Source organism: Rhodococcus gannanensis, assembly GCF_042681175.1.
Lineage (GTDB): Bacteria > Actinomycetota > Actinomycetes > Mycobacteriales > Mycobacteriaceae > Rhodococcus_G > Rhodococcus_G gannanensis.
This window is the reverse complement of sequence record NZ_JBHUFB010000020.1, coordinates 675004-731252: the sequence shown is the minus strand read 5'-3', so window position 1 is coordinate 731252 and position 56249 is coordinate 675004. Positions and strand designations below refer to the sequence as shown.

Genomic DNA, 56249 nt, shown 5'->3' with positions numbered 1-56249 from the left:
ATACCGGCAGGGCGAAGTGACTGGTGATCGCGTGGGTGTCGATGCCCATCCGCAGCATCCGCAGCCCGCCGTCCAGATCGTGCTCCCACAGCGTCGTTCCGAACTGGGCGTACCGGTCGCCGCCGAAGATGTCGTTGACGAGGACGTCCAGTCGGCCGTGCTCGGCGTCGATCCGTTCGACGAGCGTCTTCACCTGATCGGGTTCGAGGTGGTCCACTCGCAGTGCCACGCCGTCGCCGGCCTCGGCTACGAGTTCGCCCGTCCCCTCGATTGTTTCGGGTCGGTCGATTTCGGACCGCCCGGCCCGGCTGCTGCGTCCGGTCGCATAGACGAACGCGCCGGCGCGGGCCAGCTCGACGGCGATCGCGCGGCCCGCGCCGCGGGTGGCGCCCGCGACCAGGGCGACCTTTCCGGTCAGGTCCGGCGCGCTCAACGGCTCGTCCGGGTGACACCCGCCCCGGGACGCCACAGGTCCACGTGCAGTTTGTCGTCCGAGACCGTGGTCAGCACCACCGACTCGACGCCGAGCTCGAAGAACTGGGCGTCGCCGCCCGGATCGTCGGGGTAGCAGTCGCGGATCGCCTGCTTCTCCTCCCCGACGAGTTCGCGGGCCCGTCCCGAGATCTTCGCGTCCCCACCCTCCATCGTGTGGTGGCCGGGATTGGAGTGCAGCGAGAAGCGAGGATCGCGGCGCAGGTCCAGGACCTTGCGGGCGTTCGGCATCGACCCGAGCACCAGCAGGCCGAGGAACGTCTCCACCTCGGTGCCGCTGACCCGCGGTGACCCGTCTGCGCGCAGTGTGGCGATGACGTGGTGTTTGTGTGCGGTCAGCCGGGCGGCGACGGCCGCGGCGAGTTCGGGCGCTTCGTCGGTGAACTGCTGCCAGGTGGTCATCCCGTCAGTGTGCGCCCCGGTACCGACAATCTCCCGGTCACGACCCGATGTCGAGCAGCACCTTCCCGATCGCGCGGCCGTCGGCGACGTACCGCAACGCCTCGGCGGCGGCGTCCAGTGGATAGGCGGCGCCGACGTACGGGGCGGCGCGCCCCGCCACGAGCAGTTCGCCCAGTTCTCCCTCGTTGCGCGCGTACTCGTCGGGCGGCACGTCCTGGAACTGGAAGCCCAGCACATGGATTCCCTTGACCAACACCAGGTTCAGTGGGATCGACGGAACCTTGCCGGAGGCGTAGCCGACGGTGACGAATCGGCCGCCGCGACGCAGCGAGCGCAGTGCGGGCTCGGAGAGGTCGCCGCCGACCGGGTCGACGACCGCGTCGGCGCCGTCCGGGAGTGCCTGCCGCAGCCCATCCCGCAGCGGACCCGCACGGTGGTCGACCAGGCGGTGCGCGCCGTGCCGCGCCGCCACCTCCAGCTTCTCCGGGGACGACGCGACGGCGGTGACGGTCGCGCCGAGAGCGGCGCCGAGCTGGACCGCGGCGAGGCCGACCCCGCCACCGGCACCGAGGACGAGCAGCTCGTCTCCTGCGCCGACCCGGGCCGTGGAACGCAGTGTGTGGTAGGCGGTTCGGTGTGCGACACCGAACGCCGCGGCGGTACGTACGTCGACACCCGGAGGCACCACCTGCACCTTGGCGGCATCGACGACGACCCACTCGGCGAACGCCCCGACCAACCCGGTCGAGGTCACGACGTCATCGACTGCGACCCCTGTGGCCCCGTCGCCGACCGCGTCGACGGGGCCGGCGAACTCGCTGCCGGGGACGAACGGCGGCGGCACACTGATCTGGTATCGGTCGGCGATCAGCAGGACGTCGGGAAAGTTGACAGCCGCCGCGGCGACCCGCACCCGCACCTGGCCGGGGCCGGGCTCGGGTGCGGGTCGCTCCTCGATGCGGACGACCTCGGGCGGTCCGTGGACGGGACAGACGACCGCACGCATCACCTCACCTCCCTGTCCACACCGGGGGGCGCTTCTCGATGAACGCGGACGCGCCCTCCTTGGCGTCCTGGCTGGTGAAGACCACGGACTGCCATTCGGCCAGACGCTGATCGGCGCGTTCGGGTTGCGCGACCGCAAGGCGAGCCAACTCCTTGCAGGCGGCGAGCCCGAGCGGCGCATTCGCGGCGATCTGGTCGGCGTAGCCGAGTGCCGTGTCGAGCACGGCCGCGGGCTCCACGACGGCATTGAGCAGCCCGAGCTGGTGCCCGCGCTCCGCGGTGATCGTGTCGCCGGTGAGCGTCATCTCGAGCGCCGCGCCCAGCGGGATGCGGGTCCCGATGAACGTGCCTCCGCCGCCGGGGAAGAGTCCTCGCTTGACCTCCGGGAACCCGAACACCGCCGCCGACGACGCGACGATGACGTCGCACGCGAGCAGCAGTTCCAGTCCGCCACCGATAGCGGTGCCGTTCGCCGCGCCGACCACCGGGATCGGGACCTCGCCGCGCCCGAGGCGGAGGTACGCGGCGGTGTGCGGATCCGTGCCGTAGCCGACGTCCTCGCCGTCCGCGAACGCCCGCAGATCCATGCCGGAGCAGAAGGCCCGGTCGCCGGTGCCGGTGAGAACGATCGCCCGGATCGCCGGGTCGGTCTCCGCGTCGAGAACGGCGGCACCGATGCCACGGATCATGGCCCCGGTCAGGGCGTTCCGCGACTCCGGACGGTCCAGGCGGACGACCAGGACAGAGCCGCGCTGCTCGACGGCCAGCCCCTCGACGGCGTTCATCCGCGGTATCCGCTCGACTCGGCGAGCTCGGCGGCAGACCGCATCAGATCCGGAACGATTGCGCCGAACGCCTGCAGCCGGTGGTCGTCGCCGGCCCGCTGGTAGCCCTGTTCGAGGACGATCGCGAGTTTCCACTTCGCGAGCACCAGGTAGTAGTCGAGGTCGTCGACCTGCCGGCCCGACACGTCGGCGTAGTGCTCGACCACCTGTTCCCGCGAGGGCATCCCGCGCATGTCGACGTAGCCGGAGGTGGCGGCCTCGGGTGCGGACGTGTCCTCGGGCCAGCCCTGCATCATCCACGCGAGATCGAGCTTCGGATCGCCGACCGTCCCCATCTCCCAGTCGACGATGGCGGCCAGCCGCGCGGGCGCGCCGTGCCGGTACATCACGTTCGCGAACTGGTAGTCGCCGTGCATGATGCCGGGGACGAAGTCGAGCGGGCGGTGCTCGTGCAGCCACCGGGTGGCGACATCCATCCCGTCGAGTTCTCGGCCCTTGATGCGATCGAAGAAGCCGGTCCACCGGGCCACCTGCCGTTCGTGGAAGCCGTCCGGCCGGCCGAGGTCGCCCAGTCCGCGCGCCTTCCAGTCCACCTTCGACAGCAACGCGATGCCCTCGGCCAGCTGGTAGGCGAGTCCGGCGCGTGCCGCGGTGTCGCTGGTGAACGGCTCGACCCACTGCTTGTTGCCCATCGGCGACCACCCGTCGACGAAGCCCATCAGGTAGAAGGGTCGCCCGAGGACGGTGGCGTCGTCGCAGACCGCGACCGCCTCGGTGTGCGGGACGTCGGTGCCGTCGAGGGCTTCGATGATCCGCCACTCCCGCAGGATGCCTGCGTCCCGGTCGGCGGGGGCGTCCGCCGGGGGAGTGCGGATCACGCAGCGACTGTCGTCGCGGGTGATTTCGTAGATCTCGTTCTGCGTTCCGCCGGAGAGGAATCGGACCTCCAGGGGCGCGCCCTTGCCGGGCAGGCCCATGCCGTCCATCCAGGTGGCGAGGCGTTCGGTGTCGATCACAGGGCACCTTCTTCGTCGTCGAGGAACTCGGAGAACTTCGCGCGGGCCGCGGCCTGCTTGCGGGGAATCCACTCGGTCGGCCACATGTCGTCGGTCGGACTGTGTTCGCGCAGAACCTGTTTGGCGACGGTGACCTTGTGGACCTCGGTGGGGCCGTCGGCGAGGCCCATGACGGCCGCGCCCGCGATCATCCGGAAGAACGGCATCTCGTTGGTGACGCCGAGAGCGCCGTGGACCTGCATTGCGCGCCAGGCGATGTCGTGCAGCACCGTCGGCATGACGATCTTCGCGGTGGCGATGTCCTTGCGGACCTTCTTGTAGTCGTTGTACTTGTCGATCTTCCAGGCGGTGTGGAGCACGAACAGCCGGAACTGGGCGAGTTGTGCGTAGGAGTCGGCGATGTACCCCTGCACGAACTGCTTCTCGGACAGCCTGCTTCCGGCGGTGGTGCGGCTGAGGGCGCGTTCGCACAGCATGTCGAGGGCCCGTTGGGCGAGGCCGATCGTCCGCATTGCGTGGTGGATCCGGCCGCCGCCGAGCCGGGTCTGCGCGATGGCGAACGCCTGCCCCTCGCCGCCGAGCAGTGCGTCGGCCGGAATCCTGACGTCGCGGTACTCGATCAACGCATGCGAGCCCTCGTTCATCGGTTCGCCGGCCAGGCCGACGTTGCGGACGATCTCGATGCCCGGGGTGTCGCTGGGCACCAGGAACATCGACATCCGGTTGTGGGTGTCGGCAGCGGGGTCGGTGACCGCCATGACGATGAGGAACGATGCCGTTGCGGCGTTGGAGGAGAAGAACTTCCAGCCGTTGATCACCCAGTCGTCGCCGTCGCGGACGGCGCGGGTCTCGAAGCGGGACGGGTCGGCCCCGGCCTGCGGTTCGGTCATCGAGTAGCTGGAGAACATCTCGCCGTCGAGCAGTGGCTGCAGGTAGCGCCGCTTCTGGTCGACGCTGCCGTAGTGCGCGATGATCTCGGCGTTACCCGTGTCCGGGGCCTGACATCCGAACACGATCGGGGCCCACGGGGAGCGGCCGAGGATCTCGTTGAGCAGCGCCAGTTTCAGCTGGCCGTGGCCCTGACCGCCCAGTTCGGGCCCGAGATGAGTGGCCCACAGTCCCTGTTCCCGAACCCGGTCCTTGAGCGGGTCGATCACCTTGCGGCGGGCGCCGTCGAGTGGAACGAACTGCTCGTGTTCCCACACCAGATCGAGGGGTTCCACCTCGTCCCGGACGAAGGCGTCGGCCCAGTCCAGTTTCTCCTGGTAGTCGGGGTCGGTCTCGAAGTCCCATGCCATGAGCACCTCGCTAAGAATCATGTTCTGATCGATGAGAATGCTATTCTGTCTTTCAAGAAGCGCGTTGTCCAGAGAATGGGTCGGCGAATGAGGGACGAGGACGGGTTCGCGAACCGGATCGCGCAGCGTGCACTGGCGAAACGGGAGGCCGACTACGCAGGCGAGGTGCGTCGCCTGCTCGACGCCGGTCTCGACGTGATGCGCGGTTGCGGAACCGACTCGCGCCCACGGGTTGCAGACATCGTCGCGGCCGCCGGCTTGTCCAACGATGCGTTCTATCGCCATTTCCGGTCGAAGGACGCCCTGGTGGCGGCCATCCTCGAGGACGGGACCGAGCGGTTGACCACCTATGTCGCGCACCAGATGGGGAAGGAGTCGACGCCGGACGGTCAGGTACGGCGGTGGGTCGAGGGTGTGCTCTCTCAGTCCGCCCGGGACACCGCCGCGACGACCCGGGCGGTGTTGTGGAACGCCGGTGGTCTACCCGCCGACACCACCCTCGGGCCGGCCTCCGCCACCGGGCGGCTCGGCCTGTTGCTGCATCGCCCGTTCTCCGAACTGGGCAGCCCTCAAGCGGAATTCGATGCCGCCCTCGCCGCGCACGCGACGGTCGGCCTGCTCGTCGACCACCTGGGGAGGGGCGCACAGACGGGTACGGCGGACGTCGACCGGGTGGTCGCGTTCTGCCTGCGGGTCGGTGGACGCTCGGGTGCGTGCGCGGCCGACTTCGTCACGTGATGCCGTGCGGTGGGCGGCGTGGCAGACCCCACCACGGCTCACCGCGCTTCCTGCACTCTGAGGGCCTGGCGGTTGCGCTCAGGCGTCGTGCCCCGGTGCGAGGTCGCCGACATCCGAGATCGTCATCACCTCGGCGGCTCCGGTCGGGCCGGAGCCGCCGACCGGTTCGAGTACGAAACCGGTGTGGTCGCCGAGAGGAACCCGATCGAGGATGCGGCCGCAGAGCCAGGCAATCGCTCCGTCCAGAACGGGCAGGCCGTGTGGACCCTCGTGCCACGAACACCGTGCGAATTTGTCCACCTCGTCGCCCGTCTCGCCGCCGAACAGGTCCGCGAGATCCGATGCCTCGGTCGGGAGGAGGTGCACGGCCAGGTGGTCCGCGTCGTTCGCCACCCGGAAGGTGTGGTTCGCGACCGACAATCCCACCAGGAACCGGGGTGGGTCGATGCTCGACTGCATGGCGAAGCCGACCAGGCAGCCGGCCCGCTCGCTGCGCACGGCGGTGGTGACCACGTACACCGGTTGATCCAGTGCGGCGACGAACTGCTCGAACACCTCGTGCGGGCTGCTCTCGTTCACGCGTTCCCCTACAACATCCGGCGTCTGCGGTCGAGCATGCGCGCTCTGCGTACCGACACCCGGGACCACACCTTCTGCTGGATCGCCAGGGTCGCCCACCCGGCCAGCGCCATGCCGAAGATGTTCAGCAGGAGCTGCTGGGTGCTGCCCCACACCTCGTCCCACGCGCCGAATGCGAGACCCACCCCGACGTTGCCCGCGGCGGGGACGGTGGTGACCGAGATGAACACCCCCGACAGGCCGCCGAGCTTGGACGAGGTGAGCGAGAGCACGCCGGCCGCCGCCGCGATGATCGCGACGATGAAGGACCACTTGTCCGGTGTGTATATGAACGCGGTGTCCGGACGGGGACCGGTGACGTCGGCGAATGTCACCCAACCGAACACCCGCGCGGTCAGGGCCGCGAGTGTCGTCGCGGCGATCGCGACCACGAAGCCCACGATCAGCGTGCGGACGGCCGCGCCCAGCAGCACGTAGCGGTGCTTGACCAGCGCCACGCCGAGCGCGGCGATGGCGCCGAATTCCGGCCCGAGCACCATCGCCCCGATCGTGAGGATCTGCGAGTCGGTGATGATCGCGATGCCCGCCAGGAGTGTCGCCATCGTCATGAAGCTCAGGTACGTCCAGTTGAGTTCGACGTCCTCGTAGGAGCGTTGCGCGACCTCCGCCCACACGACGGTGTCGGCGCTGCTGCCCGGGCTGCTCAGCTCGGCGTCGAAGCCGTCGCGGGACAGCCACGCGTGCACCGGTTCGATCTCGATGGTGCCGTGGTGGTGCAGGCGAGTGGCACGGAGCTTCTCGACGACGTCGTTGGCGACCTCGCGCGCAATGTCGGCGTGGATCACGTCACCGACCGGGCGGATGGCGGCGCCCCGGAGTACCGCGAGACCGCTGACCCCGGGTTCCTCGTCGAGGATCTGCAGCGCTTCGTCCGTCATGTCGGTGGGCGACAGAATCCGTAGGTGCAGCATGCCGCTCAGTGTGCCGCCCGTCGGGACGTCACGCGCGTAGGAACACCGCAGAAACTCGCGGGCGGTGCGGCGGTCGCTCCGCTAGCGTGTCGGGCCATGGCCAAACCGCACCCCCACGTGTACTTCGGTGACCGGATCGTCGACGCCGCGCAGGCGACGCTCGGCGTCGCGACCTCGGCGACCTTGTACGGGCTCAGCGTGTACACGGTGTTCCCCGTGCACGTCGACGGCGCCGGGCGCACCGCCTTCCGGCTCGCGGACCACTACCGGCGGCTGGTGGAGTCCTGCCGGATCATCGGCATGGACACGTTCGCGGGGGAGTGGGACTTCGGTCGGTTCGTCGCGGCGGTGACCGAACTGGTGGCGGCGAACGATCCCGCGGAGGACGTGTTCGTCCGGGCGAGCGTCCACGTCGACGAGTCCATCCCCGGCACACGGGTCCGCGGCTGCCACACCACCGTCAGCATGTTCGTCTACGACGCGGTGCCGATCGTTCCCCAGGACGGGATGCGCCTGAAGACCAGTCAGTGGCGCCGCATCCCGGACTCGGCGATCCCGTCGCGGGCGAAGGTCAACGGCGCCTACGTGAACTCTGTGCTCGCGAAGCAGGACGCCATCGACGCCGGCTACGACGACGCGATCTTCCTCGACGGCAACGGACACGTCTGCGAACTCAGCGCCGCCAACATCTTCCTGGTTCGAGGCGGCACCCTGATCACCCCCGACGTCTCGTGCGACATCCTCGACGGCATCAACCGCCGCACCCTGCTCACGCTCGCAGGCGAGGACGGCATCCCGGTCCTGGAGCGCACCGTCGACCTCACCGAGCTGTACATCGCCGACGAGGTCTTCGTCACGGGCACCTCCGCGGGGGTGGCGCCGGTGCTCGAAGTCGACGGCCGTGTCGTCGGATCGGGCCGCCCGGGTCCGATCTCGGAGGCGCTGCGCAAACGGCACACCGCGGCGCTGCGCTCGGACACCCTGCACGGCTGGGTCACCGAGCTGTAGGCGGCGCCGGACGGGCGTCGATTGCGGTGAAGTAACTTCGATTCATGAGCAATGTCAACGAGTCGGCGCCGAAGTGGTTCGTCGACGCCCTCGCCGCGCCGGTCGAGACAGGGCGGGTCACCGTCGACGGCACCTCGATCGCCTACCGCGCCTGGGGTGAACCCGACCAGCCCGGCATCGTGCTCGTGCACGGCGGCATGGCGCATTCACGCTGGTGGGATCATGTCGCACCGCAGCTCGCGGTGGGGCGTCGCGTCGTTGCGCTCGACCTGTCCGGACACGGCGACAGCGAGCACCGCGAGGACTACACCCTCGAACAGTGGGTCGAGGAAGTGCTCGCCGTCGCCCCCGCAGGCGGCATCGCCGGACGCCCCACCCTCGTCGGGCACAGCATGGGCGGCATCGTCTCCTACACGGCATCGACCCTGTACGGGGATCGGCTCGACGGCGTCATCATCCTCGATTCGCCGATCCGCGACCTCACGCCCGAGGAACGCGAGATGCGCGACCAGCGGAAGTCGTCGAGCCCGAAGGTCTATCCCAGCGTCGACGCTGCCGTCGAACGCTTCCGGCTGGTGCCGCCGCAGGACACCGCCGAACCGTACGTCTTCGACTACATCGCTCGGGCCTCGCTGAAGGAGGTCGACGGCGGCTACAGCTGGAAGTTCGACGCGAGCCGCATCGGCAAGGGTGGCCGCAGCAGCCTCGACGGGACGACCGCCGGGTGCCGCATCGCCTACTTCCGCAGCGAGAACGGCATCGTCACCCCGGAACTGCTGGATCGGATGCGGCCGATGTTCGGGCCGGACGCGCTGGTCGTGGAGCTGCCCGCGGCTGGGCACCATCCCGTGTTCGATCAGCCGATCGCGGTCGTCACGGCCGCGCGGATCGTCCTCGACGCCTGGTCCTGATCGGGTTCACAGCCAGAAGCGCATCAGATGGTTGCCGTACTGGGCCCAGATGCCCGGCACCCCGGACAATTCGAACAGTCCGTAGATCGCGTCGAAGAACACCCGGTTGATCGAGGGGACGAACAGCAACGCGACCAACACGAGCAAACCGAAGCCCTTGTACTGGTCGAGGGCGCGGCGGGTCCTCGGCGACAGTGACGGCTCCAGCGCGGCGTAGCCGTCCAGCCCGGGGATCGGAATCAGATTCAGGACGGTCGCCGTCACCTGAAGGAATGCGAGGAAGGCGAGTCCCCACCAGAACACCGGGTGGGACTCGGTGTCCGCGAACAACCGGATCACCGTCAGCAGCACCACTGCCGCGAGCGCGTTGACAGCGGGACCCGCGAGCGAGATCTGCCGAACGGCCCTCGGGGGCAGCAGGTCCGTCCGGAGGTACACCGCCGTTCACGAAACCTGTAACTCTGTTCCGTGAGCCACGCCCTCACAGGCATGGCGTTGACCGCATCGCGGTCTTCCCGTGGCAATCTCACAGCCCAACCTATCGTCGGGTCTGACGCGAGTTCCAGCGGGCTGCTCCCGAAGCAACTCCCCGGTGATACCGCCCGCGAGGGCAGCGAGATTGCGTGCGGCGTTGAGGTCCCGATCCATGACCAGGCCACACACCGCACACGTGTACGTCCGCTCCGAGAGGGCCAGCTTGGTTTTCGCTGCGCCACACCCGGAACAGGTCTTACTCGACGCGAACCAACGGTCCGCCACAACGACTCGAACACCGGCCGCATCCGCCTTGTACGTCAACTGCCGCCGAAACTCACCCCACCCCGCATCGGCGATATGCCGTGCGAGGCGCCGGTTGCGCACCATCCCCGCGACGTGCAGGTCCTCGATCACGATCGTGTCGAACTCGGACACCAGCCGGGTGGTGAGCTTGTGCAGGCCGTCGCGGCGCTGATTCGAGACCTGGGCATGCAACCGCGAGACACGATCGTTCGCCTTGTGCCACCGGTTCGACGGCACCTGTCCCGACCTCCGATCAGGACCCCGACGCCGGGAGGCGCGTCGCTGAGCGCGGCGCAACTCCCGTAGCGCCTTGTCGAGGTGCCGCGGGTTGGGGATCGTCTCTCCGGTCGACAGGACCGCTCGATCCTTGATCCCCAGATCCACCCCCACCCCGCGAGTGCGGGTCCGGGTGCGGTTGGGTGACGGTGCGTCGGGCAGCTCGACGGAGAACGACACATGCCAACGGCCCCGCTGATACGACAGGGTCGCCGAGATGATGCAGGCGGTCTCGGCCTCGACCCTGCGAGCGAGCTTCCGGGTCGACTCGTGGGTGCGTACCTCACCGATCCGGGGCAGTCGAATGTGCCGCCGGTCGTGGCCGAGCCCGAACGCACCGGTGGTGAACCGACACGACAAACGGGACCGTTTCGACTTGAACCGCGGCATCCGAGCCCGCCCATCCCGGCGGTTGCCGAGCGCGGCAGCCAGGTTCGCGCACCCGGAGGCGTACGCCTCCTTGCTGTTCTCACCCCACCACGGCGCAACTACGTCCTTCACCTGATTCCAGGCCTTCCGCAGGCTGTAAGCGGAAGTGCTGATCCAGGGGGTCCGGCCGGCCTCGGGGATCCCGTAGGACTCCTCGGCCGTGCGTTGGTTCCAGTTCGCCTTCACCTGCGCGAGCGCCCAGTTGTAGGCGAACCTTTGTGCCCCGCAATGTGACCGGAACGCCTGTTCCTGCCCGGCGGTGGGGTCGAGCGCGAACAGGTATGCCCGGATCACCCCAACCCACCCCCGTAATCGAACTGATGTTCGATTACGGTACCCGACTCCCGGCCCGAACGCCCGCAGAAACCTCGATAGTCACCGAACCGGACGATCCTGCGCGCAACCCACACGGGCACCCGCCGCGGATACGCCGATACCGGGGCCGCCGACGATCGTCACCCACGTCGATACCGCGGATGGCGGATCACTGGCCCGGCATACAACGCTCCGCCCCGACCAGCCTTGGTATGAAACAGCGCACAAGTGCATGTATGGACGAACAGTTTCAACCCCCCAGCGCGATGAACAGGACCGGCAACCCGATCGACAGCAGCGGGTGGTTGTACCTGAGCGGGTTCAACGTCAGGCAGCCGCCTGCAACGCCATCGCACCGCCGGCGACCGCGACGGCCAGAACGGCCAGGAAGACCGGGCTCGGCCGGACGGCGGAGCGGCGGGTGTCGGGGAACGCCATGAATCCAGTATTGCCGCGATGTTCCGCGCAGGGTGCTCAGCGGACCAGAAGCCAGCCGCGGTCGTCCCGGTAGAAGCTGCACCGCTTGACCGCGCGCGGGGTCGTGACGCCGTCCCGGGTCACGACCGCGCCGACGGCCCCGAGCTGCACAGCCCGCGCCGGCAGCCAGTGGGTGCGGAGCAGTCGCCGTCCCGCACTCGCCCGCACCCCCGGCAGTGTGATTGTCGGGGCCACCCGCAGCTCCGGGATCTCCCCGGAGAACAGCCGCTCGGAATCGGCGTACGCCTCCCCGACCAGCGGCCCGCCGTCCGGGCCGGTGATCGTGGCCTCCCCGACGAGGGCGGTGCCGGAGTCGTCGCGGATCAGCGGGAGCGGCGACGCGGACCCGGCCACCGCCAGTCGCGCCGCCCGGTCGCCGACCGGAAGGCCGTACAGCCGTGTCACCGTGGTCCGTTCGGGAGCGACGTACGCGACCTCGACGTGCAGCCGCTCGCCGCGCATCAGGCGGGTGACCGTCGCGGCGAGGGAGCCGTCCCCTCCGACGACGACGAGGCGGGCCTCGGGATCCTCGTCGAGGGCCGGCACCAGGGCGTCGAAGTCGGGCTTCGCGGGCAGCTCGGGCGCGACGGTCCGGGGCAGTGCGGACAGGAAATCCGGCAGCGCGTGGTCGCCGCACACGAGTACGTGAATGGTCAAGATCAGCTCCGGTAGGTCCGCGGTCGTCGCGCTCGACGATACGAACGCCGCGCGTGCGGCCGGCAACCGGTGCTCCGATGCTTACGCAATGGCAGCGTTATCGAGACTTAACGGTCCTACGCTGGTGGGTACGGCCGAACCACCTCGGCACGTCGACCCCCGGAGCATTCGATGCTGACCGCCGACAACCCCTCGCGTCGCTCGCCGGCACGCGTCACCCGCTTCTGCCGGTCCGGACTCACCTCCGTGGTGACGGAGTTGCGCAAGGAAGGGGTCGCCGAATCCTCCGCGGACCTCCGGGCCGCGACCGATCTGCTCGCCCTCGGGATCTGTCAGATGTCGACCCCGACCGCGATGCTCAGTCACCCGTTTCAGATCCAGCCGGTGGTCGGCACACACGTGTTGCACGCCGACGTCGAGCGTTCGATGACCGACCCCGACGTCATGCTGCTGCACACGGACCTGCCGGAGGACGCCGCGCCCGGCCCGGTCCGGGTGGTGTGGTTCAACATGTCGACGCTGGTCGGCGGTTCCGCGACCGTCGAGCCGACCCGCACGGAAAACGGCGCGTACCGCGCCGACGGCGAGGTGAGGTCGGGGCACGGTGTCGTGGTCGCGGGCATCGTGCCCGAGAACGGCGGTAGTCCCGGGTTCGCGCTCGTCGCCGAATGACGCGACGGGAGGCACCGGACGTCTCGAACGAGGCCGGTTCGCCGGCCGTGCGTGGATTGTCGAACGCTCGAAATTTGTTGAACAGGGTGTGACCCGAACCGGACGATTCGAGGTGAATTCGATGGCAACCGTGAGCGTCACGATGGTCAACACCACGAACGAGGAACTGATCCTGGACACCGGCGACTACCCGCCCGGGATCCCGTGCCGGATCGCGGCGCACGCGACCGGCCGTTTCGGAATGGACGACCGCGGTGTCGCCTACCTGCTCGGCGGCGACCCGGACCGGGCGATCTACCTCCAGGACAACGGCGCGGTCTGGGCGCCCCCGACCTGCGTGATCCGGTCCGCGACAGAGGGCGAGGCGGTGGCGGTGCAGATCAGTCCGGCGCCGTGGGTGCACGATCACTCCGCCGCGTGAGCGGCCGGTCCGAGTGCATGCGAGACCCCCGTGCGTGATGTACCTGTCAAGGTTCCGAGTCGACTGGACTAAACTGTCGTCCCGGCCACTGTCCACGGACGGCTGGCCTCTGCGCTGAGATGCGCAGAAGTCTGTCGACTCTAGGAGACGTCATGCCGGCAATCGTCCTGATCGGAGCCCAGTGGGGCGACGAGGGTAAGGGCAAAGCTACCGATCTACTGGGCGGCCGCCTGCAGTGGGTGGTGCGGTACCAGGGTGGCAACAACGCCGGTCACACGGTCGTTCTCCCGAACGGTGACAAGTTCGCGCTGCACCTGATCCCGTCCGGCATCCTCACGCCGGGCGTGAAGAACGTCATCGGCAACGGTGTCGTCGTCGATCCGGGTGTGCTGCTCACCGAGCTCGCCGGCCTCGAGGACCGGGGCGTCGACACGTCGAACCTGCTGCTCTCGGCCGATGCGCACCTGATCATGCCGTACCACGTGGCCATCGACAAGGTCACCGAGCGCTTCCTCGGCGCCAAGAAGATCGGCACCACCGGCCGCGGCATCGGCCCCTGCTACCAGGACAAAATCGCGCGCGTCGGCGTCCGCGCCGCCGACGTCCTCGACGAGAAGATCCTCACCCAGAAGGTCGAGGCCGCCCTGGAGTTCAAGAACCAGGTCCTCGCGAAGATCTACAACCGCAAGGCCCTCGACCCGCAGCAGGTCGTCGAGGAGGTGCTCGAGCAGGCGGAGGGCTTCAAGCACCGCATCACCGACACCCGCCTCGAGCTGAACCTCGCGCTCGAGCGTGGCGAGACGGTGCTGCTCGAGGGGTCGCAGGGCACCCTGCTCGACGTCGACCACGGCACCTACCCGTACGTGACGTCCTCGAACCCGACCTCGGGTGGCGCGGCCGTCGGGTCCGGTATCGGCCCCACCCGGATAACGACGGTTCTGGGCATCCTCAAGGCGTACACCACTCGTGTCGGCTCCGGCCCGTTCCCGACGGAGCTGTTCGACAACCACGGCGAGTACCTCGCGAAGCAGGGCGGCGAGGTCGGCGTGACCACCGGCCGCGCACGGCGCACCGGCTGGTTCGACGCCGTGATCGCCCGCTACGCAACCCGTGTCAACGGCATCACCGACTACTTCCTCACCAAGCTGGACGTGCTGTCGAGCCTGGACACCATCCCGATCTGCGTCGCCTACGACGTGGACGGCGTCCGTTACGACGAGATGCCGATGACGCAGACCGACATCCACCACGCCAAGCCGATCTACGAGGAGATGCCCGGCTGGTGGGAGGACATCTCGCACTGCCGCACCTTCGAGGAACTGCCCGTCAACGCGCAGAACTACGTCCTGCGCCTCGAAGAGCTGTCGGGTGCCCGCATCTCCTGCATCGGCGTCGGACCGGGCCGCGACGAGACCATCGTCCGGCACGACATCCTGGCCTGACCTCACGGCGCTGCCGGCTCGCCGGCCGTGACCGCAGAAGACCCCGGACCGATCCTTCGGTCCGGGGTCTTCTGCGTCTTCCGCAGCCCGGCATGTGACAGGGGTCACGACGACGTGGTACCAATATCGATATTCCTAATAGAAATAGCGCGGCTGTAGACGTGAGCGCCGGCCGCTGATCTTCGGAGGATGCCGATGACCACCACTGTGGCCCCCTGCGCACCGACCGCCACCCTGGACCGGCTGGTGCTCGTTCTCGACGCCTTCGACGGCCCCGGTCGGCTGACCCTCGCCCAGGTGGTGCGGCGGACCGGGTTGCCGCGCTCGTCCGTGCACCGGATGCTCGACCGACTCGTCCGCCTGCGATGGCTCGGCAGACAGGGAAGTGCCTACGAACTGGGCATGCGACTGGTCGAACTGGGGTCGATCGCAGTGCACCAGGACCGGCTGCACCGGCGGCACTGCCGATGCTGCACGAGCTGCACCGGGTGACCGGCGGAGTGGTATGGCCGCACCCCTGCGGCTCGCGGCACTCGGAATCTGGCGCGGCGTGCAGAGTGGCTCGCCGCACCCGCAGTCGACACGGCCGTTCGGCGGCCGCGTCCTGACAACGAAGGAGACACGAATCGCATGAGCATGGACGACGAGGTCGCGGTGCTGCTCGAGGTGCTGGACGCGGGATTTCCGCGGGTCGAGACGATGACCGGTGCGGAGGCCCGGGGCGCGGTCCGGGCACGGTACCGGGCGCCGGAGAACCCCGAGCCGGTCGCCCGGATCGAGGAGCGGACCGTGCCGGGGCCGGCGGGGGATGTCCCGGTCCGGATCTACCACCCCGCGGGGGAGATCGAATCCCCATGTCCGATCGTGGTGTTCGCGCACGGCGGCGGATTCGTGTTCTGTGACCTCGACACCCACGACGGCCTCTGCCGGGCGGCCGCCAACGGGATCGGCGCCGTCGTGGTGTCGGTGGACTACCGCCTCGCACCGGAGTCCCCGTGGCCCGCGGCCGCCGAGGACGTGTACGCGGTGCTGTGCTGGGCCTCCGCGCAGCGGGAGGCACTCGGCGGCGATCGGCTGGTGGTCGCCGGTGACAGCGCCGGCGGGAACCTCGCCGCGGTGACCGCGCTCATGGCGCGTGACCGATCCGGCCCCGCAGTCGCCGCGCAGGTGCTGCTGTACCCGGTGATCGGAGCCGACTTCGGTACCCAGTCCTACACCGAGTTCGCGACCGGGCACTACAACACCCGTGCCGCGATGCGCTGGTACTGGGACCAGTACGTACCGAACGAGACCGACCGCGCACACCACTACGCAGGCCCGCTGCACGCGGAGGACCTGTCCGCCCTGCCTCCGGCGGTCGTCGTCACGGCGGGCTGCGACCCGCTGCGATCGGAGGGGGACGACTACGCGAATGCCCTTGCCGAACAGGGTGTTCCGGTGACCCATAGACGCTACGACGGCGCCATTCACGGTTTCATGACGCTGCCCCTCGACCTCGCAGAACGTGCCAGGTCGCAGGCGTGGACGGACATTCGAGACATCACGTCCTGAACTGCGCCCGGCGCCGATCTCCCGCTCGGTGGGAGATCGTGCAGCCGGGCGGCGGGGAACGTGAATACCGTCTCCGTCGCAGTACCCCTCGACACACTGGAGTCATCACATGGCCTTCGAAGACGACGTCCGTACCGCGGTGTCCACGTATCTGGACGCGGTCGCGAACGGCACCTCCGCCGACATCGCCGCCCTCTACACCGACGACGCGACCCTCGAGGATCCGGTCGGCAGCGAACCCACCGTCGGCCGGGAGGCGATCGAGAAGTTCTACTCGGCCCTCGACTCCGTCCCGCGCCGCACCGAGCTGCTGGCGCTCAAGGTGGCCGGCACGACCGCCGCGTTCCACTTCCGGGTCGTCACCGAAGCCGGGGGTCAGACCGTCACGGTCGAGCCGATCGACGTCATGACCTTCGACGAGCAGGCGCGCATCACGAGCATGCGAGCGGTGTGGTCTCCGGCCGACATGGCCGTCACCAGCGGGGAGCAGTGACATGACCGCGAACGAGAAGTGGGATCACGAAGTCGATTTCGTCGTCGTCGGCAGCGGGTGCGGTGGGCTCACCGGCGCCCTCGCCGCACAGGACTCCGGCCTGGACACCCTCGTCGTGGAGAAGGCGTCGGTCTACGGTGGCACCACCGCGCTGTCGGGCGGCAACATCTGGATTCCGAACAACCCGACGCTCCGTCGCGAGGGACTGGCGGACTCCCGCGAGGACGTGCGGCGCTACCTCGACGCCGTCGTCGGCGACCGCGTGCCCGCGGCCAATCTCGACGCCTTCGTCGACCAGGGGCCGGTCATGATGGACTTCCTGGAGGCGACGAGCCCGCATCTTCGCTTCCAGTGGTGCGAGGGCTACTCCGACTACCACCCGGAGAAGCCGGCCGGCCGCCCGCGGGGACGCACGATCGAGCCTCTCCCGTTCGACCTCAAGCAGCTCGGCGAGGACGAGAAGCAGCTGCGCCCGGGCGCGCTGGCGACCCCTGCGGGTCTGTACATCACCTCCAAGGAGTTCGTGAAGCTGAACATGGTGATGCGGACGTGGGCGGGCCGGCGGGCCGCGCTCGCGACCGGGTGGCGCGCGTTCACCAGCATCCTGCTGCGCCGGCACATGGAGACCCTCGGTCAGGCGCTGATCGGCCGCCTGCGGCTGGCGGTGAAGGACGCGGGCGTTCCGCTGTGGCTCGACAGCCCGATGCGGGAACTGGTCACCGACCAGTCCGGTCTGGTGACCGGACTGGTCGTGCGCCGCGGCGGTGTCGACCTGCGGGTCCGGGCGCGCAAGGGTGTACTGCTGGCGAGCGGTGGGTTCGAGCAGAGCGACCAGCTGCGCAAGAAGTACCTCCGCGAGGGCGGCAAGGACAACTACAGCGCGGGATCGGTCGACAACACCGGTGACGGCATCGTTGCAGGTGAGAAGGTCGGCGCCGCACTGGATCTGATGGACGACGCCTGGTGGATGCCGTCCTTCCGGCGGCCCGACGGCATCATGCACGTGCTGGTGTCGGAGCGGTCCATTCCCCGGTCGATCATCGTCGACCAGTCGGGACGGCGGTTCACCAACGAGGCGGCACCGTACGTGACGTTCGTCCACGAGCAGATCGCCGGACGGCACGACCCCATCTGGTTCCTCTTCGACGGAAAGGCGAAGAACCGCTACCAGTTCGGCGGCGTGATGCCCGGGCAGAAGTTCCCGGAGTCGTGGTACTCGACCGGGTTGATGCACAGGGCGGATTCCGTCGAGGAACTCGCCGCCGCGATCGGGCTGCCCGCGTCGCAGCTGTCGGAGACGGTGGCGAGGTTCAACGGGTTCGCCCGCGCAGGCCGGGACGAGGACTTCGGTCGCGGCGAGAGCGCATACGACAACTACTACGGCGACCCGACGTTGCCCGCCCCTGCCCTCGACGTCCTCGACACCGGCCCGTTCTACGCGGTCCGTATGGCCGCAGGCGATCTCGGCACCAAGGGTGGCGTCGTCACGGACGAGCACGCCCGGGCGCTGCGCGCGGACGGATCGGTGATCGAGGGGTTGTACGCCACGGGCAACGCCTCGTCCGCCGTCATGGGCCACGACTACGCGGGGGCGGGCGCGACCATCGGTCCCGCCATGGTCTTCGGCTACGTCGGTGCCCGCCACGCCGCCGGTGGCGGGGTGCCGCCGGCTCGCTAGACCAGCTCCACCCTTCCGGTCCCCGGTTCCGTGACCGCCCATTCCCGTTGGGCGGCTGCGGAATCGGGGACCTTTCTGTGTCCGGAAGGCGCACTTCCCGCCCAGCGGAACAGTGTCTGGCACGTCACCCGGTGCCGCCAGTGTGATGTGGGCTACACGATTCACGGATCCGTGAATGTGCCTCGTCGACAACGCCTCTCGGTGTCGCGCCCGGAAGGGCGGATGTGCCGGGATCTCGAAGTGGAAGGAAACCCCATGGTCAACGCAAGTCAGGTCCGGCCCCCGGAGGACGCCTCGGCCCAGCGGTGGACACCCCGCCTGGTTCTCTCGCTCGCCTCGATCGTGCTGCTCCTCGAGATGCTCGCGGTCAGCTACATGATGCTCTCGATGGCGTTGCCTGCCATATCCGCGCACTACCAGACCACGCAGGGCGCCTGGCTGCTGACGTCGTTCCTCCTGGTCGGCGCCGTCACCGCGCCGCTGATCGGCAAGCTCGCCGACATGTACGGCAAGCGCAGGCTGCTGATCGCCTGCGTGGCGGTCGCTGCGGCCGGATCACTGGTGTCCGCGGTCGCCGGGAGCTACGCGGTCCTGATCGCCGGCCGGGCCCTGTCCGGTCTGCTGGTGCCGTGCCTGTTCCTGAGCTACTCGCTGATCCGGGACGTGTTTCCGCCGAAGACGATCGCGCTCGCGGTGAGCATCGCGACGAGCGGCATGGGGCTCATCGCGATCCCCGCCCCGTTCCTCACCGGATGGCTCATCGACAACCACGGATTCCGCAGCATCTTCTGGTTCTTCGTCATCGGCCTCGTGGTCCTCGGCGCCCTGATCCTGGTCACGACCGACGAGTCCCCGGTTCGGCTGCGGTCGAGCGTCGACCTGATCGGTGCGGTGCTCCTCGGGGCCGGCATCGCCGGTGTGCTGGTCGCGGTCAGCTTCGGTCCCACCTGGGGCTGGACGAGCGGGTCGACCCTGGCGTACCTGCTCGGTGGCACGGCACTGATCGTCGCCTGGCTGGTGTCGGCGCGCATGGTGCGTGAACCGTTGATCGACCTCGACGTCCTCGGTCGCCGCCCGGTGCTGCTGACCGCCGTCGGAGCGGGCTTCTGCTACGGAGCCAGTGGTCTGTTCACGATGCTGCTGCCGATGCTCGCGATGACCCCCGCGGTCCTCGGTCTCGGCTACGGATTCGGGGTCAGCGCCGAAGGATTCGCGATCTTCCAGGCGCCGATCGGCGGCATGGTGGTCGTCGGTGGCGTCGTCGTGGGCATGCTCGTCGGCCGGGGAGCCCGCCCGCGGCCGCTGATGGCGATCGGCATGCTCGGCATGGCCGCAGGCTTCGTGTGCGTGGCGCTGTCGCACGACAGCAAGGCGCTGCTCATCGTCTTCGCCGGACTGTTCGGCACCGGCATGGGCATGGCGTACGCGTCCATTCCGAACCTGCTGATCGAGGCGGTCCCGCCGCAGCTGCAGGCGAGTACCGCGAGCATCGTTGGCGTGTTCCAGTCGGTGTTCCCGGCCGTGCTTCCCGTCGTCGCGTTCACGGTGATGAACAACTCGTACATCGCGCCGATCCCGCCGGAGATGACCCAGGGCGTCGTGTTCTACACCGACGCAGGCTTCCAGGTGGCGTTCCTCATCGGCGCCGTCGCCGCGGTACTGGGTGCGGTCGTCGCGTTCGCCCTGCCGCGCCGGATCGAGCAGGTCACCCTCCCGGGTGTCGACGGAAACGCTCCCGCTCCCGTCCTCGTGGCGGACTGACCGTGGGGAGGCGGCCGCCCTGTGTCAGAACAGGGTCGGTTCGCCGAACCCCGGGGTGTGCTCGGCGGCGAGCAGCGCCCGCTTGGTGACGGTGCCGCCGCTCGCGGAGAACCCGCCGACGGCTCCGTCCGCGGCGAGCACCCTATGGCACGGCACGATGACCGGAATCGGGTTGCGGCCCAACGCCTGTCCGACCGCCTGTGCCGCGCCCGGGCTGCCGAGCGCCGCGGCAACTTCGCCGTAGGTGCGGGTGTGGCCCGGTGCGATGGCACGGGTGACGGCGTAGACGCGACGGTCGAAGTCGGGGAGGCCGGTCAGGTCGAGGTCGACGTCCGTCAGGTCGTCGGACGAGCCCGCGCCGTCCTCGGTGCCGGCCAGCAGTGCGGTGACGCGCCGCGCGACCGCGTCGACGGTGGAGTCCAGCACATGCTCCGCGGCGTCGGGGAAGCACTCCCGCAGCCGTTCGAGCGTCCGGTCGTCCGTCTCCTCGGGTAGCTGGAATCCGACGATGCCGCCGTCGCCCCACACCAGGCCGCAGCGGCCGAGCGCGGTGTCGAAGAGGGCGAACCGAAGTGTTGTCACGTCGTCAGTATGGCCGCCACCGCCGACACCGCGCCCCATGGAGCAGTCCAGTTATCGCTAACTGGACTGCTCCGCTGCCAGTGTGCGGCCGGTGGCGATGCCCGGCTCGGAGCGCGACGCGACCGCGTGCAGGTCGCGATAGGCGCGGTCGGCGTCGTACGTCTCCGGCAGTCGTCCGACGAGTGGTGCAGCAGGTCGGAACTGATCGAGGTGGAAGATCGGGGCGCCGCGGTCGCGGCGGACGAGGACGACCGCGGTGACGACTGCGACGACTGCGAGGAAGGTCAGGATGGGGGTCATGGCTCCATCGTGCGGACAACTGGCCTTGCTGAAAATGGCCACTTTGGCAATACTGGTCTGCATGACACGCGTGATCGGAGCAGCCACCCTCGCCCGCGACCTCGGGCACTGGCAGTCCGACGACGCCCGCGGGAGGCACGGCCGCCGCCCCGGCTATCGCGCGCTCGCCGACGGCATCCGGTTGCTCGTCGCCGACGGGCGCATCCCGATCGGGGTGGCACTGCCCAGTGAGCGCGACCTCGCCGTCGTACTCGACGTCAGTCGCACCACCATCACCTCCGCCTACGCGGCGCTGCGCGAGGACGGCTATCTCGTCAGCAGGCAGGGGTCACGCAGCACGGTGACGCTGCCCGCGGCGCCGTCCGCGCCGAGCCGCTCGACGCCCTCCCGCGTGCAGGGCGAGGCAATGGGTGTCCGGTCGTCCGTCGTCGATCTCACCTGTGCGGCGATGTCCGCGCCTGCGGACCGGATCCGCGACGCCTACGCCGACGCACTGCTCGAACTGCCTGCCTACCTGCACACCACGGGTCTCGAATCCGTCGGGCTCCCGGTGCTGCGCGAGGCCGTCGCGCGGCGCTACCGGGACCGCGGCGTTCCGACGACCGCCGACCAGATCATGATCACGACCGGAGCGCAGCAGGCGCTGGTCCTGGTCCTGGCGCTCCTTGCGTCGCCGGGCGACCGCATCCTCATCGACCATCCCACCTACACCAACGCGATCGAGGCGATCAAACGCACTGGCGCACGGCCGGTTCCGGTCCCGCTGCGACTGGAGTCGAAGGGTTGGGACCTGGACGGTATGCGTGCCGCCGCGCGACAGACCGCGGCCAAGATCGCCTATCTGGTGCCGGATTTCCACAATCCCACCGGCTTCTGCCTGGACGACGCGGGTCGGGCCGAACTGGTCCGCCTCGCGGGCGACACCCACATGACGCTCGTGATCGACGAGACGATGACGGACCTCGGGCTCGATGCGCCCACCCCGACGCCGGTCGCCCGGTTCGCGGCCGGCGCCCGAGCCGACGTGATCACCGTCGGCTCGATGTCGAAGGCGTACTGGTCCGGACTGCGGATCGGCTGGATCCGTGCCGACGTGTCCACGATCAACGCGCTGCTCGCGATCCGATCGGCGCTGGATCTCGGATCCGCCGTGGTCGAACAGATCGTTGCGGCAGAGCTGCTCTCGGATCCCGAAGCGGTGCTGCCCGCGCGCCGGGACCGGCTGCGCGCGCAGCGTGCGGCGCTCCTGGACGAGTTGTCCGTCGAGCTGCCCGACTGGCGCTGTGATCCGGGTCCGGGCGGGATGGCGCTGTGGGTGCACCTGCCGGCTCCGCTGTCGACGGCGATCGCCGCGACCGCACCGAGTCACGGTGTGCAGGTGGCGGCGGGTCCGCGTTTCGGTCTCGACGGAGCTTTCGAGCGGTATCTGCGTCTGCCCTATGCGCGCAGTGAGGACGAACTGCGTGCCGCGGTGCGTGGACTCGCGGGCGCCTACCGCGGTCTGGCGGGCGAGGCGCGTGTCGGTGCCGGTGTCCCCGTGATCGTCTGACGTACCGCTGCGGGCGGAAACCGGTGCGGCCCTATTCGAGTCGGCCCGGCACCGGGTAGCTGCGCAGGGACATCCCGATCTGTCCGGACAGGACCAGTCCGTCGATGCTCTCCTGCAGGTGGCGGCAGGTGGGTACCCGGGCGCGTCCGTCCCGGGTGTGCGTCTCGGCGAAACGCGGGCAGGCGCCGTCGACGTCGTCGAGCCACTGGATGCTGGTGTGCGCCTCGCTGTACTTCTCGACGAGGACTCGGTTTCCGCAGGTGTTGCAGCTGACGCTTTCCATGATCAGGACCTCCTGGTTGTGTCCGCGACGGTAGTCACGACGCGGTCGATTCGGACCTTCTGCTCCCGTGGAGCGGGAGGGGTCGTACCGCTGTGCGGGTCGTTCCCGCTGGCTGGCTACCGGATGTCCGCTAGTGCTCCGTCGTTCACTGCGGAGGTGAAGGCGGACGCGGGGAGGCCCGCCAGGGCCGAGCGTGCCCTTCGGCGGGACCGCTGGGCTGTTCGATGCGCCGCCGCGGCACCGGGCGCGCCGCACGCCAGTCGGTCGAAACGGCGTCGTGCGGGCGTGGCCGCCGGCGTCGCGTCTTCCGGCCCCGCGAGGTCCGCCGATGTTGTCGTATCCCGCGGTTAGGTTGGGGTTCGTGCAGCTTCGGTACCAGTACCGCGTCTATCAGACGCCCGGCCAGCAGGATGCGCTGGCTCGGGCGTTCGGGTGTGCGCGGGTGGTGTTCAACGATGCGATCGCCGCACGTGAGCAGGCACGCCGCGACGACTTGCCGTATCCACAGGACGCCGAGTTGTCGAAAGCCCTCACCGCCGCGAAGCGGACACCGGAGCGGGCGTGGTTGTCCGAGGTGTCGTCGGTGGTGTTGCAGCAGGCATTGGCGGACGCGAACACCGCATACCGGAACTTCTTCGCCTCGATCACCGGCAAGCGGAAAGGCCCTAAACTCGGCCCGCCGAGGTTCCGATCCCGCCGGGACAACCGGCAGTCGATCCGATTCACGACGAACGCGCACTTCCGGATCACCGACGGTGGGACGTTGCGGCTGCCGAAGATCGGGGACGTGACGGTTCGCTGGTCCCGGGATCTGCCGTCCGAGCCGTCGAGCGTGACGATCGTCAAGGATGCGAGCGGCCGGTATTTCGCGTCGTTCGTGGTGCAGGTCGCCGACGAGCCACTCCCGCAGATCGAGTCGGAGGTCGGTATCGACCTCGGCTTGGCCACGTTCGCGGTCCTGTCCGACGGGAAGATCGTCGACTCCCCGAAGTTCCTCCGCCGTGCCGAACGCGCACTCCGTAAGGCGCAACGGAACCTGTCCCGCAAAGAGAAGGGGTCGAACAACCGGGCCAAGGCACGTCTGCGCGTCGCCAAGGCACACGCCAAGGTTCGCGATGCCCGGCTCGACTTCGCGCACAAGCAGTCCACGACGATCATCCGCGAGAACCAAGCGGTGTACGTCGAGGATCTGTGCGTGAAGGGTCTGGCACGGACCCGGTTGGCGAAATCCGTCCACGACGCCGGATGGGGCCTTTTCACCCGGCTGCTTGAGGAGAAGGCCACCCGGTATGGGCGAACCTTCGTCAAGGTGGACCGCTGGTTTCCATCCACCCAAATGTGTTCCGCATGCGGGGAATTGGGTGGGAAGAAACCCCTGCGTGTTCGGGAATGGACGTGCACCTGCGGGGCAGTCCACGACCGCGACCTGAATGCTGCACGAAACATCCTCGCCGCCGGACGGGCGGAGAGGCGAAACGCCTGCGGAGAGACGGTAAGTCTTCCCGCTTGAGCGGGGAGCGCGACTCGATGAAACAGGAACCCACCGAGAGCGCCGCCGGCGCTGGTAGGAATTTCTGGCCTTCAGGCCGGAGAGGGCGTCAACTGGGCTGTTAGTCTTCGCTCATGTCCGAGACCGAGCCTGCCGCAGCGGCCGCCGAAGACGGGTACCCGTCGCTCCCCGCGACCAGTTGGGCCGTCCTCGGCATGCTCACCCTCGGTGAGGGACTCACCGGGTACGACCTGAAGAAGTGGGCCGACTGGAGCATCGGATTCTTTTACTGGAGCCCGTCGATCAGCCAGATCTACGCCGAGCTGAAGCGGCTCGAGAAGGCCGGTCTGGTCGAGTCCGAGGTGGTGTCGGAACCCGGTGAGCGGGGACGGCGCGTCTATCGCATCACGAAGCAGGGCACGGGGGCGGTGCGGAACTGGTCCCGGGACGCGCCGGTGGAGCAGCCCGTCCTCAAGCACGGTTTGATGCTGCGGCTGTGGATGGGGCATCTCAACGAGCCCGAACAGCTCAAGGTCCTGGTCCGGTCGCACATCGAGAACATGGAGTCGATGCGCGAACGGGCCAAGCTGCACGGCAACCACGCGACGCGCGAACCGTCCTGGGCGTTCTCGAAGATGAGCCTGATCTGGGCCGAGCGCTACTTCCAGGCCGAGGTCGACCTCGCCCGGCAGATCCTCGACGACATCGACGAGGCCGCCGAGGAGTACTCCCGCGTCCGGGAACGGGACGAGATGGGCAATCCGCTCCCCGAGGTGACCGGGTCCTGGCGGGACGTCGAGGATTTCGTCGAGGGGCTCGAGCACCGCGAGGGCTGAGCGTCCCCGTTCGAGCACCGCGAGGGCTCGGCGTCGCGATGCTCGAACCCGTGAACGGTCAGGCGTACTGCGCACGCAGTCCGGTGGCCGCGGTGGGCAGGCTCTGGAGCCGGTTGCGGTGCGCGATGGGGCCGGTGCCCCCGCCGCGCCCCGCCAGTGAGTGCGCAATTGCGTTCGCGGCCATGCGAACCGGCGACGCGTGGCGGTGGTCGAACTTGAGGTGGCTGGTCGGTCCGCAGATGGACACCGCGGCGTGCACGCCGCCGACCGGGCCGATCGGGACGGCGATGATGCTGATGCCTCCCGAGATCTGGCTGACCTCGTAGGCGACGCCCAGATCGCGGACCTTGCGGAGTTCGGGAGTGAATCCGGTGAGGTCGTCGGTGCGGCCCGGCGTGTAGGCCAGCAGCGCCTTGCCGATCGCCGAGTTGCGGGCCGGGTAGCGGCTGCCGACGCGGGTGGGCAGCTCCGCCGCCAGCCGGCCGCCGATCTTGTCGAGGTAGAGCACGTCGGACCCGTCGAGGACGCCGAGGTGCACGACGTATCCGGTGACGCGGTGGAGCTCCTGGAGGATCGGTGCGGCGGCGGCGTGGAGGCGGTTCTGGTGCAGCGCGAGCGACCCGAGTTCCATCAGCCGGGTGCCGAGCTCGTACGCACGGCCGTCGCGCCGCAGCCACCGCATGGCGACGAAGCGCTCGAGCATCCGGTGCGCCGACGACCGCGGCAGACCGGTCCGCTCGACGACCTGCGAGAGGGTGAGCCGCCCGGGCCCGTCGAAGGTGTCGAGGAGCAGTGACACCCGGTCGAGAACCGCGGTGGGAGTCGAGTCGGTGGTTGCTGGTGCGGTCATGGAAGTCTCCCTCAATCCTGACGCTGTGCGCCGCGAGACCCATCTGGCATGGGTATTTCGATTAGGAATACTCGCACAGAATCGGAGGATTGTGAAGTGGATCACCAAAGATCTTGAAACGCGAGCAGGGGGACGCGACGTCCTGACGGATGTCGCGCCCCCCTTCGGGGTGCGGGTCTGCTCGCGGTCGCTACATCGCCGCGAGGGGTTCGCTGCCGGACCAGTCGTGGCCCCAGTAGCTGTCCGCGGTGATCTCCTCGGCCGAGTAGTGCGCCTCGTCGACCTTCATCCCCTCGGTGCCGAATTCGATGTCCCAGCCGCCGGGTGCGCGGACGTAGAAGGACACCATCTTGTCGTTCGTGTGGCGACCCAGCGTCGACGAGACGGAGAACCCGTCCTTCACGACGCGGTCGAGTGCCTGGCCGACGGCGTCGAGGGTGTCGACCTCGACCATGATGTGCACCAGGCCGGGAGCGCCGCCGTGCGGGGAGGGGCACAGCGCCAGGCTGTGGTGGCGCTGGTTGACGCCGAGGAAGCGCACGCGCATCGGGCCGAACTCCGGCGGAGCCGGGATCCGGAAGGCGCCGCGGGGCAGGAAGCCGAGCACGTCGGTGTAGAAGTCGAAGGTGCCGTTCGGGTCCATCGTCGGCAGCACGACGTGGCCGAGACCCTGTGCGCCGGTGACGAACCTGGCGCCGAACGGCGTGACGACGGGGCTGTGGTCGAGGACGGCGCCGTGGAACACCTCGAGGGTGGTTCCGGCCGGATCCTGGAAGGTCACGACCTCCTCGACACGGCGGGCGTCCGCCTCCTCGAGCGAGAGCGGCTTCACCGCGATGCCTGCGCGTTCGACGGCCTCGGTGACCCGGACCAGCGCGGCGTGGTCGCGAACCTCCCAGCCGACGGTCACGACCTCGTCGGTCTCACCGGGCACGACGACGATGCGGGCTGCGCGCTCGTCCATCCGCAGGTAGAGGGCGTTCTCGTCCGGCCCGGTGCCCTGCGCGAAGCCGAGCACGTCGAAGGCGAACGTGCGCCAGCGCTCGATGTCGTTGGTCTGGATCTTCACGTATCCCAGGCCGCGGATGTCGGTGCCGAATCCGCCGAGATCAGGGTTCGTCATTGTGTTGTCTCCGTTGTCGATTCGAATGGTGTGGATTCGGCGGGTCAGATCATCGCGCGGAGCGGGCCCTGCGGGTCGACGCCCAGTCCGCTCAGCGTCGCTGCGTGGTACACGGTGCCGGGCACGTGGATCGCGTGGTGCAGGCCCGCGTGCGCGTCACGCCAGAAGCGCTGCATCGGCTTGTCCATCCGCAGGGCGTTGCCGCCGCACCGCGCGTAGACCTGATCCATCGCGGTCACGGCCTGCCAGGCCGCGTTCACCTGGGTCTCGCGGCCGGCGGCGCGCTGCTCGAACGTCGGGGTCTTCCCGGCGTCCACCAGATCCCACATGCGATCGACGTTGGCGAGCAACGAATCCCGGGCGGACTGCAACTTCGCGGTGGCGTCGCCGATCGCGAACATCGAGTACGGGTCGTCCTTGACGGCGGTGCCCTGCGGGTTGATGCGCTCACGCTGGTAGTCGTTCGCGTGCTGCAGCAGACCCTCGCAGATGCCGATCGTCGCCGACGTGATGCCCAGCGGGAACATCGTGGACCACGGCATCAGGTACAGCGTCTCGGTGCGGCCGTACTCGCGCACCGCGGTGCCGTCGATGACCGCATCGCCGTCCATGACCCGGTAGGCAGGCACGAACGCGTCCTTGACGACGAGGTCCTTGGATCCGGTGCCGCGCAGGCCCATCACGTCCCACGAGTCCTCGATGATCTCGTAGTCCGTGCGGGGGATGATGACGTGCAGCATGCGGGGCGGCATCTCCATGCTGCCGTCCGGGTTGCACGCCATCGCTCCGAGGAATGCCCAGTCGCAGTGGTCGGTTCCCGACGAGAACGACCACTTGCCGGAGAACGTGTATCCGCCGTCCACCGGTACGCACAGGCCCGCGGGCATGTACGGCGATGCGAGCCAGGTGTCCTGATCCTGACCCCAGACCTCCTGCTGGACCTTGGGATCGGCGAACGCCAGCTGCCACGGGTGGACGCCCACGATGCCGTGCACCCAGCCCGCGGACGGGTTCAGCGACGCCATCCGCATGACGGTTTCCGCGAACTCGCGCGGGTGGACCTCGAGTCCGCCGTGCTCCTTCGGCTGGAGCATCCGGATCGAACCGGCCTCCTTCATGCGCTTGGCGGTCGCGTCGGCGACCTTGCCGATGCGTTCCGCCTCGATGCCCTCGAGGAAGATGTCGTCCGAGGCCGCCTCGATGCGGGCCAGAACTTCGTAACTCATGGTGTGAATCCTTCTGATCAGGTGGTTCGACGGCTGGTGGTCAGGAGTTCGCGGCGGAACCCTCGGCCTGCTTCGCGACGTTCTCGTCGACTTCCTGCTGCCAGCTCGACACGGCCCGGGTGGTGTCGATCTCGAACTCGAACCGCGTGGTCATGTCCTCGGTGATGTCCTCGACGTCCACGTAGAACTGCTTGTACCAGCGGCGCAGCTGGTACACGGGGCCGTCCTCCTCGGACAGCAGGGGGTTGTCGATGGGGGCCTTGTTCTGCCAGATCGCGACGTCCTGCTCGAAGCCCGTCTCCACGCCTTCGGCGAACTGTGCGGCCATCCCCGCCGCCATCTCGTCGGACAGGCCCGGCAGCTTCTTGACGATCGCGCCGTACTGCAGCACGAACTCGTCGTTGCTGACCGGGTAGTGGCAGTTGATGAGCACGGTCTCGATGGTCTGGCCGTTGGCATCCGACTCGAGCCAGTCGATCATGTACGACGGACCGAAGTACGTTGCCTCCGAGCGCAGCTCGGCATTGGGGTCGTCGTAGTTGGTGCCGGAGATGACGTCCTCGCGGCCGGTCGAGTGCATGTACTGCGTCGCGGTGTGACCCTCGAAGACGTTCTTGAAGTAGCGCGGGAACGAGTAGTGGATGTAGAAGAAGTGCGCCATGTCGACGACGTTGTCCACGATCTCCCGGCAGTGCGACCCCTTGATACGCAGCGTCTTCCAGCTCCAGTCGGTCCACTCGTCGCTGCCGTAGCCCTCGATGTCCGGGATGGTCACGTCGGCCGGGGGCTTCTTGCCCTGCGGATCGTTCCAGACGTACAGCTGCCCGTTCTTCTCCAGCGTCGTCCACGAGCGGGTGCGGGCGAGCGGCGGGACGCGGCGGGCGTAGGGGATGTCGGTGCACTTGCCGTTGCCGCCCCAGCGCCAGTCGTGGAACGGGCAGGCGATCGAGTCGCCCTTCACAGTGCCCTGGCTCAGGTCGCCGCCCATGTGCCGGCAGTAGGCGTCGAGGACGTTCAGCTTGCCCTCGCTGTCGGCGAAGACGACGAGCTTGGTGCCGAACGCCTCGATCGGGTGCGGCTTGCCGTCCCGGAAGTCGCGCAGGAGTCCGATGCAGTGCCATCCGCGGGCAAATCGCGCGGGCGCTGCCGCGGCCTCGATCTCGCGGATCTCGGTGTTGTCGGCCGAACCGGCCGGTGGTGTGGTGGCGAGCGACATGTGTTCCTCCGTGCCGTCAAAGGGACGATGTGGGGCCGTCAGGGGGCTGCCCTGTGATGCGGCTCATGGAACTCGGCGTCCCGACCGGTGGGTAAGAGGCTTTCCCGCTGGATGGAACTCCGCTCACGAACGAGGACCCGGGACACCGGTACCTCCCATCACGTGGGAGAACATCTGCTGCCGAGCGCGATTGGGTGGCTAGCGTCGCGGCCCGGGCGAAAGGAACGAAACATGAAGCGAATGGCCGGCAAGGTCGTGCTCGTCACGGGCGCAGGCAGGGGAATGGGGCGCACGCACGCGGTCCGCCTCGCGGAGGAGGGCGCGGACGTCCTCGCGATCGACGTCCCCGGGGAGCGCTCCGAGGCCGACCTGGCGGAGACCGCCCGCCTCGTGACGGCGCTGGGCCGCCGCGCGGTGACGGCAACCGCCGACGTCCGGGACCTCGACGCGCTCACCGCAGCCGTCCGGGCCGGCGTCCGGGAACTGGGGCCGCTCGACACCGTGGTCGCCAACGCCGGAATCTGCGACAACCCCGGGCCGTCGTGGACGATCGACGACGACGTCTGGAACCGGTCGATCGACGTGAATCTCACCGGCACTTGGCACACGGTCAAGGCCGGTGTCGCCGAGATGAGTCCGGCCGGCGGCTCCGTGGTCGTCGTCGGTTCGACGGCCGCGATCAAGGCCGTCCCCGGGGCATCGCACTACTCGGCGGCCAAGCATGCGACCGCCGGTCTCGCCAAGACCCTCGCGAACGAACTGGGCGCGCGGTCGATCCGGGTCAACACGGTCCATCCGGGTGCGGTGGCGACACCCATGACCCTCAACCCGACCACGTTCGCCCGGCTGCGGCCCGACCTGGAGAACCCGACCGAGGCCGACGTCGCGGAGGTGCTCTCGCGGCGGATGCTGCTCCCGGTGCCGTGGGTCGAACCGGTCGACGTGAGCAACGCGGTGCTGTTCCTGGCATCGGACGAATCCCGGTACGTCACCGGCCTGCAGATGGTCGTCGACGCCGGTCAATCCCAGAAGGTGGCGTGATGAACAGACGTCTCGAAGGCAAGGTCGCGCTGGTCACGGGCGCCGCACGCGGCATCGGCCGGGCGCAGGCGGTGCGGTTCGCGCAGGAGGGTGCCGATGTGATCGCCGTGGACGTGTGCGCGCCCGTCGAGCACTCGACCACTCCCGGGGCATCGCCGGCGGACCTGGCGGAGACGGTGAGACTGGTGGAGACGCTCGGCCGGAAGATCTGCGCGTTCGAGGTCGACGTCCGCGACCAGAAGGCACTCACCGACGCGGTCGATTCCGGCGTCGAGGCGCTCGGTCGGCTCGACGTCGTCTGCGCGACCGCCGGGATCAGCTCGTCCGGACCGGCCGTGGACATGCCGGAGGAGCGTTGGCAGACGATGGTCGACGTCAACCTCACCGGCGTGTGGCGGACCTGCAAGGCGGGCATCCCGCACATCGTCGACGGGGGCCGCGGCGGCTCGATCGTGATGGTCAGCTCCATCGCGGGCCTGCGCGGACTGGTGAGCGTCGGACACTACACCGCCGCCAAGCACGGTGTCGTCGGCCTCATGAAGTCGCTCGCGAACGAGCTTGCGCCGCACAGTGTGCGGGTCAACACGATCCATCCGGCGAACACGCGGACGCCCATGATCCAGAACGAATCCACGATGCGGACGTTCTGCCCCGGGGTTGCCGAGCCGACCCAGGAGCAGTTCGAGGCGGGCACCCGGTCGATGCACCTGCTCCCCGTCGCGATGATCGAACCCGAGGACATCGCGAACGCGAGCCTGTTCCTCGCCTCCGACGAGTCCCGCTACATCACCGGTGTCACGTTGCCCGTCGACGCCGGCCACTGTGTGAAATAGGCAGGAGAACAGTGCAACTCGACGAACTCCGAGGGCGCACGGCGGTCGTGACCGGTGCGGGCAGCGGGATCGGCGAGTCCGCCGCACGCCACGCCGCGTCGCTCGGGATGAACGTGGTGCTCGCCGACGTCGCGACCGAGCGCCTCGACGCGGTCGCCGCCGACCTGCGATCCCGCGGGTCGGCGGTGCTCGCAGTACCGACGGACGTCCGAGACGTGGCAGCGGTCGACGCGCTCGCCGACGCCGCCTACGCCGAGTTCGGTGAGGTGGCGGTGCTGCTGAACAACGCCGGCCTCGAGTCGCTCGGCGTCACGTGGGAGGTGCCCGCCGACGAGTGGCGGCGGGTGATCGACGTCAACCTGCTCGGCGTCTTCCACGGTGTCCGGTCGTTCGTGCCGCGGATGGGCGCCGACCCGCGGCGCTCCCACCTCGTCAACACCTGCTCGGTCGGCGGAATCGCGATCACCCCGCGGATGACGGCGTACGCGGCGTCGAAGCACGGCGTCCAGGCCCTGACCGAGAGCCTCTATCTCGAATGCGCCGAGGTGTTCCCGCAGATCACGGTGTCGGTGTTCAGTCCCGGGCAGGTCGCGACGCGTATCTTCGAGGACGCCCCGACCCACGAGGTCACCGCCGCCGACACCGTGTTCTGGCGTGAACAGATCCGGGAGGGCATGACGCCGGACGTGGCCGCGACGCTGCTGTTCGACGGCATCGCGCGGGACGAGTTCTGGATCCTCACGCACCCCGAGTCGTTCGAGCGGCTTGCCGCGAAGCGCGCCCGGGTACTGGGTGAGCAACTCCGCCCCGACGCGTTGTTCGACGGGCGCAACTGAGCGAACGCGGATGGGGCCGGTCCCGAAAGGACCGGCCCCATCCGCATTCTCGTGTCAGTGCGCGTGGATGTCGAAGCCCTTGTAACCGGACTCTGCCACCTCCGCGATGATCTCGCGGTACGTCGAGAAGCCACCGAGGAACGGCATGAACACCCGCGGGCGGCCGGGGATGTTGGCGCCGAGGTACCAGGAGTTCGCGGTGTTCAGCAGCGACGACTCCGCCCGGGTACGGCATTCGTCCACCCACGCGGAGACCGCGTCGGGCGTGGCCTCGATCGCTGCCGCGCCGCGGGCGTCGAGATGTGCGATGGCGTCGGCGACCCAGTCGACGTGGAGTTCGGAGTGCAGCACCATGTTCGCGAGCACGGACGGGCTGCCCGGGCCGGTGAGGTTGAAGAAGTTCGGGAACCCGTCGACACCGAGACCGAGGTAGGTCTCCGGGCCGGCCGCCCACTTCTCGCCCAGAGTGCGCCCCTCGCGGCCGACGATCTCCAGCTTCGACAGCGATCCGGTCATCGCGTCGAACCCGGTGGCCAGGACGATCACGTCGAGGTCGTAATGCGCAGCGGTCGTGGTGATTCCGGACTCGTCCATTCCGACGATCGGCGCGACCTTGAGGTTCACCAGCTCGACATTGTCGCGGTTGTAGGTCTCGTAGTACCCGCTGTCCGTGACGATCCGCTTCGCGCCGATCGCGTGATCGTTGGGGATGAGCAGTTCGGCGGTCGCGGGATCGTCGATGACACTGCGGACCTTCTCCTCCCAGAACTCGCGAGCGGTGTCGTTCGCGGCCGGATCGGTGAGCTGGTCGGGGAAGGTCTTGGAGTAGAGGACGCCGCCGAGCTTCCAGCGTTCCTCGTACGCGGCGCGGCGCTCGTCCTCGGAGGTCTCGAGCGTGGGCTTCGGGTACGCGCGGTGCGGGGAACCGCCGCCGGACTCCCAGGACAGCCGGCGCCGCTCGGCGTAGCCGGCCTTCTGCTCGGCGCGGGTGGCGTCGTCCAGCGGGGCGTTGCCCGCGGGAACGCTGTAGTTCGCGGAACGCTGGAAGACGAACAACTGCTCGGCCTGCTCGGCGATGTGCGGGATCGACTGGATGCCCGACGACCCGGTGCCGATCACGCCGACCCGCTTGCCGGTGAAGTCCACACCCTCGTGTGGCCACCGCGCGGTGTGGACGACGTCGCCGGCGAAGGTGTCGAGACCGTCGAAGGCGGGGGTGTTCGCGTTCGACAGCGGTCCCGCGGCGACCACGACGAAGCGGGCGGAGACGACGTCGCCACGGTCGGTGCGCACCGTCCAGCGCAGGGTGCCCTCGTCGAGTGTGGCGGAGGTGACGCGGGTGTCGAACCGGATGTCGCGGCGCAGGTCGAAGCGGTCGGCGACGTGGTTGACGTAGGCGAGGATCTCCGGCTGCGTGGCGTACTTCTCGCTCCAGTCCCATTCCTGTTCGAGTTCGGGGGAGAAGGAGTACGAGTAGTCGACGGACTCGACGTCGCAGCGGGCGCCGGGGTAGCGGTTCCAGTACCAGACCCCGCCCACGCCGGAGGCGGTCTCGAATGCGCGGACCGTCAGGCCCTGCTCACGGAAACGGTGCACGGCATACACACCGGCGATACCCGCGCCGACCACGACGACGTCGACCTGCCCGGTGACGGCGGACTCCGATTTCAACTCGTTCACTGAACGTCCCTCCACAACAACGAATCTGCGTGAACCAGGCCGGAGCGGCCCGATCTGCGCAGTTCAAGGCGATGGGGTCACGCTAGGTCGGGGTGAGCTGCGCGATCATCGGGTCCTCCCACCCAACGGGCCGTTTCCCTCGGTGCGACGCGGTCGTGGTCGACCCTGGGTGGTCGTGCTGGAACGAGGGGCGTCGAGTCCCCATCGAAGGATTCCCACCAGGAGGGACGAGTCGACGCGGCATCGGTCGGCCCGAACGACGGTGGAGACGAACGAGGGCCCACACCGCTGATCGGTGCAGGCCCCTCGTCCAGGCGAGCGGAGTGTCAGCGCCAGAGGCTGCCGAGGTCCGTGGACTCGGTCGCGGGCGCGGACGGCAGGTCCGGGTTGGTGCGGGAGAACCGCGGCGCGGGGCGGTGCTGGACGACGCCGTCCAGGTCGACGAGCGTGCCGCGGGCCGCGAGGTGCTCGTTTTCCGGGGCCTCGGCGAAGGTCAGCACCGGCGAGACGCACGCGTCGGTGCCGAGGAAGATCGCCGACCACTCGTCGCGGGTCTTCGACAGGAACGTCTCGGTGAACACCTTGCGCAGCTCGGGCCAGGCGCCCTTGTCGTTCTGGCCGGGCAGCGCCGCCGGATCCAGTTCGAGGAGGCGCAGCAGCTCCGCGTAGAACTGCGGCTCGATCGCGCCGACCGCCATGTACTTGCCGTCGGACGTCTCGTAGGTGTCGTAGTAGGGGGCGCCGGTGTCGAGCATGTTGGTGCCGCGCTCGTCCGACCACACTCCGGTGCCGCGGAACGCCCAGATCATGTGCGACAGGGCTGCCGTGCCGTCGACCATCGCCGCGTCGACGACCTGACCCTTGCCGGACGTCTGACGCTCGACGAGGGCGGCGAGGATGCCCATGATCAGGAACATCGAGCCGCCACCGAAGTCGCCGACCATGTTCAGCGGCGGAACGGGGCGCTCGCCTTCACGGCCGATCGCGTGCAGCACGCCGGTCAGGGAGATGTAGTTGATGTCGTGACCCGCGGCCTGGGCCAGCGGACCGTCCTGGCCCCAGCCGGTCATCCGGGCGTACACCAGTCGCGGATTGCGCTCGAGTGCCGCGTCGGGGCCGAGGCCCATCCGCTCGGTGACGCCGGGCCGGAAGCCCTCGATGAGGACGTCGGCGCGCTCGATCAGACCGAGGACCGTGTCGAGGTCGGCCGGATCCTTGAGGTTCGCCTCGGCGATCCGGCGGCCACGCAGGATCTGGTCCCGCGGACGGTCGGGGGAGGGAAGCTGTCCGGCGCGCTGGACGCGGACGACGTCGGCACCGAGGTCCGCGAGCAGTGTCGAGGCGTGCGGTGCGGGGCCCAGACCTGCGAGTTCGATGACTCGGATGCCGGCGAGCGGGCCGCCCTTGCTGGTGTGGTTCTCTGCGGACACGGGTCTCCTCGATTCGTCGTGCGTGCCAGTCGTCAGTCGAGTGCCGCGGCACTTAACACCCGCTAAGTTAGCCGCTTCCTGATCACCCGTGTGCCGCGGGTCACGATTCGGACACCTGTTGCCCACGGCGACCGGTCCGCGCACAGTGGATCCATGAGCTTTCCCGGTGAACTCGTGGCCTTCGTGCCCAGTACCGACCTGGACGTCTCGGCGATGTTCTACGTCGACACCCTCGGGTTGACGCTGCGGGAACGAACACCCTTCGCACTCGTCCTCGACGGTGGTGGGGGCGCGCCGTTGCGCGTCACGCTGGTCCAGTCCGTCTCCGAGGCCGGTTACACGGTCCTCGGTTGGCGTTGCGCCGACCTCGACGCCACCGTGGACGACTTCCGCTCCCGAGGCATCGAGTTCCTCGACTACATGGGCATGGACCAGGACGAGCATCTGGCGTGGACCGCGCCGGACGGCACCCGCATCGCGTGGTTCCGTGATCCGCACGGCAACGTGCTTTCTCTGCATCAGGCGCCCTGAGGGGAGCGACCGTCGCTCCGTGGGGGTTTCGTCGCAGCTGAGCGCACAGGCAATCAGCGTCTGGCACAGTGACGCCCGTGAGCGCGGGTGGAGAGATTCTGGTCGGACTGGCGATCCTGGTCGGATTGGTGGGCATCGTCCTGCCGATCCTGCCGGGATCGCTGCTCGTGCTCGGCGCGATCGCGGTGTGGGCGATCGTCGTCGGCACTTCCACGGGATGGGCCGTGTTCGGTGTGGCGGCAGCGCTTCTCGTGGTTTCGGGGGTGGTGAAGTACACCTGGCCGGGGCAACGGCTCCGCGACGCGGGGGTCCCGAACCGGTCACTGGTGATCGGCGGGCTGCTCGGCATCGTCGGGTTCTTCGTGATTCCGGTGGTCGGCCTGTTCGTCGGGTTCCTGCTCGGCACCTACCTGTCCGAAGCGCAGCGGCACCGCACCCACCGTGACGCGTGGCGAGCCACGGTGCACGCGACCAAGGCGGTCGGGCTGTCGATTCTCGTGGAGTTGCTGGGAGCGTTGCTCGCATCGGGTGTCTGGCTCGCGGCAGTGACCCTCACCTGACCACGAGACAACCCGCCACCGTGAGGTGAACACCGCCGTAGCGGTCGGCGAGTCGGACCCAGTCGGGAACGCACCACCGCCCAAGAGGGCCTGCCGGTAGATCCGCTGCCGAAGTCACAGGACCGACCACAGAGTCGGCAAGGACGCACCAGTCAGCGCTGGCAGACTGGTGCGATGACCGAGCCGCCGCTGCCCGCACCCGACGCGCCGCGCCGCGGGAACCGTTGGTGCTGCGAGATCCGATCGAGCGTCCAGCCCGCCCACCGAGGCTGATGATCGCCACGTTGACGGTGATCCTGTCGACGGGTCTCGTTTTCGCGGTGGTGGATTGGTGGCCGGGTCGGGGACGCGGCGTCGACGCGTTCACCAATTCTGCTGTCGCACTCGCACTCGTGGTCCTTCTCCTGGTCGTCGGTCTGGTGTGGGCGATCAAGACCCTGTACATCGTCGGCCGCGACCGACGGTGGTCGTGGTGGATAGCGCCCGCCCCGATCGCAGTCGCGGTTGCGGCTGCACTGATCCTGTTGATCCCCACCCCGTCGTTCGAGTCCTCGCGCGGCGACTTCGACGCCGCCGCCCGGACCCTTCTCTCGTCCAGCCAGCCGCACGCCTTCGATGTGCAGGTAGGGCACTACGCGATCTCACGGATACAACGCGGCGACAACGGAGCCGTCTACTTCTATGACTCCGAACAGGTCTTCCTGACGGTGTCGGGAGGGTGGGTGTACTCCCCCGCAGGTCCGCCACCGAGAGAGGCCGGAATCGAAACGATCGAGTCGGAGCACATCGACGGGCCGTGGTATGAGTTCACCTCGGTATGGCGGGATTGAACCCGGACGGCGGTGCAGTGCCGAGAGGCGGTGTGTCCACCGGATTCCGGATGAATCATGACGAACTCACCGCACGAGGAACATTCGCCTCTATTGGGCACTCCTCGCCCTCGGAGTGGGCTACTCGCGCTGATCGCAACCTGGATGATGTCGTGGCGTACGTACCAGATCACGAGTTGCGAGACCGATCCCGGGTCCGACCCAGTCGCGTGTCAAGCAGGCACAGGGCCGCCGGCAGCAGCAAGGCCACGATGAGCCCACTTCCGGCGCGATCGAGCAGTGACGCTCCCCGTCGCCTTCCCCCGCAGGAACATCGCCTGGGCCACTGGTCGGTGCACTCGCCGCCTGTTGGCCCCGACGTTCGGAACCATCGGCTGCCGAACGAGAGATACAAAGCCTGCGGGGTGTGATTTCGAGCCGCCGCGAGGTGTGATTGCCGACCGGTAGTCCAATGCGGTCCCGATGCAGCCCTGCGGGAGCCGCCATTGGTGAACACCTCTGCACAAGCCCGCCTGCGCGATACTGGGGTGACCCGAGAAGACTGGAGGCGACACATGGCACGCAGGATCGCGACGGCAGACCGAGTCGACCGCGCCGAACTGCTCGACTTCCTGCGCAGCCGCCGTAACGGCGTCCTGCTGACCACTCGATCCAACGGCTCGCCCCAGCTCAGCCCTGTCACCTACGGCGTCGATGCCGACGGCCACGTCCTCGTCTCGACCTACCCCGACCGCGCCAAGGCGGTGAACCTGCGTCGCCGGACGGCCGCGTCGCTGATCTCGCTCGGAGCGGACTTCGACGACGCGTGGGTGCAGATCGACGGCACCGCCGAGGTCATCGACCTCCCGGACTCCGTGGAACCGCTCGTCGACTACTACCGGTCCGTCGCCGGCGAGCACCCCGACTGGGACGAGTACCGCGAGGCGATGGTCAAGCAGGGCAAGTCGCTGATCCGCGTCGCGATCACCCACTGGGGTCCCGTCGCGACAGGTGGATTTCCGCCGAGCGCAGCCGGGGGGTGACCAGGGCTGGTGGCCACCCGTGCCGTCCTGGGGTCCGCTGCATCACCGCTTGATCAGCGGCACGAGTGCGAGGGCCCCGAGGATCGACACCACCCCGCACACCGCGAGGAAGCGCCAGTCTCCGAGCCACGTCGCGACCAGTGGCGTCCCCGCCCGGGCCAAGGCCATGGGGACGGTGATGGCGGCGAGGACACTGGCGAAGTGCGCGACGCCGAAGCTGTCCGCCAGGATCGACGGACGGGCGATGACGCCGACGCCCTGTCCCAGTCCCACCGCCGCGACGCACAGCAGGGTGAGAGGGATCGACAACCCGGCCAGCGGCAGCAGCAACAGCCCCGCGCCCTGTACCGCGAATGCGAACGCCGTCGCGGGGGCGAGGGGTACCCGGCGGGCCACCGTCGTCAGCATCAGCCGGGACAGGATCTGCAGCGCCCCGACGGCGATGGGCACCGCGGTCGCGACGGCTGTCGAATGGCCGATGTCGAGCAGATAGGTCACCACGAGCAGCAGGAAGGCGGAGGCCGCACCGGCCTGCGCGACGAAGGCGATCAGCAGGAGCCAGAACCGCCGCTGCCGCAGCGCCGAGCCGATGGGGACACCGCTGCGTGCGCGCGCGTGGCTCTCGTGGGCCGCTCGTGACGGGATGGCGATCAGGTGCGCTGGTACGGAGGTGACGGCCAGCGTGACAGCGAGTACGACGAGCGTGGTGCGCCAGCCCAGTTCGGAGTTCATCCAGCCCAGGACCGGATACACCAGGTAGGTGGCGAACCCGGCGATCATGGTGACCATCAGGATCGCCCGGTCGCGCTCGTACGGCTCGGTCGCGACGACCAACACCGCGAAGGCTGCTTCGTAGGTCGACATCACAAGCGACATGCCGATCAGCGCGAACGCCACGTACAGCAGCGCCACCGAGGTCACCTGCGACCACAGCAGCACGGCCGCGGCCCCGATGATCGATCCGGCCGTCATGACGAGGCGTCCGCCGTGGCGATCGAGGATGCGACCGACGGGGATCGCGACGAGCGCACCCATCAGGGTGGACACGGTGGACGCCCCGGCGATCGCGGTGCGGGACGTCCCGAGTTCGTCGGCGATGGGGATGAGCACGACGGGGAGGATCTGCACCATCGCGACATAGCCGATGGTGCTGGTCAGCGAGAACACGGCGACAAGGAGACGCCGGGAGGTGGGAGCGAGGAGGTGTGGAGTGCGGGTGTCCGTCGTCATCCGCGCAACAACGGCAACAGGTGCTCGCCCTGGCGCTCGATCTCTCGCAGGTAGGGGGTGTCGGACAGGACGAAGTGGGTGATCCCGAGATCCTGGTACTTGCGGAGGGACTTCGCGACGTCCTCCGGAGAGCCGACCAGCCAGGTGGTCGCGGCGCCGCCTCCGCCGTATCTGCCGGGTGCGGTGTAGAGGTTGTCGTCCAGGACGTCGCCACGCTCCGCCAGGTCGAACAGTCGCTGCTGTCCGACCGCGCTTCGCCGATGCGGATTGGTGCCCTCGGCAGGCTGGGTGCTCGCCGAGTTCGCCTGCAGCGCCGCCATCTCCGCGACCCTCGCTTCGGCGTCCCTCCACGCCTGCTCGGAGGTCTCTCGGACGAATGTCGTGATCCGCAGCCCGAATTCGAGGGGCGGATGTTCCCGCCCGATCTCCTCGCTGAGCGCCCTGAGCCGCTCGATGCGTTCGCGGACACCGTCGAGCGGCTCGCCCCAGAACAGTTGGACGTCGGCCTCGGCTGCGGCGACGCGCTCGGCGGCCTCCGACGCCCCGCCGAAGTACAGCGTGGGATGGCGACGGCCCTGCCGCGGCTCGATACGCGGAGCCACGGTGGAGTTTTCGACCTGGAAGTGCTCGCCGTGATACGTCACTCCCTCCTCGGTCCAGAGCCTGCGAACCAACTGCAGGAACTCGCGGGTGCGGGCGTACCGGTCCGCTTGGTCGCCCTCACTGTCGCCGTATGCGGCGAGGTCGTCCTTGCCGGAAACGATGTTGATGCGAAGACGCCCGTTCGTGAGGTGATCGAGAGTCGCTGCCGCCGCCGCGAAATTGGCGGGCCGCCAGTAACCTGGCCGGATCGCGACGAGCGGCTCGAACGAGGTGGTGCGAGCCGCGAGGGCGGTGGCGACGGTGAAGGTGTCCGGCCGGCCCCAGCCGGCGCCGAGCAGAGCCCCCGCAAAGCCGTGTCGCTCCAGGGCGAGCGCCTGCCGGGTGAGGGTGTCGAGGCTGTTGTGGCCGTCGACCGTGTCGTCGCCCCGGTGTCCGGGGTCGGTCTGATTCGGGATGTACCACAGAAATTCGGAGCTCATCGGTCTTCCTGATCGGTGTGGGCCCAGCGGGATTGCGCTGAGCTCGTGTGCCCGGGCCGCTCAGCGCGCGAGTCGGGTCAGCTGTGCGTCTCGCACGTCGGTGGTCTGTCCCTGGACGAGGACGAAGAGCGCCGATCGGGCGTACAGCTGCGCGGTGTCGTCGAGCCGGATGCCATGGCCCGCGCGTGCGACGACGAGTGCTCGGGTCAAGGTGGTCAGCGCTTCTCCGCTGGCGGCTTTCGTCGCGAGCCGCTCGCCGATCCGATGCCGGCCGTCGCGGGTCGCCTGGGCCTCGTCGGCCAGCGCGTACGCATCGGTTCGCAGTTGCGCGACGCGAGGTCGCCACGCCGCGGCGACGTCCCCGGCGAGCTGGTTCCGCGTCTGTTCGAGCTCGCGGAGTACGGACTCGGCGAGCCCGAAGTGGTGGGCCCTGGCATCGCTCGACGTTCCGAGATCCGTGTTGCGCCAGTCGGAAAGGGGCTCTGTGCCGATGACGTTGACGTCGGGAACCTCGACATCGTCGAGGACGACCTGTTCGGTGCGGCTCCCCGCCACGGCGCTCAGACCGAGGGGCTCGGCCCGGGTCCGGTCGCCGACCGGGACCAGTGCGGTGACCACGGTGCCGGTCGACGCCTCGACGGCGGCGACGGTGAGGACCGTGTTCAGGCCCCAGCCGCTCACCCACGAGACGGTTCCGGAGAACGTCCATCCGCCGGAGGTCCGGGTCGCGGCGATGTAGTGACGTGGGAACCGCCGCACGTCACTGACGGCGGCACCGAGAAGCACACGGCCACGGAGGATCTCGTAGCCGATCTCCGGCAGCTCGGTGCCCTTGGCCAGGGTTTCGGTGAGGCGGCCCACGATCGGAGCGTGTTGTGCCCACACCAGCCAGGTGTTGAAACACGCGCCGGACAGGATCTCGTGCAGGCGGCGGTCGCCGCCCCGGTCGATCCCCGCGCCGCCGAACTGTGCGGAGGCGGCATGGTTGAGCAGGCCGTTTCGTGAGAACTCCGCGATCCGCTCGGCGTCGACACCGGTCCGGTCGGTCTCCAGCGCGGTGGGTCGAAGGACGGTCTCGGCGTAGTGGGCGACGCGGGCGACGAACGGATCGGCGTCTGCGGCCGTGACCGCCTCGGCCGCCGTCCGAGTGGTGACGTCGGCGACTGTCATGGAAGCGAGTCCTCTCCTGGCCGATGCGGGGTGTGCACATGGCACAGCGTGCGCGAGACACGGTGCTTGACGATGCAGCCAAAGCTACTGCGGTGCAGCTTTTGTTGATCACCTTTGGAATCAGCGTGAACTGAAGCGATGACCGGAAAGTTCGCGAGTGATTGGGTGTGCTCCGAACACCGATGCGACCGCGCCGCATCCGGCCTCTCCTGGCCGTGCGGTCTGCGCAGCCTCCGGCCTCCCCTCACCCCTCGAAGAGAACGCCCTGATGAGAACAATGAACGCTATTCACGAGAAGGGGCGAGCACTGTTGCTCGCCAAGAGATTCCGTCGCACAGCGGTCTCGTCCGTGTCGGCTGTGGTGGTCGCGGCGTCACTCGCCGCGTGCGGCGGAGGGGCGTCGTCGGCGCCGGCCACAGACGCGGGACCCCCGGTGTCGGGCGGAACCCTCACCTTCTACGACCCCGTCGAGTACGCGGCCTGGAAGCCCACCAACTCGCTGTGGTCCAACAGTCAGGTCACCAACAACTTGGGTGAGCGACTGATCTGGCAGGATCCCGAGACGGGTGAGTACCGGCCGTGGCTGGCCGAGTCGTACCAGGTCAGCGACGACCACCTCGCGTACACCTTCACGCTCCGTGAGGGCGTGACCTTCAGCGACGGCACCCCGCTGAACTCCGAGATCGTCAAGCTGAACTTCGACCAGCACGGCACCGGTGATCCGGCGCGCGGAATCACCCAGGATCCGTTCTGGACCGACTACGCCGGCACCGAAACCCCGGACGACCGCACCGTCGTGGTCCGGCTGTCCAAGCCGAACGCCGGGTTCATCCAGATCCTCTCCAACTACCGCGCCAGCTCGATTCTCGGGAAGTCCACCATCGAACGCGACCTCAACGGGCAGAGCGACCTCCGAAACTGGGTCGGGACAGGGCCGTTCGTCGTCGAATCGGTCGATGGCACCACCGGGGTCACCCTCAAGCGGCGCGAGGACTACAACTGGGCGCCCGAGGGCGCCGGCCACACCGGCCCCGCCTACCTGGAGCGGGTCGTCTTCAAGACGGTTCCCGAGGCGGGGACGAGGGTGGGTGCGCTGCAGTCGGGCGAGGCTCAGATCGCCCGCAACATCGCTCCCTACGACGAGGAGACGGTGACGGCCGGAGGTGGCGTCCTGCTGCCGATCGCGGTGCAGGGCGAGGTCAACGACCTGACGTTGCGCCTGTTCGACCCGCAGTCACCGACCCAGGACAAGAAGGTGCGCCTGGCACTGCAGGCGGCAACGGACCGACAGGCGATCAACGAGGCGGTGCTGTCGCCCAACTACGGCGTGCCGAGCAGCGCCCTCGTGGCAGGCACGCCGTTGCGCGGCGACTCCGGCAGCTACCTCGAGTACGACCTCGACAAGGCGAAATCGCTGCTCGACGAGGCGGGTTGGAATCCGGGTTCGGACGGCATCCGGGAGAAGGACGGAAAGCGGCTGTCGTTCGCGATCCGTGTCGCGCCGTACTACCAGGTGTCCCAGCCGGTCCTCGAAGTGCTGCAGTCGCAGTGGAAGGAGGCGGGCATCGAGATCGTCATCACCAGCCCGTCGCTGACGGAGTACGAGTCGCAGCTGGCATCGGCACCGGACTTCTACTTCACGCAGGGGCAGACGTCGACAGCCGAGCCGTCCGTGCTGCGGACCTCGTACGGCACCGATCGGCAGAACGTGACGAAGAACGTCGCGCCGGATCGCACGCTCGACGAACTCCTCGCGGCGCAGTCGTCCGCCTTCGATCCGGCCGAGCGCAAGAACGCGATTCAGGCGATCGAGGACCGCATCTTCTCCGAGGGCTACTCGATTCCGCTGTACGACGAGACGCAGGTCTTCGGTCTCGCGCCGAACATCCACGGGTTCACGACCGAATCCACCGCCAGGTCGTGGCTCTACGACACCTGGATCTCGGAGTAGGGGGACGCCGGCGATGCGGAACTATGTCCTGAAGCGGATCGCGCAGGCGGTGCTGGTGCTGTGGGCGGCCTATTCGCTGGCCTTCCTGCTTCTCAGCGCGCTGCCCGGCGACGCGGTGACGAACCGGGTCCAGAACCCGGACGCGCAGATCTCCCCGGAGTCGGCGCAGGCGCTGATCGAGTACTACGGACTCGACCGGTCACTGTGGGAGCAGTACGTGAGCAGCCTCACGGCCGCCCTCCGGGGCGATCTGGGAATGTCGCTCACCAAGGGAACGAGTGTGACCGAACTGATCGGTGACGTGTTGCCGAGCACGCTCGCGCTCACCGGGTTGGCGTTGGTCTTCGGAATCGTGTTGTCCGGTGTCCTCGCGGTCGCCGTCAACTATGCGCCCTGGGAGTGGCTGCGCAGTGCTGTCGGTTCGGTACCCGCACTGTTCGGTTCGGTCCCGACGTTCGTGGTCGGAATCCTCGCCCTGCAGTTCCTCTCGTTCGGAATCCACGTGATTCCGGCCACCGACGACGGTTCGTTCGTGGCGCTGCTCGCGCCTGCGGCGACCTTGGGAATCCTCATCGCGGCTCCGCTGGCGCAGGTGCTGAGCACCTCCATCGCCTCGGTTCGGCATCAGCCTTTCGTGCACGTCCTGCATGCGCGGGGCGCAGGTGAGAGATACATCTTCCGCCGTGGAGTCCTGCGGAACGCATCGCTTCCGGTGCTGACGCTCCTCGGCCTGGCCTGCGGCGAGCTGATCGCCGGCTCGGTCGTCACCGAGGTGGTCTTCGCCCGCCCGGGGCTGGGCAACCTGACGGTGACCGCGGTGAGCACGCAGGACCTTCCGGTCCTCCAAGGTGTCGTGTTGGTGGCGACGCTGGCGTACGTGTCGGTCAACCTTCTGGTCGACCTGACGTACCCGTTCATCGATCCCCGAATTCTCGTCGATGGTAAAGCTCAGCGCGTCAGCAGGATTCGGCGCAAGGCAGTACGCCCCGCGATCGCAAGCAGCCGTGGGGCGGGAGTCGTCGCAATCCCCGCGCCGCGCGGACTGCCGCTCGAGGTGTCCATGCCATGACGCTCACACCCGAAATTCTCGACACCGACCCGCAGGACACCAGCGGACCCCGCGGGCCGGCACCCGAATCGCGCCCGGCCTCCCGCGCGTGGAACGCCGTCCGCCTGTCGTCCCGGCACTGGGGGCTGGCACTGTCGGTGACCGTCTTCACCGTCGCACTGCTGTGGGCGCTCGTCCCCGGCCTGTTCACCTCCTACGATCCGATCGCCATCGACAACGCCAGCAAGCTGAAGCCGCCGTCCGCGGATCACTGGTTCGGCACCGACCTCTTGGGCCGAGACCTGTACGCGCGCATCGTGTACGGCGCCCGCGCCTCACTGTTGGGTGCCAGCCTGGCGGTCGCGGTCGCGGTGGTGGTCGGGTCGCTGCTCGGCGCCGTGGCCGGCTGGTTCGGCGGCTTCGTCGACAGCGTGGTCATGCGCCTCATCGACGTGGTGCTCTCCATCCCCGGATTCCTGCTCGCCATCACGATCGTCGTGCTCTACTCCGCCACCCTCGGCGGAGCCGGACTCGTGCCCGCGGCCGTCGCCGTCGGCCTGACGTCGGCGGCCACGTTCGCGCGACTGATCCGCTCCGAGGTGCTGAGGGTGCGCGCCAGCAACTACGTCGAGGCCGCCGTCACCAGCGGCGCATCGACCTTCACGATCCTGCGGCGCCACGTCATCCCGAACTCGCTGGCCCCGACGGTGTCGCTGATCGCGGTGCAGTTGGGTATCGCCATCATCTGGATCGCGTCACTGAGTTTCCTGGGCCTGGGCGCCCAGCCGCCGGATCCCGAATGGGGCCTGCTGGTGTCCGACGGTCGCAACTACATCGCGACCAGGGGATGGCTCACGCTGTACCCGGCGCTGACCATCGTCGCCGTCGTCCTGTCCACCAACCACATCTCCCGCCATCTCGAGAAACGGACCGTGCGATGAGCCTGAATCCGATTCTGTCCGTTGCCGGCCTGAGCGTCGGCTACCGCACGAACGGCGAACTCCGACCGGTGCTGCACGACGTCAGCTTCGACGTCGAACCCGGACAGGTCCTTGCTCTGGTCGGTGAGTCCGGCTCGGGCAAGACCACCACCGGGCACGCCGTCCTCGGCCTCCTGCCGGGCAACGGTGAGGTGATCGGTGGGAGCATCACGTTCCAGGGCCAGGACCTCACTGCGCTGGGCACGAAGGGATGGCGGGAACTGCGGGGCCGGTCGGTGAGCCTGATCCCGCAGGACCCGACGGTCTCCCTCGACCCCGTCCGTCGTGTGGGTCACCAGGTGGAGGACGTCCTGCGGCTGCACACCGACCTCGACGGCGATGCCCGCCGCGCGCGGGTCCTCGAACTGTTCGAGCTCGTCGGGTTCACCGACGTCGAACGCCGCTACCACCAGTACCCTCACGAGCTGTCGGGCGGAATGCGTCAGCGCGTCCTGGTGGCCGCTGCCGTCGCGACCGACCCGGATCTCGTCATCGCCGACGAACCGACATCCGGCCTCGACGCGACCGTGCAGAAGCAGGTCCTGGACCTGATCGACAGCCTGCGGGAGCGGTCGTCCACGGCCATCGTGCTCGTGACCCACGATCTCGGTGTCGCGGCCGACCGGTCCGACCTCATCGGCGTCATGCAGCACGGCCGCCTCGTGGAGGTGGGCGCGACCGCCGATGTCATCGCGAATCCACAGCATCCGTACACGCAGCGGCTGCTGGGAAGTGTTCCGTCACGAATGGGATTGCGCGAGAACAGAAGTTCCGAGACCGACGCCCGTGAGACGGTCATCGAGGTCTCCGATCTGCGCAAGGAGTACGGCGACGTCGCGGCAGTCGGCGGGATCTCGTTCCAGGTCAGGAAGGGCGAGACGTTCTCGATCGTCGGCGAGTCTGGCAGCGGCAAGTCGACGACGGCGCGCATCCTCGCCGGACTGACGCCCGCGACCGCCGGCCGGGCGTCGCTGCTCGGCACCGACATCACCGGGCTCAGCCGCCGCGAATTCCGTCCGCTGCGGCGCAACGTGCAGATCGTCTACCAGAACCCGTACTCGTCGTTCGATCCGAGGTTCAGTGTCTTCGACGTCGTCGAGGAACCGCTGCGGTCGTTCGACGACAGCGGCCGCTGGGGAGTGCGGCGGAACCGACGTGCGAACGCGGACAAGGTGGCGGCGGCGTTGGAGGCGGCCGCGCTGCCCGCCGACTTCGCCACGCGCCATCCGCGTGAGCTATCCGGCGGGCAGCGGCAGCGGGTGGCGATCGCGCGGGCGCTGGTACTGGAACCGAGCATTGTCGTGCTCGACGAGCCGATCTCCGCGCTCGACGTGTCCGTCGCCGCCCAGATCCTGGAACTGCTGCAGCGGTTGCAGGACGAGCTCGGGCTGACCTATGTCTTCATTTCCCACGATCTCGCCGTCGTGGCCGCGATCTCGGATCGGGTCGCGGTGATGCGGCAGGGTCGCATCGTCGAACAGGGCACCGCCACCGACGTCTTCACCGCTCCCCGGGACGACTACACCGTCGCCCTGCTGGATGCGGTCGCGGGCCGTGCATTGACCACCACTGGAGGACTCTCATGACAACAGCGCCACTGAGCGCGCCGCGACCTTCTCCGCCGCAGCCGGAGGCATTGGACGAGGCGCGCGTCCGAATCCGCCGGATCTTCGACGAACTGGCCGTGGGTGCGGGCGAACGCGACCTCACCGGTGAGCACCCGTACGAGCTGGTGCAGTCCCTGGCCGACGCCGGCTTCGGAAAGCTCCGTGTGCCGCGCGAATTCGGAGGCTTCGACGTCGACCTGCCGACGCTGTTCGAGCTGCTCGCCGAGGCCGGGCAGGCCGACTCGAACGTTCCGCAGATCTGGCGTGGACACTTCACGACAGTCGAGATCCTGCGGCAGGAGACCGATACCGACGTGCGGGCGGTGTGGCTTCGCAAGGCGTCCGAAGGGGCGGTGTTCGGGAACGCGCAGTCCGAGCCGTCCGCGCAGGTCGCCGGACTCGCGTCCGGGGACGGGTGGGGTTCGATCACGACGACCGTCCGTCGCACCGACGCAGGCGACCGTGTCGTGTCGGGCACGAAGTTCTACTCCACCGGCTCCCGCTTCGCCGACTACATCCGCGCCGCGGCATCCGACGGAGAGGGCGGACGCACGTTCGTCGTCATTCCGGCACGCCACCCCGGCGTGCTGCACGTCGACGACTGGGACGGCATCGGACAACGCCAGACCGGAAGCGGAACAACGATATTCACCGACGTCCCGGTGGAGGAGCATGGTGAGGTCGGACGGTACAGGGAGTCGCTGCGCGGGTTGGACTCGTTCGTGCAGGTCGTGCACCTGGCCAATCTGGTCGGCATCGCACGCAGCGTCGTCGCCGAGACGATCGCCGTCGTCCGCGGCCGGACCCGCACGAGCCGCCACGCGCTCACGCAGGACGCGGCGCAGGATCCCGACGTCCTCGCAGTGATCGGCGATCTGCACGTCCGCGCGCGGACCGCGGAAGCTCTGCTCGCGCACGCGGCCGCGCGCCTGGAGGCCGCGCATGCCTCGGGTTCGGAGGACGACTTCGTCGACGCGTACGTCGAGACGTCGACGGCGCAGCGGGGTGTCATCGACGCCGTGCTCGGCGCCGCGGACCGCGCATTCGACGCGGGCGGGTCGTCGACGGTCCGCAGCGGCATCCACCTCGACCGGCACTGGCGCAACGCGAGGACACTCGCGTCGCACAACCCCGTCATCTACAAGCCACGGGTGATCGGGGACTACCTGGTCAACGCGAACGGCCCGGTGTCCGGCTACTACGCGGGCCGCCCCGGAGAGGACCAGTCGTGACCAGGCAGCTGCACCTGAACGTCAACATCCTCAACGCCGGTGTCTTCGGGGGGTCGTGGCGCCTGCCCGGCACCGACGGACTGGCGAGCTACGGGATCGACCACTACACCTCGATCGCCAAGAAGGCCGAGGCGGCGAAGCTGGATGCGGTGTTCCTGGCCGACGGCCCACTGCTCGATCCGAGCATCCGGCACCGCACCGGCAACAGCCTGGAGCCGACAACGGTGCTGGCACGGATCGCCGCGCAGACCGACGCCATCGGACTGATCGGAACGCTGTCCTCGTCCTACAACGACCCCGACGAGATCACCCGCAGACTGGGCGATCTCGACCACGTCAGTGGTGGCAGGTTCGGTTGGAACGTCGTCACGACGGCGGGCCCGGTCGCGGCCCGGAACTTCGGGCGTGCCGGCGAACCCGACCACGCACTGCGCTACCAGCGGGCCGCGGACCTGGTGGAGCGGGTCGTGTCCGGCTGGGCCGGACGCACCGAGCAGGTGTCGCCGCAGGGCCGTCCGGTGGTGGTGCAGGCAGGTGGCTCGAGCGACGGCAAGAAGCTCGCCTCCCGAGTCGGGGAGGTGATCTTCTCCGCCGACCAGGACATCGACAGTGCGCGTGCCTTCCGGACCGAACTACGCGACGGTGCGGAGCAGTTCGGTCGCAGCCCGGACGAGATCGTCGTCCTGCCGGGGCTGTCGACGGTGCTCGGGAGCACGGAAGCCGAGGCCCGGGAGCGCCGTGAACTCCTCGACTCCCTCCTGCCCGACGCCTATGCGCGGGCACGTCTCGGCGGGCAGCTCGGGTTCTCCCTCGACGGCCTCGCCGACGACGAACCGATTCCCGCCGAACTGCTGAAGGATCCGGACCTCGCGGGAGGGTCGCAGACCTTCTACCGGGTGGTTCTCCAGATCATCGAGCAGGAGAATCCGACGCTGCGCCAGCTGCTCACGAAGCTCTCCGGTGGTGGCGGCCACCGGATCGTCGTCGGCACACCGGAACAGGTCGCGGACGACATCGAACGCTGGTTCCGCTACGGCGCCGCTGACGGCTTCAACGTGATGCCGGACGTATTGCCCTCGGGTTTCGACGATTTCGCCGATCACCTGGTGCCGGAGCTGCAGCGTCGGGGACTGTTCCGCACAGAGTACGAGGGCACCACGCTGCGTGGGCACCTCGGGCTCGGGCTTCCCGGCGTCCCGGCCGTGTTCGACCAACGACTCGTGAGCGCAGGGTGAGGAGAATCCGATGAGTGTTCTGATCGAGCTGGCGGTGGGGGATCCACGCGCCGGCACGCGGCACGTCTCGTTGGCCGATGCGGACGCGATCGCTGCGGCGGCAACGGAACTGGGCGCCGCGGGCCTTCGGCTCCTCGACCGGGCGGACGACCGGCTCGCGACCGACCCGTCCGTCGCCGGGGCCTACCTCGCGGGCAGGCACGACGGGCTCGCGTACGTGATCGACGCGTCGACGACCAACAACGCCCCGTACAACCTCGCGCGGCGGGTGCTCTCGTTCGACCGCGCCACCGGCCGCGGCGTCGGGCTGGTGCTCCGGCCCGGGTCAGGTGACGAGGTGAGCGACGCCGTGGTGCCTGACACGACGGCGACGGACTCGGCGGAGCGGTGGCTCGAGTACGCCCGCATCCTCTCGGGGCTGTGGGCCTCGTTCCCCGCCGACGCGCTCCTCGGTGACCAGGAGGCCGCGATCGTCGCGGACGACAGCCGTATTCGTCCCATCGACCACGAAGGCCGCTTCTACCGGGTCGCCGGCCCACTCGACGGTCCGGCAACCACGCGCGGTCTTCCCACCACGGTCGTCGCCGACGCCGCGGCACTCGGCTGGGGCAGGGTCGCCGCCGTCGCCGACACGGTGATCGTCGAACTCGATGACATCGACGGGGCCGACGGGGCGCTCACGGCGGCACTGGAGGCGGCGGGCCGCCGCAGAGCGGACGTCACGCTGCTCGTCCGGGTCGACGGCGACGTCGATCCGGCGGGGCTGCGCGCCCGGTCCTCGGACGCGGGCACCGACGGCTTCGTCGTCGCGCCGACCGGCGACGCCGAGAGCATCGCCGACGCAGTGCGCCGACTCGTCCCGGCACTGGCATCGCCGGCGGGGGTGCCCGCATGACCGCGGTGCAGGAACTGGCCGCGCGGGCAGCGGGCGCCCCGGAGCCGACCGTTGCCGGAATCCGTGCCTCCATCTCCCCGGTCCTGGAACGGATCGCGGGGACAGCACGGGCGCGAGAAGATCTGCGCGACTACGCCTTCGACGAGGTTCGCGAGCTCGCCGGTCACGGCATCGGCGTGGTCGGGATCGCGCGTGGTGAGGGTGGCGCGGGTGGTTCCGTCCGCGATGTGGCCGACCTCGTCGTCGAGTTGGCTCGCGCCGACTCCAACATCGCGCAGGCGCTGCGGCCCACCTACCTCATGGCCAACCAGATCGCCTCACGTCCGGACCTGCCGCACCGCGACGCGAACCTGGCGCGTCTGCGCAGCGGCGCCCTCTTCGCGGGCACCGGCAACGAACGCAACGGCGGAGCCAGTGGGTCCGTGTCGACCGTCGCCCGTCGCGTCGACGGCGGCTACCGTGTGACCGGGCGGAAGTACTACTCGACCGGTGGCCTGTACGCGTCGTACTTCTCGTCCCAGGCCGTGACGGACGACGGGACGATCGTGCGATTCACCGTCCCCGCCGACCGGCCCGGCGTCGAGCGGCTCGACGATTTCGACGCGGTCGGACAGCGCCTGACGCAGAGCGGTTCCACGGTGCTCACCGACCTGTGGGTCGGTGACGACGAAGCGACCGTGACGGGGGAGGAGCAGCCCGACAATCCGTGGGGCGGATCGTTCGCGCAGCTGTACCTCGCGGCAGTGCAGGCCGGCATCGCGGCGCGGGCACTGGATGACGCGGTGTGGTTCGTGCGGGAGAAGGCTCGTCCGATCAAGCACAGCTCGGCGGCGAGCAGCGTCGACGACCCGTACGTCCGCCAGACGGTGGGCGAGATCGGTGCCAAGGCGCGGGCTGCGCGAGCGGTCGTGCTGGTGGCTGCGGAGTCGCTGCAGGACCTGCGCGGCGTCACCGGTGACGCCGTACGGCGGGCTGGGGCCGACGCCGCGATCGGGGTCGCCGAGGCCGCGACCGTCGCGATCGAGTCGGCGCTCACCGCGACCGAACTGCTCTTCGACGTCGGAGGCGGCTCCATCACCGATCGCGGGCTCGGTTTCGACCGGCACTGGCGCAATGCGCGGACCGCGGCGAACCACAACCCTCGGCAGTGGAAGTCCGCGGTCGCGGGCGCCTACCACCTCACCGGCGAGGAGCCTCCCACCACCGGGCTCTTCTGACGGCGCACTCTCACACAGGCACAGTGAAAGGACATCCATGACCATCGACGCCACCCGGGTGCTCGGACGCACCGGCGTGCAGGTCACCCCCCTCACGTTGGGGTCCATGAACTTCGGACGCTGGCAGGAGGAAGACGAGAGCATCCGGATCATCGGCGCGGCACTCGACGCGGGCATCACGTCGATCGACACCGCCGACGTCTACGCGCAGGGCGTTTCCGAGGAGATCGTCGGCAAGGCGATCGCGGGACGTCGCGACGACGTGTTCCTCGCGACGAAGTTCAACGGGCAGATCGGATCCGATCCGCGCAACGCGGGTCTGTCCCGCCGCTGGATCGTCCGGGCGGTCGAGGACAGCCTGCGGCGTCTCGGCACCGACCGCATCGACCTCTACCAGGCGCATCGCCCCGATCCGAGCGTGAGCCTGCTCGAAACACTGCAGACGCTCAACGATCTGATCCACCAGGGAAAGATCCTGTACTACGGCACCTCGGTTTTTCCGGCGCATGTGCAGGTGGAGGCGCACTGGCTCGCCGAGAAGCACGGTTTGATCGCCCCCCACACCGAGCAGTTGCCGTACTCGCTCCTCGTGCGTGGCGCCGAGCGTGAAGTCTTTCCCGTGGTCCGCAAGTACGGTGTCGGCGTCCTCTCCTACGGACCTCTGGCCGCCGGCTGGCTGTCCGGCGAGTACCGCATCGGCGGCGAGCAGCCGGAATCGGCTCGCGCCGAGCTGATCCCGGGCCGATTCGACGTTGCGGAGCAGCGCAATCAGCGGAAGCTGGAGGCGGCAGACGCCTTGGCCCGACTGGCCGAGGAGAACGGCCTGACGCTCATCGACCTGTCCATCGCCTTCGCGCTGAATCATCCCGCCATCAGCAGCGTCATCATCGGGCCACGCACCCAGGAGCATCTGGAGGCGTACCTGAAGGCGGCGACCGTGGAGCTGAGCCCCGAGGTGCTCGACCGGATCGACGAGTTCGTCGACCCCGGAACCCAGTTCCTGGAACGAGACACCGGCCGCGACACCCCGTCGCTGCAACCGTCCGAGCTGCGCAGCAGCCACTAGAGACACATCACCCACCGCAGGAAGGGCACAAACCGATGACGTACGAGCTCAGCTACACCGCGAACCCCGACCGCTACGAGACCGTTCCCTACCGCCGCACCGGGGAGTCGGGCCTCGACCTGCCCGCCTTCTCCTTCGGTCTGTGGCAGAAGTTCGGCACCGACTACGCGTTCGAGACGCAGCGCGAGATCATCCTGCACGCCTTCGATCTCGGGATCACGCACTTCGACAACGCCGACCGCTACGGTCCGCCGCACCGGGCGGCGCAGAAGAACTTCGGCAAGGTGCTCGCCAAGGACCTGGCGTCCTACCGCGACGAGATCATCCTGTCGACCAAGGCGGGCAACAAGATCGGTCCCAGTCCGTACCTCAAGGGCGGTTCGCGCAAGTCGCTGCTGGCCTCCCTCGACCACAGCCTCCGCGACTTCGGCACCGACTACGTGGACGTCTTCTACAGCCACAGCCCGGACGAGTCGACTCCGCTGGAGGAGACGGTCGGCGCACTGGTGTCCGCGGTGCAGCAGGGCAAGGCGCTGTACGTCGGCATCTCCAACTACAAGCCCGAGCGTGCGCACCAGGCCGCCGAGTTGCTGCGCGCGGCCGGTGTTCCGCTGCTGATCCACCAGCCCCGTTACTCGATCTTCGACCGCAGCATCGAGCAGAACGGGCTGCTGGACCTGGCAGTGCGGGACGGCTTCGGCCTGATCACGTATTCGCCTCTGGCACAGGGTCTGCTGACGAACAAGTACCTCGAGAGCATCCCCGAAGGCGCGCGCGCGGTGAACAGCACCTTCCTCTCTCCGGACGCGATCACCGAGACCTATCGGCAGCGCGCCGCCGAGCTGAACAAGCTCGCCGAGGCCCGCGGGCAGTCGCTGGCGCAGCTGGCCCTGCAGTGGGTGCTTCGTCAGCCGGCCGTGACGTCGGCGCTGGTCGGCGCGAGCTCCACGTGGCAGCTCGATCACAACGTCAAGGCACTCGAATTCCCGCCGCTGACCGACGCCGAGCTCGCGCTCATCGACGAGCACGGTGTGCACGGCACCGGCCTGAACCTCTGACCTGAGTCACCTCGCTGGGAGCTGTCGACATGACGCGTTTGCACCTGAACCTGTCCCTCATGACGCCGGGGCACTTCCGCCACGCGTGGCGGCTCCCGCACGCCGACCCGGTCGCCTACCTCGACGTCGACCATTTCGTGCGGTTGGCCCGGATCGCCGAGGACGCGAAGATCGATGCCGTGTTCCTCGGCGACGGGCCGGCCCTGCGAGGCGAGATCGAGGAGGCGCCCGGCACCGGACTCGACCCGCTGATCCTGCTCGGGCACGTCGCGGCGGTGACCGAGAACCTCGGAGTGGTCATCACGAGCTCGACGACCTACAACTCGCCGTACAACCTGGCACGTCGGTTCCAGGCCCTCGATCACGTGACGAAGGGGCGGGCCGCCGTCAACATCGTCACCACCGGAACCCCCGCCGCTGCAGCCAACTTCGGCCTGCCGGATCACCCCGACAAGGTGACGCGCTATCGCCGCGCCTGGGAGTTCCTCGACGTGGTGACCGGGCTCTGGGACAGCTGGGGTCCGGACTGGCTCGTCGCGGACAAGGAATCAGGCCGATACGCGGATGTGGAGCAGATCCGGCGGATCGACCACGACGGGGAGTTCTTCTCCGTCGCGGGTCCGTTGCCCGTGCCACCCGGTCCGCAGGGCCGGCCGGTGCTGGTGCAGGCAGGTGGGTCCGAAGGCGGGCTGAAGCTCGCCGGCGACTTCGCCGACGTGGTCTTCACCGTGTCCCAGACCCGTTCCGGGGCAGTGGAGTTCCGCAACGGAATCAGGGCACGCGCCGCCGCTGCGGGGCGTCAGCCGGACCACGTCAAGATCTCACTCGGTGTCGTCGTGCTCGTCGCGGCGACCGAGGAGGAGGCGCGGACCCGGGCCGAAGCCCTCTACGCGACGCTGCCCGTCGAGCGTTTGTCGGCGGCTCTGCTGGCAAGCCTGGGACTCCCGGAGGGCTCGGTCGGGCCCGACGAGCCCATCTCGGCATCGGACCTCCCCGAGACGATCCCGGCGGGTGCGTTCTCGACAGGGTTCGCCACCGCAGTCAGGCGGCTGATCGAGGAGGGGCCGCGGACGCCACGGGAACTCGTCGCCCAGAGTGCGGGCGGCTCGGGGCACCGGCTGCTGGTGGGCTCGGCCGAGCAGGTCGCCGACGACCTCCAGTCGTGGTTCGAAGCGGGCGCCGCCGACGGATTCACCGTCATGCCTGCGGAGACCGCGGTGGACCTGGAGAACTTCACGTCCCTCGTCGTCCCGATCCTGCAGGAGCGGGGACTGTTCCAGCGGGAGTACGACGCGCCCACCCTGAGGGGCCGCTTCGGACTGCCGTTCGCCGGCAGCGCGGAAACGGCGGACGAGGAGGAGTCGGCGCAGCAGTCGGCCTGACACACCAGCGTCCCGGTGTCGCCGGATGTGGTTCAGATCCGGTAGAACGAGCGGGCGTTGCCGTCCAGTACCGCGTCCAGGTTGTCGCCGACCGCCTCGGTGATGGTGTCGAGGTCGGTCAGTTCGAAGGCCCGCCGGGCTCGGGTGCCGGGGAGGTCGGTGCCGAACATCAGCGCGGCCGGGTTGACGGCGTTGATGCGCCTGAGGGCGTCGCCGACGTCGTCGATGGTGGCCCGCCCGAAGCCGGTCGCCTTCACGCGCGCGCCGCGGTCGACGAGGTTGAGCAGGTACGGCAGCCCGCGCGTGGACATTCCGAGGTGGTCGATGCTGACCGCGGGAAGCTTCTTGAAGACCGGTTCGAGGGACAGCAGCAGAGTGGCGTCCACGTAGAACTCGGCGTGCCATCCGACGAGTTCCCACGCTCGAAGTGCTTGTGTGGTCAGCAGTTTGACGTCGGTGGCGCTGCGGCGGAGGTTGAACCGGACGGCCCGGACCCCGGCCTTGTCGAGCGCGACGATGTCCTCGTCCGTGGCGTCGGGCTCGAGTTGCGTCACGCCCACCCAGCCGGGCCCGAGCTCGCGCAGTGCCGTCGCCAGGTAGTCCTGGCCGGTGCCCTGATACGAGGCGGTCACGACCGCGCCGCCGTCCACGCCGAGCCCGAGGGCCGCGACCCGCTGCCGGTAGTCGGCGATGGTGAACGGCTCGGGCAGGTAGCCGTGATT

54 protein-coding genes and 3 pseudogenes (1 of these 57 running past the window's edge) are annotated in these 56249 nt (G+C 68.9%); 32 read left to right on the top strand and 25 right to left on the bottom strand.

All coding sequences use genetic code 11. From position 1 onward, the window contains the following. The 6 genes in view from ACFSJG_RS24160 to ACFSJG_RS24135 are tightly spaced (at most 37 nt apart) and all read right to left on the bottom strand, a layout consistent with a single transcriptional unit that may run on beyond the window. Window positions 1–433, bottom strand: partial view of an SDR family oxidoreductase gene (locus ACFSJG_RS24160; protein ID WP_378487754.1) — the 5' end (the start) only. 485 nt of this gene lie to the left of the window's left edge; the window shows 433 of its 918 coding nt (coding positions 1–433); the start codon lies at window positions 431–433; its stop codon lies beyond the left edge, outside the window. Continuing rightward, window positions 430–894 (bottom strand): pyridoxamine 5'-phosphate oxidase family protein, encoded by a 465-nt coding sequence (locus tag ACFSJG_RS24155; RefSeq protein ID WP_378487753.1) that lies wholly within the window; start codon window positions 892–894, stop codon window positions 430–432. The genes ACFSJG_RS24160 and ACFSJG_RS24155 overlap by 4 nt, the downstream gene beginning before the upstream one ends. A gap of 37 nt (window positions 895–931) precedes the next feature. After that, entirely contained in the window at window positions 932–1900 is a 969-nt protein-coding gene (locus tag ACFSJG_RS24150) for an NADPH:quinone oxidoreductase family protein (protein WP_378487752.1), read from the bottom strand. 4 nt (window positions 1901–1904) lie between these two features. Beyond that, window positions 1905–2684, bottom strand: a complete 780-nt coding sequence (locus ACFSJG_RS24145) for an enoyl-CoA hydratase/isomerase family protein (RefSeq protein WP_378487751.1) — start codon at window positions 2682–2684, stop codon at window positions 1905–1907. Beyond that, window positions 2681–3670, bottom strand: a complete 990-nt coding sequence (locus ACFSJG_RS24140; RefSeq protein WP_378487939.1) for a phosphotransferase family protein — start codon at window positions 3668–3670, stop codon at window positions 2681–2683. Before ACFSJG_RS24140 ends, ACFSJG_RS24145 begins: the two co-directional genes overlap by 4 nt. 26 nt (window positions 3671–3696) lie before the next feature. Next, window positions 3697–4998, bottom strand: coding sequence for an acyl-CoA dehydrogenase family protein (locus tag ACFSJG_RS24135; protein WP_378487938.1), 1302 nt, complete (start codon window positions 4996–4998; stop codon window positions 3697–3699). 87 nt (window positions 4999–5085) lie between these two features. Between ACFSJG_RS24135 and ACFSJG_RS24130 the strand changes: the two genes are divergently transcribed. Then, window positions 5086–5736 (top strand): TetR/AcrR family transcriptional regulator, encoded by a 651-nt coding sequence (locus ACFSJG_RS24130; protein ID WP_378487750.1) that lies wholly within the window; start codon window positions 5086–5088, stop codon window positions 5734–5736. Between the two features lie 78 nt (window positions 5737–5814). On the opposite strand, the gene ACFSJG_RS24125 is transcribed toward ACFSJG_RS24130, so the two are convergent. Together ACFSJG_RS24125 and ACFSJG_RS24120 are read right to left on the bottom strand one after the other, a co-directional pair. Continuing rightward, window positions 5815–6315, bottom strand: a complete 501-nt coding sequence (locus tag ACFSJG_RS24125; RefSeq protein WP_378487749.1) for a flavin reductase family protein — start codon at window positions 6313–6315, stop codon at window positions 5815–5817. Between the two features lie 8 nt (window positions 6316–6323). Beyond that, the gene (locus tag ACFSJG_RS24120; protein ID WP_378487748.1) at window positions 6324–7286 is read right to left on the bottom strand and encodes a DUF389 domain-containing protein; all 963 of its coding nucleotides are present in this window, start codon (window positions 7284–7286) and stop codon (window positions 6324–6326) included. A 96-nt stretch (window positions 7287–7382) separates the two neighbouring features. Between ACFSJG_RS24120 and ACFSJG_RS24115 the strand changes: the two genes are divergently transcribed. Further along, complete coding sequence (locus ACFSJG_RS24115) at window positions 7383–8294, top strand: aminotransferase class IV (protein ID WP_378487747.1); 912 nt, start codon at window positions 7383–7385, stop codon at window positions 8292–8294. A 44-nt stretch (window positions 8295–8338) separates the two neighbouring features. Continuing rightward, window positions 8339–9205 carry an alpha/beta fold hydrolase gene (locus ACFSJG_RS24110; RefSeq protein ID WP_378487746.1) on the top strand — a complete coding sequence of 289 codons (867 nt, stop codon included), beginning with the start codon at window positions 8339–8341 and terminating at the stop codon, window positions 9203–9205. Between the two features lie 6 nt (window positions 9206–9211). On the opposite strand, the pseudogene ACFSJG_RS24105 reads toward ACFSJG_RS24110, so the two are convergent. From ACFSJG_RS24105 to ACFSJG_RS24090, 4 genes and pseudogenes are all read right to left on the bottom strand, one after another. Further along, window positions 9212–9646: pseudogene (locus tag ACFSJG_RS24105) on the bottom strand (zinc metalloprotease); the annotation flags it as partial. A 3-nt stretch (window positions 9647–9649) separates the two neighbouring features. Beyond that, window positions 9650–10984 carry an IS607 family element RNA-guided endonuclease TnpB gene (gene tnpB, locus ACFSJG_RS24100; protein WP_378487745.1) on the bottom strand — a complete coding sequence of 445 codons (1335 nt, stop codon included), beginning with the start codon at window positions 10982–10984 and terminating at the stop codon, window positions 9650–9652. 274 nt (window positions 10985–11258) lie between these two features. After that, window positions 11259–11443: pseudogene (locus ACFSJG_RS24095) on the bottom strand (site-2 protease family protein); the annotation flags it as partial. 36 nt (window positions 11444–11479) lie between these two features. Further along, on the bottom strand, window positions 11480–12145 hold the full coding sequence (locus ACFSJG_RS24090; protein WP_378487937.1) for a hypothetical protein: 666 nt from the start codon (window positions 12143–12145) through the stop codon (window positions 11480–11482). 165 nt (window positions 12146–12310) lie between these two features. Here ACFSJG_RS24090 and ACFSJG_RS24085 point away from each other — a divergent pair, with 165 nt between their 5' ends. From ACFSJG_RS24085 to ACFSJG_RS24050, 8 genes and pseudogenes are all read left to right on the top strand, one after another. Next, window positions 12311–12811, top strand: a complete 501-nt coding sequence (locus ACFSJG_RS24085; RefSeq protein WP_378487744.1) for a hypothetical protein — start codon at window positions 12311–12313, stop codon at window positions 12809–12811. A 121-nt stretch (window positions 12812–12932) separates the two neighbouring features. Continuing rightward, window positions 12933–13232, top strand: a complete 300-nt coding sequence (locus ACFSJG_RS24080) for a hypothetical protein (RefSeq protein WP_378487743.1) — start codon at window positions 12933–12935, stop codon at window positions 13230–13232. Window positions 13233–13384: 152 nt separating this feature from the next. Beyond that, the gene (locus tag ACFSJG_RS24075; protein WP_378487742.1) at window positions 13385–14674 is read left to right on the top strand and encodes an adenylosuccinate synthase; all 1290 of its coding nucleotides are present in this window, start codon (window positions 13385–13387) and stop codon (window positions 14672–14674) included. Window positions 14675–14869: 195 nt separating this feature from the next. After that, window positions 14870–15180: pseudogene (locus tag ACFSJG_RS24070) on the top strand (helix-turn-helix domain-containing protein); the annotation flags it as partial. 124 nt (window positions 15181–15304) lie between these two features. Beyond that, on the top strand, window positions 15305–16225 hold the full coding sequence (locus ACFSJG_RS24065; RefSeq protein ID WP_378487741.1) for an alpha/beta hydrolase: 921 nt from the start codon (window positions 15305–15307) through the stop codon (window positions 16223–16225). 109 nt (window positions 16226–16334) lie between these two features. Beyond that, window positions 16335–16718, top strand: coding sequence for a nuclear transport factor 2 family protein (locus ACFSJG_RS24060; RefSeq protein WP_378487740.1), 384 nt, complete (start codon window positions 16335–16337; stop codon window positions 16716–16718). Between the two features lies 1 nt (window position 16719). Continuing rightward, complete coding sequence (locus ACFSJG_RS24055) at window positions 16720–18396, top strand: FAD-binding protein (protein WP_378487739.1); 1677 nt, start codon at window positions 16720–16722, stop codon at window positions 18394–18396. Window positions 18397–18651: 255 nt separating this feature from the next. Beyond that, window positions 18652–20157: an MFS transporter gene (locus ACFSJG_RS24050; RefSeq protein WP_378487738.1), complete on the top strand. Its 1506-nt coding sequence runs from the start codon at window positions 18652–18654 to the stop codon at window positions 20155–20157. Between the two features lie 24 nt (window positions 20158–20181). Here ACFSJG_RS24050 and ACFSJG_RS24045 read toward each other — a convergent pair whose 3' ends face one another. Together ACFSJG_RS24045 and ACFSJG_RS24040 are read right to left on the bottom strand one after the other, a co-directional pair. Beyond that, a complete protein-coding gene (locus ACFSJG_RS24045) occupies window positions 20182–20778 on the bottom strand; it encodes a methylated-DNA--[protein]-cysteine S-methyltransferase (RefSeq protein WP_378487737.1) in 597 nt (198 codons plus the stop codon). A gap of 18 nt (window positions 20779–20796) precedes the next feature. Further along, window positions 20797–21039, bottom strand: coding sequence for a hypothetical protein (locus ACFSJG_RS24040; protein ID WP_378487736.1), 243 nt, complete (start codon window positions 21037–21039; stop codon window positions 20797–20799). Between the two features lie 61 nt (window positions 21040–21100). On the opposite strand from ACFSJG_RS24040, the gene yczR reads away from it, so the two are divergent. Beyond that, on the top strand, window positions 21101–22588 hold the full coding sequence (yczR, locus tag ACFSJG_RS24035) for a MocR-like transcription factor YczR (RefSeq protein WP_378487735.1): 1488 nt from the start codon (window positions 21101–21103) through the stop codon (window positions 22586–22588). 31 nt (window positions 22589–22619) lie between these two features. Here yczR and ACFSJG_RS24030 read toward each other — a convergent pair whose 3' ends face one another. Next, window positions 22620–22871, bottom strand: a complete 252-nt coding sequence (locus ACFSJG_RS24030; protein ID WP_378487734.1) for a hypothetical protein — start codon at window positions 22869–22871, stop codon at window positions 22620–22622. 361 nt (window positions 22872–23232) lie between these two features. Between ACFSJG_RS24030 and ACFSJG_RS24025 the strand changes: the two genes are divergently transcribed. Together ACFSJG_RS24025 and ACFSJG_RS24020 are read left to right on the top strand one after the other, a co-directional pair. Beyond that, on the top strand, window positions 23233–24381 hold the full coding sequence (locus ACFSJG_RS24025) for an RNA-guided endonuclease InsQ/TnpB family protein (RefSeq protein WP_378487733.1): 1149 nt from the start codon (window positions 23233–23235) through the stop codon (window positions 24379–24381). Window positions 24382–24494: 113 nt separating this feature from the next. Beyond that, window positions 24495–25196: a PadR family transcriptional regulator gene (locus ACFSJG_RS24020; RefSeq protein ID WP_378487732.1), complete on the top strand. Its 702-nt coding sequence runs from the start codon at window positions 24495–24497 to the stop codon at window positions 25194–25196. A 58-nt stretch (window positions 25197–25254) separates the two neighbouring features. Here the strand turns inward: ACFSJG_RS24020 and ACFSJG_RS24015 are convergent, their stop codons facing one another. The 4 genes from ACFSJG_RS24015 to ACFSJG_RS24000 all read right to left on the bottom strand — a co-directional run bounded on the left by ACFSJG_RS24015 (window position 25255) and on the right by ACFSJG_RS24000 (window position 29611). Beyond that, complete coding sequence (locus ACFSJG_RS24015) at window positions 25255–26046, bottom strand: IclR family transcriptional regulator (RefSeq protein WP_378487731.1); 792 nt, start codon at window positions 26044–26046, stop codon at window positions 25255–25257. A gap of 190 nt (window positions 26047–26236) precedes the next feature. Continuing rightward, window positions 26237–27169: a biphenyl-2,3-diol 1,2-dioxygenase gene (gene bphC, locus ACFSJG_RS24010; RefSeq protein WP_378487730.1), complete on the bottom strand. Its 933-nt coding sequence runs from the start codon at window positions 27167–27169 to the stop codon at window positions 26237–26239. A gap of 44 nt (window positions 27170–27213) precedes the next feature. Beyond that, entirely contained in the window at window positions 27214–28395 is a 1182-nt protein-coding gene (locus tag ACFSJG_RS24005; protein WP_378487729.1) for an acyl-CoA dehydrogenase family protein, read from the bottom strand. A 40-nt stretch (window positions 28396–28435) separates the two neighbouring features. Further along, window positions 28436–29611 (bottom strand): Rieske 2Fe-2S domain-containing protein, encoded by a 1176-nt coding sequence (locus ACFSJG_RS24000; RefSeq protein ID WP_378487728.1) that lies wholly within the window; start codon window positions 29609–29611, stop codon window positions 28436–28438. Between the two features lie 231 nt (window positions 29612–29842). Here ACFSJG_RS24000 and ACFSJG_RS23995 point away from each other — a divergent pair, with 231 nt between their 5' ends. The 3 genes from ACFSJG_RS23995 to ACFSJG_RS23985 are packed head-to-tail and all read left to right on the top strand — an operon-like array spanning window position 29843 to window position 32321. Continuing rightward, window positions 29843–30652 (top strand): mycofactocin-coupled SDR family oxidoreductase, encoded by an 810-nt coding sequence (locus tag ACFSJG_RS23995; protein WP_378487727.1) that lies wholly within the window; start codon window positions 29843–29845, stop codon window positions 30650–30652. Further along, on the top strand, window positions 30652–31485 hold the full coding sequence (locus tag ACFSJG_RS23990; protein WP_378487726.1) for a mycofactocin-coupled SDR family oxidoreductase: 834 nt from the start codon (window positions 30652–30654) through the stop codon (window positions 31483–31485). The genes ACFSJG_RS23995 and ACFSJG_RS23990 overlap by 1 nt, the downstream gene beginning before the upstream one ends. 11 nt (window positions 31486–31496) lie before the next feature. After that, window positions 31497–32321 carry an SDR family NAD(P)-dependent oxidoreductase gene (locus ACFSJG_RS23985; protein WP_378487725.1) on the top strand — a complete coding sequence of 275 codons (825 nt, stop codon included), beginning with the start codon at window positions 31497–31499 and terminating at the stop codon, window positions 32319–32321. Window positions 32322–32375: 54 nt separating this feature from the next. On the opposite strand, the gene ACFSJG_RS23980 is transcribed toward ACFSJG_RS23985, so the two are convergent. Further along, window positions 32376–34001, bottom strand: coding sequence for a flavin-containing monooxygenase (locus ACFSJG_RS23980; protein ID WP_378487724.1), 1626 nt, complete (start codon window positions 33999–34001; stop codon window positions 32376–32378). 326 nt (window positions 34002–34327) lie between these two features. Then, entirely contained in the window at window positions 34328–35431 is a 1104-nt protein-coding gene (locus tag ACFSJG_RS23975; RefSeq protein ID WP_378487723.1) for a CaiB/BaiF CoA transferase family protein, read from the bottom strand. 153 nt (window positions 35432–35584) lie between these two features. Between ACFSJG_RS23975 and ACFSJG_RS23970 the strand changes: the two genes are divergently transcribed. From ACFSJG_RS23970 to ACFSJG_RS23955, 4 genes are all read left to right on the top strand, one after another. After that, the gene (locus tag ACFSJG_RS23970; RefSeq protein WP_378487722.1) at window positions 35585–35962 is read left to right on the top strand and encodes a VOC family protein; all 378 of its coding nucleotides are present in this window, start codon (window positions 35585–35587) and stop codon (window positions 35960–35962) included. 77 nt (window positions 35963–36039) lie between these two features. Beyond that, the gene (locus ACFSJG_RS23965; protein WP_378487721.1) at window positions 36040–36522 is read left to right on the top strand and encodes a DUF456 domain-containing protein; all 483 of its coding nucleotides are present in this window, start codon (window positions 36040–36042) and stop codon (window positions 36520–36522) included. A gap of 272 nt (window positions 36523–36794) precedes the next feature. Then, window positions 36795–37352: a DUF1109 domain-containing protein gene (locus tag ACFSJG_RS23960; RefSeq protein WP_378487720.1), complete on the top strand. Its 558-nt coding sequence runs from the start codon at window positions 36795–36797 to the stop codon at window positions 37350–37352. Between the two features lie 554 nt (window positions 37353–37906). After that, a complete protein-coding gene (locus ACFSJG_RS23955) occupies window positions 37907–38374 on the top strand; it encodes a PPOX class F420-dependent oxidoreductase (RefSeq protein ID WP_378487719.1) in 468 nt (155 codons plus the stop codon). Window positions 38375–38416: 42 nt separating this feature from the next. Here ACFSJG_RS23955 and ACFSJG_RS23950 read toward each other — a convergent pair whose 3' ends face one another. From ACFSJG_RS23950 to ACFSJG_RS23940, 3 genes are read right to left on the bottom strand one after another with little or no spacing between them, the layout of a single operon-like run. Continuing rightward, window positions 38417–39604 (bottom strand): MFS transporter, encoded by a 1188-nt coding sequence (locus tag ACFSJG_RS23950; protein WP_378487718.1) that lies wholly within the window; start codon window positions 39602–39604, stop codon window positions 38417–38419. Continuing rightward, on the bottom strand, window positions 39601–40686 hold the full coding sequence (locus ACFSJG_RS23945; RefSeq protein ID WP_378487717.1) for an LLM class flavin-dependent oxidoreductase: 1086 nt from the start codon (window positions 40684–40686) through the stop codon (window positions 39601–39603). The genes ACFSJG_RS23950 and ACFSJG_RS23945 overlap by 4 nt, the downstream gene beginning before the upstream one ends. A gap of 60 nt (window positions 40687–40746) precedes the next feature. After that, window positions 40747–41856 carry an acyl-CoA dehydrogenase family protein gene (locus ACFSJG_RS23940; protein ID WP_378487716.1) on the bottom strand — a complete coding sequence of 370 codons (1110 nt, stop codon included), beginning with the start codon at window positions 41854–41856 and terminating at the stop codon, window positions 40747–40749. 277 nt (window positions 41857–42133) lie between these two features. Between ACFSJG_RS23940 and ACFSJG_RS23935 the strand changes: the two genes are divergently transcribed. From ACFSJG_RS23935 to ACFSJG_RS23885, 11 genes are read left to right on the top strand one after another with little or no spacing between them, the layout of a single operon-like run. After that, window positions 42134–43807, top strand: a complete 1674-nt coding sequence (locus ACFSJG_RS23935) for an ABC transporter substrate-binding protein (protein WP_378487715.1) — start codon at window positions 42134–42136, stop codon at window positions 43805–43807. Window positions 43808–43820: 13 nt separating this feature from the next. Further along, window positions 43821–44876: an ABC transporter permease gene (locus tag ACFSJG_RS23930; RefSeq protein WP_378487714.1), complete on the top strand. Its 1056-nt coding sequence runs from the start codon at window positions 43821–43823 to the stop codon at window positions 44874–44876. Next, window positions 44873–45796, top strand: coding sequence for an ABC transporter permease (locus ACFSJG_RS23925; protein WP_378487713.1), 924 nt, complete (start codon window positions 44873–44875; stop codon window positions 45794–45796). The genes ACFSJG_RS23930 and ACFSJG_RS23925 overlap by 4 nt, the downstream gene beginning before the upstream one ends. Then, window positions 45793–47421, top strand: coding sequence for a dipeptide ABC transporter ATP-binding protein (locus tag ACFSJG_RS23920; protein ID WP_378487712.1), 1629 nt, complete (start codon window positions 45793–45795; stop codon window positions 47419–47421). Before ACFSJG_RS23925 ends, ACFSJG_RS23920 begins: the two co-directional genes overlap by 4 nt. Next, the gene (locus tag ACFSJG_RS23915; RefSeq protein WP_378487711.1) at window positions 47418–48674 is read left to right on the top strand and encodes an acyl-CoA dehydrogenase family protein; all 1257 of its coding nucleotides are present in this window, start codon (window positions 47418–47420) and stop codon (window positions 48672–48674) included. The genes ACFSJG_RS23920 and ACFSJG_RS23915 overlap by 4 nt, the downstream gene beginning before the upstream one ends. Further along, on the top strand, window positions 48671–49909 hold the full coding sequence (locus ACFSJG_RS23910; RefSeq protein ID WP_378487710.1) for an LLM class flavin-dependent oxidoreductase: 1239 nt from the start codon (window positions 48671–48673) through the stop codon (window positions 49907–49909). Before ACFSJG_RS23915 ends, ACFSJG_RS23910 begins: the two co-directional genes overlap by 4 nt. 10 nt (window positions 49910–49919) lie before the next feature. Next, the gene (locus tag ACFSJG_RS23905; RefSeq protein WP_378487709.1) at window positions 49920–50804 is read left to right on the top strand and encodes an LLM class oxidoreductase; all 885 of its coding nucleotides are present in this window, start codon (window positions 49920–49922) and stop codon (window positions 50802–50804) included. After that, complete coding sequence (locus ACFSJG_RS23900; RefSeq protein ID WP_378487708.1) at window positions 50801–52021, top strand: acyl-CoA dehydrogenase family protein; 1221 nt, start codon at window positions 50801–50803, stop codon at window positions 52019–52021. The genes ACFSJG_RS23905 and ACFSJG_RS23900 overlap by 4 nt, the downstream gene beginning before the upstream one ends. Before the next feature lie 37 nt (window positions 52022–52058). Then, window positions 52059–53087, top strand: a complete 1029-nt coding sequence (locus ACFSJG_RS23895) for an aldo/keto reductase (protein WP_378487707.1) — start codon at window positions 52059–52061, stop codon at window positions 53085–53087. A 35-nt stretch (window positions 53088–53122) separates the two neighbouring features. Next, on the top strand, window positions 53123–54145 hold the full coding sequence (locus ACFSJG_RS23890) for an aldo/keto reductase (RefSeq protein WP_378487706.1): 1023 nt from the start codon (window positions 53123–53125) through the stop codon (window positions 54143–54145). Window positions 54146–54174: 29 nt separating this feature from the next. Next, window positions 54175–55527, top strand: coding sequence for an NtaA/DmoA family FMN-dependent monooxygenase (locus ACFSJG_RS23885; RefSeq protein ID WP_378487705.1), 1353 nt, complete (start codon window positions 54175–54177; stop codon window positions 55525–55527). Between the two features lie 32 nt (window positions 55528–55559). Here ACFSJG_RS23885 and ACFSJG_RS23880 read toward each other — a convergent pair. After that, a partial coding sequence (locus tag ACFSJG_RS23880) for an amidohydrolase family protein (protein WP_378487704.1) occupies window positions 55560–56249 on the bottom strand: 690 nt, incomplete at its 5' end.

Coding starts and splice junctions, on each gene's coding strand:
- ACFSJG_RS24155 (WP_378487753.1), bottom strand. CDS start 894: ATGACCACCTGGCAGCAGTTCACCGACGAAGCGCCCGAACTCGCCGCG.
- ACFSJG_RS24150 (WP_378487752.1), bottom strand. CDS start 1,900: ATGCGTGCGGTCGTCTGTCCCGTCCACGGACCGCCCGAGGTCGTCCGC.
- ACFSJG_RS24145 (WP_378487751.1), bottom strand. CDS start 2,684: ATGAACGCCGTCGAGGGGCTGGCCGTCGAGCAGCGCGGCTCTGTCCTG.
- ACFSJG_RS24140 (WP_378487939.1), bottom strand. CDS start 3,670: ATGGACGGCATGGGCCTGCCCGGCAAGGGCGCGCCCCTGGAGGTCCGA.
- ACFSJG_RS24135 (WP_378487938.1), bottom strand. CDS start 4,998: ATGGCATGGGACTTCGAGACCGACCCCGACTACCAGGAGAAACTGGAC.
- ACFSJG_RS24130 (WP_378487750.1), top strand. CDS start 5,086: ATGAGGGACGAGGACGGGTTCGCGAACCGGATCGCGCAGCGTGCACTG.
- ACFSJG_RS24120 (WP_378487748.1), bottom strand. CDS start 7,286: ATGCTGCACCTACGGATTCTGTCGCCCACCGACATGACGGACGAAGCG.
- ACFSJG_RS24115 (WP_378487747.1), top strand. CDS start 7,383: ATGGCCAAACCGCACCCCCACGTGTACTTCGGTGACCGGATCGTCGAC.
- ACFSJG_RS24110 (WP_378487746.1), top strand. CDS start 8,339: ATGAGCAATGTCAACGAGTCGGCGCCGAAGTGGTTCGTCGACGCCCTC.
- ACFSJG_RS24085 (WP_378487744.1), top strand. CDS start 12,311: ATGCTGACCGCCGACAACCCCTCGCGTCGCTCGCCGGCACGCGTCACC.
- ACFSJG_RS24080 (WP_378487743.1), top strand. CDS start 12,933: ATGGCAACCGTGAGCGTCACGATGGTCAACACCACGAACGAGGAACTG.
- ACFSJG_RS24075 (WP_378487742.1), top strand. CDS start 13,385: ATGCCGGCAATCGTCCTGATCGGAGCCCAGTGGGGCGACGAGGGTAAG.
- ACFSJG_RS24065 (WP_378487741.1), top strand. CDS start 15,305: ATGAGCATGGACGACGAGGTCGCGGTGCTGCTCGAGGTGCTGGACGCG.
- ACFSJG_RS24060 (WP_378487740.1), top strand. CDS start 16,335: ATGGCCTTCGAAGACGACGTCCGTACCGCGGTGTCCACGTATCTGGAC.
- ACFSJG_RS24055 (WP_378487739.1), top strand. CDS start 16,720: ATGACCGCGAACGAGAAGTGGGATCACGAAGTCGATTTCGTCGTCGTC.
- ACFSJG_RS24050 (WP_378487738.1), top strand. CDS start 18,652: ATGGTCAACGCAAGTCAGGTCCGGCCCCCGGAGGACGCCTCGGCCCAG.
- ACFSJG_RS24045 (WP_378487737.1), bottom strand. CDS start 20,778: ATGGGGCGCGGTGTCGGCGGTGGCGGCCATACTGACGACGTGACAACA.
- ACFSJG_RS24040 (WP_378487736.1), bottom strand. CDS start 21,039: ATGACCCCCATCCTGACCTTCCTCGCAGTCGTCGCAGTCGTCACCGCG.
- yczR (WP_378487735.1), top strand. CDS start 21,101: ATGACACGCGTGATCGGAGCAGCCACCCTCGCCCGCGACCTCGGGCAC.
- ACFSJG_RS24030 (WP_378487734.1), bottom strand. CDS start 22,871: ATGGAAAGCGTCAGCTGCAACACCTGCGGAAACCGAGTCCTCGTCGAG.
- ACFSJG_RS24020 (WP_378487732.1), top strand. CDS start 24,495: ATGTCCGAGACCGAGCCTGCCGCAGCGGCCGCCGAAGACGGGTACCCG.
- ACFSJG_RS24015 (WP_378487731.1), bottom strand. CDS start 26,046: ATGACCGCACCAGCAACCACCGACTCGACTCCCACCGCGGTTCTCGAC.
- bphC (WP_378487730.1), bottom strand. CDS start 27,169: ATGACGAACCCTGATCTCGGCGGATTCGGCACCGACATCCGCGGCCTG.
- ACFSJG_RS24005 (WP_378487729.1), bottom strand. CDS start 28,395: ATGAGTTACGAAGTTCTGGCCCGCATCGAGGCGGCCTCGGACGACATC.
- ACFSJG_RS24000 (WP_378487728.1), bottom strand. CDS start 29,611: ATGTCGCTCGCCACCACACCACCGGCCGGTTCGGCCGACAACACCGAG.
- ACFSJG_RS23995 (WP_378487727.1), top strand. CDS start 29,843: ATGAAGCGAATGGCCGGCAAGGTCGTGCTCGTCACGGGCGCAGGCAGG.
- ACFSJG_RS23990 (WP_378487726.1), top strand. CDS start 30,652: ATGAACAGACGTCTCGAAGGCAAGGTCGCGCTGGTCACGGGCGCCGCA.
- ACFSJG_RS23970 (WP_378487722.1), top strand. CDS start 35,585: ATGAGCTTTCCCGGTGAACTCGTGGCCTTCGTGCCCAGTACCGACCTG.
- ACFSJG_RS23960 (WP_378487720.1), top strand. CDS start 36,795: ATGATCGCCACGTTGACGGTGATCCTGTCGACGGGTCTCGTTTTCGCG.
- ACFSJG_RS23955 (WP_378487719.1), top strand. CDS start 37,907: ATGGCACGCAGGATCGCGACGGCAGACCGAGTCGACCGCGCCGAACTG.
- ACFSJG_RS23950 (WP_378487718.1), bottom strand. CDS start 39,604: ATGACGACGGACACCCGCACTCCACACCTCCTCGCTCCCACCTCCCGG.
- ACFSJG_RS23945 (WP_378487717.1), bottom strand. CDS start 40,686: ATGAGCTCCGAATTTCTGTGGTACATCCCGAATCAGACCGACCCCGGA.
- ACFSJG_RS23940 (WP_378487716.1), bottom strand. CDS start 41,856: ATGACAGTCGCCGACGTCACCACTCGGACGGCGGCCGAGGCGGTCACG.
- ACFSJG_RS23935 (WP_378487715.1), top strand. CDS start 42,134: ATGAACGCTATTCACGAGAAGGGGCGAGCACTGTTGCTCGCCAAGAGA.
- ACFSJG_RS23930 (WP_378487714.1), top strand. CDS start 43,821: ATGCGGAACTATGTCCTGAAGCGGATCGCGCAGGCGGTGCTGGTGCTG.
- ACFSJG_RS23925 (WP_378487713.1), top strand. CDS start 44,873: ATGACGCTCACACCCGAAATTCTCGACACCGACCCGCAGGACACCAGC.
- ACFSJG_RS23920 (WP_378487712.1), top strand. CDS start 45,793: ATGAGCCTGAATCCGATTCTGTCCGTTGCCGGCCTGAGCGTCGGCTAC.
- ACFSJG_RS23915 (WP_378487711.1), top strand. CDS start 47,418: ATGACAACAGCGCCACTGAGCGCGCCGCGACCTTCTCCGCCGCAGCCG.
- ACFSJG_RS23905 (WP_378487709.1), top strand. CDS start 49,920: ATGAGTGTTCTGATCGAGCTGGCGGTGGGGGATCCACGCGCCGGCACG.
- ACFSJG_RS23900 (WP_378487708.1), top strand. CDS start 50,801: ATGACCGCGGTGCAGGAACTGGCCGCGCGGGCAGCGGGCGCCCCGGAG.
- ACFSJG_RS23895 (WP_378487707.1), top strand. CDS start 52,059: ATGACCATCGACGCCACCCGGGTGCTCGGACGCACCGGCGTGCAGGTC.
- ACFSJG_RS23890 (WP_378487706.1), top strand. CDS start 53,123: ATGACGTACGAGCTCAGCTACACCGCGAACCCCGACCGCTACGAGACC.
- ACFSJG_RS23885 (WP_378487705.1), top strand. CDS start 54,175: ATGACGCGTTTGCACCTGAACCTGTCCCTCATGACGCCGGGGCACTTC.